Annotated in this window: 52 protein-coding genes and 1 riboswitch; of the genes, 25 read left to right on the top strand and 27 right to left on the bottom strand. The window is 72.1% G+C overall.

Annotated elements, in window-relative coordinates:
- Positions 1-200: 200 nt before the first annotated feature.
- The 7 genes from AC069X_RS30400 to AC069X_RS30370 all read right to left on the bottom strand — a co-directional run bounded on the left by AC069X_RS30400 (position 201) and on the right by AC069X_RS30370 (position 7728).
- Positions 201-1049, bottom strand: a complete 849-nt coding sequence (locus AC069X_RS30400) for a helix-turn-helix domain-containing protein (protein WP_478733534.1) — start codon at positions 1047-1049, stop codon at positions 201-203.
- Between the two features lie 3 nt (positions 1050-1052).
- A complete protein-coding gene (locus AC069X_RS30395) occupies positions 1053-1559 on the bottom strand; it encodes a DUF6879 family protein (protein ID WP_478733532.1) in 507 nt (168 codons plus the stop codon).
- Entirely contained in the window at positions 1543-1806 is a 264-nt protein-coding gene (locus AC069X_RS30390) for a hypothetical protein (protein WP_478733530.1), read from the bottom strand. Before AC069X_RS30390 ends, AC069X_RS30395 begins: the two co-directional genes overlap by 17 nt.
- A gap of 316 nt (positions 1807-2122) precedes the next feature.
- Complete coding sequence (locus tag AC069X_RS30385) at positions 2123-2338, bottom strand: hypothetical protein (RefSeq protein ID WP_478733528.1); 216 nt, start codon at positions 2336-2338, stop codon at positions 2123-2125.
- Positions 2339-3096: 758 nt separating this feature from the next.
- Entirely contained in the window at positions 3097-4689 is a 1593-nt protein-coding gene (locus AC069X_RS30380; RefSeq protein WP_478733526.1) for a phage major capsid protein, read from the bottom strand.
- 215 nt (positions 4690-4904) lie between these two features.
- Complete coding sequence (locus AC069X_RS30375; RefSeq protein WP_478733524.1) at positions 4905-5399, bottom strand: hypothetical protein; 495 nt, start codon at positions 5397-5399, stop codon at positions 4905-4907.
- A gap of 640 nt (positions 5400-6039) precedes the next feature.
- A complete protein-coding gene (locus AC069X_RS30370; protein WP_478733522.1) occupies positions 6040-7728 on the bottom strand; it encodes a recombinase family protein in 1689 nt (562 codons plus the stop codon).
- Between the two features lie 89 nt (positions 7729-7817).
- Between AC069X_RS30370 and AC069X_RS30365 the strand changes: the two genes are divergently transcribed.
- Together AC069X_RS30365 and AC069X_RS30360 are read left to right on the top strand one after the other, a co-directional pair.
- Positions 7818-8516, top strand: a complete 699-nt coding sequence (locus AC069X_RS30365; protein WP_478733520.1) for a DsbA family oxidoreductase — start codon at positions 7818-7820, stop codon at positions 8514-8516.
- A 244-nt stretch (positions 8517-8760) separates the two neighbouring features.
- Complete coding sequence (locus AC069X_RS30360; protein ID WP_478733518.1) at positions 8761-10653, top strand: DNA/RNA non-specific endonuclease; 1893 nt, start codon at positions 8761-8763, stop codon at positions 10651-10653.
- 133 nt (positions 10654-10786) lie between these two features.
- Here AC069X_RS30360 and AC069X_RS30355 read toward each other — a convergent pair whose 3' ends face one another.
- Positions 10787-11857, bottom strand: a complete 1071-nt coding sequence (locus AC069X_RS30355) for a pyridoxal-phosphate-dependent aminotransferase family protein (RefSeq protein ID WP_478733516.1) — start codon at positions 11855-11857, stop codon at positions 10787-10789.
- A gap of 63 nt (positions 11858-11920) precedes the next feature.
- On the opposite strand from AC069X_RS30355, the gene AC069X_RS30350 reads away from it, so the two are divergent.
- Both AC069X_RS30350 and AC069X_RS30345 read left to right on the top strand, forming a co-directional pair.
- Entirely contained in the window at positions 11921-13015 is a 1095-nt protein-coding gene (locus AC069X_RS30350; RefSeq protein ID WP_478733514.1) for an amidohydrolase family protein, read from the top strand.
- Between the two features lie 206 nt (positions 13016-13221).
- Entirely contained in the window at positions 13222-14181 is a 960-nt protein-coding gene (locus AC069X_RS30345) for an SCO1860 family LAETG-anchored protein (RefSeq protein ID WP_478733512.1), read from the top strand.
- A gap of 3 nt (positions 14182-14184) precedes the next feature.
- Here the strand turns inward: AC069X_RS30345 and AC069X_RS30340 are convergent, their stop codons facing one another.
- Together AC069X_RS30340 and cobC are read right to left on the bottom strand one after the other, a co-directional pair.
- Positions 14185-15372 (bottom strand): CapA family protein, encoded by a 1188-nt coding sequence (locus AC069X_RS30340; RefSeq protein WP_478733510.1) that lies wholly within the window; start codon positions 15370-15372, stop codon positions 14185-14187.
- Between the two features lie 182 nt (positions 15373-15554).
- The gene (cobC, locus tag AC069X_RS30335) at positions 15555-16964 is read right to left on the bottom strand and encodes an Rv2231c family pyridoxal phosphate-dependent protein CobC (protein WP_478733606.1); all 1410 of its coding nucleotides are present in this window, start codon (positions 16962-16964) and stop codon (positions 15555-15557) included.
- A 119-nt stretch (positions 16965-17083) separates the two neighbouring features.
- On the opposite strand from cobC, the gene AC069X_RS30330 reads away from it, so the two are divergent.
- Complete coding sequence (locus AC069X_RS30330; protein WP_478733508.1) at positions 17084-17830, top strand: ZIP family metal transporter; 747 nt, start codon at positions 17084-17086, stop codon at positions 17828-17830.
- 20 nt (positions 17831-17850) lie between these two features.
- Here AC069X_RS30330 and AC069X_RS30325 read toward each other — a convergent pair whose 3' ends face one another.
- From AC069X_RS30325 to AC069X_RS30295, 7 genes are all read right to left on the bottom strand, one after another.
- Entirely contained in the window at positions 17851-19251 is a 1401-nt protein-coding gene (locus AC069X_RS30325; RefSeq protein ID WP_478733507.1) for a cobyrinate a,c-diamide synthase, read from the bottom strand.
- Positions 19252-19256: 5 nt separating this feature from the next.
- On the bottom strand, positions 19257-19856 hold the full coding sequence (gene cobO / locus AC069X_RS30320; protein WP_468957519.1) for a cob(I)yrinic acid a,c-diamide adenosyltransferase: 600 nt from the start codon (positions 19854-19856) through the stop codon (positions 19257-19259).
- Positions 19856-21955 carry a putative cobaltochelatase gene (locus AC069X_RS30315; RefSeq protein WP_478733504.1) on the bottom strand — a complete coding sequence of 700 codons (2100 nt, stop codon included), beginning with the start codon at positions 21953-21955 and terminating at the stop codon, positions 19856-19858. Before AC069X_RS30315 ends, cobO begins: the two co-directional genes overlap by 1 nt.
- 253 nt (positions 21956-22208) lie before the next feature.
- Complete coding sequence (locus AC069X_RS30310) at positions 22209-23729, bottom strand: cobyric acid synthase (protein WP_478733502.1); 1521 nt, start codon at positions 23727-23729, stop codon at positions 22209-22211.
- The gene (locus AC069X_RS30305; protein WP_478733500.1) at positions 23726-24682 is read right to left on the bottom strand and encodes a cobalamin biosynthesis protein; all 957 of its coding nucleotides are present in this window, start codon (positions 24680-24682) and stop codon (positions 23726-23728) included. Before AC069X_RS30305 ends, AC069X_RS30310 begins: the two co-directional genes overlap by 4 nt.
- A gap of 58 nt (positions 24683-24740) precedes the next feature.
- Positions 24741-24826: riboswitch (cobalamin riboswitch) on the bottom strand.
- A 159-nt stretch (positions 24827-24985) separates the two neighbouring features.
- Positions 24986-25207, bottom strand: coding sequence for a hypothetical protein (locus tag AC069X_RS30300; RefSeq protein WP_007263389.1), 222 nt, complete (start codon positions 25205-25207; stop codon positions 24986-24988).
- 28 nt (positions 25208-25235) lie between these two features.
- Positions 25236-26519, bottom strand: coding sequence for an inorganic phosphate transporter (locus tag AC069X_RS30295; protein WP_478733498.1), 1284 nt, complete (start codon positions 26517-26519; stop codon positions 25236-25238).
- A gap of 309 nt (positions 26520-26828) precedes the next feature.
- Between AC069X_RS30295 and AC069X_RS30290 the strand changes: the two genes are divergently transcribed.
- Positions 26829-27959, top strand: a complete 1131-nt coding sequence (locus AC069X_RS30290) for an alpha/beta hydrolase family protein (RefSeq protein ID WP_478733496.1) — start codon at positions 26829-26831, stop codon at positions 27957-27959.
- 163 nt (positions 27960-28122) lie between these two features.
- Positions 28123-29544, top strand: coding sequence for a hypothetical protein (locus AC069X_RS30285; protein WP_478733494.1), 1422 nt, complete (start codon positions 28123-28125; stop codon positions 29542-29544).
- Positions 29545-29626: 82 nt separating this feature from the next.
- Here the strand turns inward: AC069X_RS30285 and AC069X_RS30280 are convergent, their stop codons facing one another.
- Positions 29627-30022 (bottom strand): VOC family protein, encoded by a 396-nt coding sequence (locus tag AC069X_RS30280; protein WP_478733492.1) that lies wholly within the window; start codon positions 30020-30022, stop codon positions 29627-29629.
- Between the two features lie 69 nt (positions 30023-30091).
- Positions 30092-30982 (bottom strand): KPN_02809 family neutral zinc metallopeptidase, encoded by an 891-nt coding sequence (ypfJ, locus tag AC069X_RS30275; protein WP_478733490.1) that lies wholly within the window; start codon positions 30980-30982, stop codon positions 30092-30094.
- Between the two features lie 266 nt (positions 30983-31248).
- Between ypfJ and AC069X_RS30270 the strand changes: the two genes are divergently transcribed.
- The 8 genes from AC069X_RS30270 to amaP all read left to right on the top strand — a co-directional run bounded on the left by AC069X_RS30270 (position 31249) and on the right by amaP (position 36701).
- Positions 31249-32847 (top strand): ABC-F family ATP-binding cassette domain-containing protein, encoded by a 1599-nt coding sequence (locus AC069X_RS30270; protein ID WP_478733488.1) that lies wholly within the window; start codon positions 31249-31251, stop codon positions 32845-32847.
- Positions 32848-33200: 353 nt separating this feature from the next.
- Positions 33201-33422, top strand: a complete 222-nt coding sequence (locus AC069X_RS30265) for a helix-turn-helix domain-containing protein (protein WP_007263382.1) — start codon at positions 33201-33203, stop codon at positions 33420-33422.
- A gap of 203 nt (positions 33423-33625) precedes the next feature.
- Entirely contained in the window at positions 33626-34405 is a 780-nt protein-coding gene (locus AC069X_RS30260) for an enoyl-CoA hydratase/isomerase family protein (RefSeq protein ID WP_478733486.1), read from the top strand.
- Between the two features lie 161 nt (positions 34406-34566).
- A complete protein-coding gene (locus AC069X_RS30255) occupies positions 34567-35007 on the top strand; it encodes an Asp23/Gls24 family envelope stress response protein (RefSeq protein WP_478733484.1) in 441 nt (146 codons plus the stop codon).
- 29 nt (positions 35008-35036) lie between these two features.
- Entirely contained in the window at positions 35037-35228 is a 192-nt protein-coding gene (locus AC069X_RS30250; RefSeq protein WP_267035538.1) for a hypothetical protein, read from the top strand.
- Between the two features lie 14 nt (positions 35229-35242).
- Positions 35243-35608 carry an Asp23/Gls24 family envelope stress response protein gene (locus AC069X_RS30245; protein ID WP_478733482.1) on the top strand — a complete coding sequence of 122 codons (366 nt, stop codon included), beginning with the start codon at positions 35243-35245 and terminating at the stop codon, positions 35606-35608.
- Complete coding sequence (locus AC069X_RS30240) at positions 35605-36153, top strand: DUF6286 domain-containing protein (protein WP_478733481.1); 549 nt, start codon at positions 35605-35607, stop codon at positions 36151-36153. The genes AC069X_RS30245 and AC069X_RS30240 overlap by 4 nt, the downstream gene beginning before the upstream one ends.
- The gene (gene amaP / locus AC069X_RS30235) at positions 36150-36701 is read left to right on the top strand and encodes an alkaline shock response membrane anchor protein AmaP (RefSeq protein ID WP_478733479.1); all 552 of its coding nucleotides are present in this window, start codon (positions 36150-36152) and stop codon (positions 36699-36701) included. The genes AC069X_RS30240 and amaP overlap by 4 nt, the downstream gene beginning before the upstream one ends.
- Before the next feature lie 563 nt (positions 36702-37264).
- On the opposite strand, the gene AC069X_RS30230 is transcribed toward amaP, so the two are convergent.
- From AC069X_RS30230 to AC069X_RS30205, 6 genes are all read right to left on the bottom strand, one after another.
- Positions 37265-38020, bottom strand: coding sequence for an SDR family oxidoreductase (locus AC069X_RS30230; protein WP_478733477.1), 756 nt, complete (start codon positions 38018-38020; stop codon positions 37265-37267).
- A 10-nt stretch (positions 38021-38030) separates the two neighbouring features.
- Entirely contained in the window at positions 38031-38816 is a 786-nt protein-coding gene (locus tag AC069X_RS30225; protein WP_478733475.1) for an SURF1 family cytochrome oxidase biogenesis protein, read from the bottom strand.
- A 78-nt stretch (positions 38817-38894) separates the two neighbouring features.
- Positions 38895-39128: a hypothetical protein gene (locus AC069X_RS30220; RefSeq protein WP_125595359.1), complete on the bottom strand. Its 234-nt coding sequence runs from the start codon at positions 39126-39128 to the stop codon at positions 38895-38897.
- Positions 39129-39214: 86 nt separating this feature from the next.
- Entirely contained in the window at positions 39215-40192 is a 978-nt protein-coding gene (locus tag AC069X_RS30215) for a DEDDh family exonuclease (protein ID WP_478733473.1), read from the bottom strand.
- Between the two features lie 75 nt (positions 40193-40267).
- Positions 40268-42895 carry an MXAN_6230/SCO0854 family RING domain-containing protein gene (locus AC069X_RS30210; protein ID WP_478733471.1) on the bottom strand — a complete coding sequence of 876 codons (2628 nt, stop codon included), beginning with the start codon at positions 42893-42895 and terminating at the stop codon, positions 40268-40270.
- A 149-nt stretch (positions 42896-43044) separates the two neighbouring features.
- Positions 43045-43671, bottom strand: coding sequence for a TetR/AcrR family transcriptional regulator (locus AC069X_RS30205; RefSeq protein ID WP_478733469.1), 627 nt, complete (start codon positions 43669-43671; stop codon positions 43045-43047).
- Between the two features lie 160 nt (positions 43672-43831).
- On the opposite strand from AC069X_RS30205, the gene AC069X_RS30200 reads away from it, so the two are divergent.
- Genes AC069X_RS30200 through AC069X_RS30185 form a run of 4 tightly spaced genes read left to right on the top strand, consistent with a single transcriptional unit; the run spans position 43832 to position 48035 of the window.
- Positions 43832-44629 carry an acetoacetate decarboxylase family protein gene (locus tag AC069X_RS30200; protein ID WP_478733467.1) on the top strand — a complete coding sequence of 266 codons (798 nt, stop codon included), beginning with the start codon at positions 43832-43834 and terminating at the stop codon, positions 44627-44629.
- Between the two features lies 1 nt (position 44630).
- Complete coding sequence (locus AC069X_RS30195; RefSeq protein WP_478733465.1) at positions 44631-45515, top strand: SDR family NAD(P)-dependent oxidoreductase; 885 nt, start codon at positions 44631-44633, stop codon at positions 45513-45515.
- A gap of 10 nt (positions 45516-45525) precedes the next feature.
- Positions 45526-46818 carry an amidohydrolase family protein gene (locus tag AC069X_RS30190; RefSeq protein ID WP_478733463.1) on the top strand — a complete coding sequence of 431 codons (1293 nt, stop codon included), beginning with the start codon at positions 45526-45528 and terminating at the stop codon, positions 46816-46818.
- Positions 46815-48035 (top strand): amidohydrolase family protein, encoded by a 1221-nt coding sequence (locus tag AC069X_RS30185; protein ID WP_478733461.1) that lies wholly within the window; start codon positions 46815-46817, stop codon positions 48033-48035. Before AC069X_RS30190 ends, AC069X_RS30185 begins: the two co-directional genes overlap by 4 nt.
- Before the next feature lie 22 nt (positions 48036-48057).
- On the opposite strand, the gene AC069X_RS30180 is transcribed toward AC069X_RS30185, so the two are convergent.
- Entirely contained in the window at positions 48058-48627 is a 570-nt protein-coding gene (locus AC069X_RS30180; RefSeq protein ID WP_478733459.1) for an NACHT N-terminal Helical domain 1-containing protein, read from the bottom strand.
- Between the two features lie 92 nt (positions 48628-48719).
- Between AC069X_RS30180 and AC069X_RS30175 the strand changes: the two genes are divergently transcribed.
- The 3 genes from AC069X_RS30175 to AC069X_RS30165 are packed head-to-tail and all read left to right on the top strand — an operon-like array spanning position 48720 to position 51368.
- A complete protein-coding gene (locus AC069X_RS30175) occupies positions 48720-49610 on the top strand; it encodes a sterol desaturase family protein (RefSeq protein ID WP_478733457.1) in 891 nt (296 codons plus the stop codon).
- Complete coding sequence (locus AC069X_RS30170; RefSeq protein ID WP_478733455.1) at positions 49607-50296, top strand: lysoplasmalogenase; 690 nt, start codon at positions 49607-49609, stop codon at positions 50294-50296. The genes AC069X_RS30175 and AC069X_RS30170 overlap by 4 nt, the downstream gene beginning before the upstream one ends.
- Positions 50297-50324: 28 nt before the next feature.
- Entirely contained in the window at positions 50325-51368 is a 1044-nt protein-coding gene (locus AC069X_RS30165; RefSeq protein WP_478733453.1) for a zinc-dependent alcohol dehydrogenase family protein, read from the top strand.
- Positions 51369-51449: 81 nt separating this feature from the next.
- Here the strand turns inward: AC069X_RS30165 and AC069X_RS30160 are convergent, their stop codons facing one another.
- Positions 51450-52991: a S8 family peptidase gene (locus tag AC069X_RS30160; protein WP_478733451.1), complete on the bottom strand. Its 1542-nt coding sequence runs from the start codon at positions 52989-52991 to the stop codon at positions 51450-51452.
- A 254-nt stretch (positions 52992-53245) separates the two neighbouring features.
- Here AC069X_RS30160 and AC069X_RS30155 point away from each other — a divergent pair, with 254 nt between their 5' ends.
- The 3 genes from AC069X_RS30155 (at position 53246) to moaA (ending at position 56410) form a co-directional block, all read left to right on the top strand.
- Positions 53246-53611 carry a DUF485 domain-containing protein gene (locus AC069X_RS30155; protein WP_478733449.1) on the top strand — a complete coding sequence of 122 codons (366 nt, stop codon included), beginning with the start codon at positions 53246-53248 and terminating at the stop codon, positions 53609-53611.
- The gene (locus AC069X_RS30150) at positions 53608-55257 is read left to right on the top strand and encodes a solute symporter family protein (RefSeq protein ID WP_478733447.1); all 1650 of its coding nucleotides are present in this window, start codon (positions 53608-53610) and stop codon (positions 55255-55257) included. Before AC069X_RS30155 ends, AC069X_RS30150 begins: the two co-directional genes overlap by 4 nt.
- Positions 55258-55420: 163 nt before the next feature.
- The gene (gene moaA, locus AC069X_RS30145) at positions 55421-56410 is read left to right on the top strand and encodes a GTP 3',8-cyclase MoaA (RefSeq protein ID WP_478733445.1); all 990 of its coding nucleotides are present in this window, start codon (positions 55421-55423) and stop codon (positions 56408-56410) included.
- Positions 56411-56548 lie beyond the last annotated feature (138 nt).

Below are 56548 nucleotides of genomic sequence, written 5' to 3'. Positions count from 1 at the left end.
AACGGTCCAAGGTGCCTACCGGCTTGAGGCACGAGGGGCACGTCTCGCCCGCCGGGGCGAAGGTCTCGTACTCCCAGAGTCGTGCGTCGGTCGTGCTTGTCGCTGCCATGTCTTGCCGTCCCCTCACGTGGTCCGATACCGACCACGCTAGGGAGGGTGGAACCCCAACTCCCAGCGGATTGCGCCCGATTGCGCGCCGATTACGTGAGCGACTGAAGAGCCCTGGTGATCAGTACGCGGGCCTTGGGGCCGTAGACCGCCATATCGGCGAGCGTGGCGAACGTGTCGGCATACGCCTTCACCTCGCTGGGCTGCGTCAGAGTGAGGTAACCGGAGACAAGCTCCACGTTGACCTGCGCCGTGTCGTAGATCCAGAAGCCCTCTACCGGCATCCGTTCGCGGCCGAGACGGTTCGGGACCACGCCGACGCTCACGTTAGGCAGCGCTCCGACCGTCAGCAGGTGGTCAAGCTGCTCCGCGTGGGTGTCGGCGTCGCCGAGCCCGTTGTTCAAGACGGATTCCTCGACCAGAAATGCGAAGCGCCGTTGCCCTTCGTAGATCACGCGCTGACGCTCCATGCGGGCCGCCACGGCGTCGGCCACGTCATCGACCACGACCCGTCTCCGCTGGACGGCACGCAGTACGTCTTCTGTGTAGCCGTACGTCTGGATCAGGCCGGGCACGAAGTTGGGCGAGTAGGCGCGGAAGTGCGTGGTGCGCTCGTACAGCGGAAGGACGGACTCCTGAGCGCGTCGAAGCCCGGTGCGCTCCATCCGGTGCCACTGCACCCACATGCCTTCGACGGCGCGGAGAGAGGCGATCAGGTCGTCTGTCTGATCCTCGCGACCGCACGCCCGGCACCACGCCCGAATGTCATCGGCGGATGGCGTGGCCTTCGCTGTGGAGATCCGGGACACCTTGGAGGGGTGCCAGCCGCAGGCCGCTGCGAGCTGTTTGCCCTCCATCCCGGCGTCCCGGCAGAGCTCACGAAGACGATCCGCAAGAGCCTGCCGGGCCGCCTGGACGCTGGACGAAGATGAGACTGCCATGACTCAGACGGGCCGGTACTCCTCATGCGGGATGGCCCGCTCCCACACGGCCTCGAACGCGTCAGCGCACAGCTTCACCATGCGGGGGTCATCGAAGGGTTCCGGGCCGGCTGACGCCCCTTCCCCCGTGAAGTGGTTGAACTTCCCGTGGGCCCCGTCGAACACCCAGAAGTCGTTACCAGGCAAGGCGATGTCGGAGGCACGACGGCGCGGCAGCCAACGAACCTCCTCACCACCCGCGAGGTTCACAGGGCCAGTCACGTCGTACTCAAACCGGCAGTAGTCCGAGAGGGGTTCGCTCACGATCCGGGCACGACGTACCACCACCCCGCGCGCCGTTGCCTGCTTCATCAGCTCCGCCCACGGCTGGTACCTGGCCACCGCTTCAGCGGTCCGCCCCTGTTGCCACGCGATGAACCCCGGATCGTCCCGGATGTAGCTGTCCCGCATCTCCAGGTGGACAGCGCTCCGGGTCACACCGGACCACTCTTCCTCAAGCGTCTTGGGCACTGCTTCCCTCACTGTCGGGCTGGGGGATGTACTGCAACATGACCTTGGGCAGACGGATGATCGTCTCGTGGTCAGGAACGTCCGTTCCGTGACCGGGGATGGAGCCGATCACCTGGCACGCCTTCACCTCGTCTTCGCTCGCCTTGTAGGACTGGATCAGGAGATCCCCGCTGTCCTCGTCGAGCCAGATGGTCGGGGACTCGTTGCCGGGTGAGTTCGGGATGATCCCCAGGAAACGCAACCTCATGACCTCTCCCTGTGTCGATCCGATTGCAGCCGATTGCTTGACCATCACCCCCTAGGCGGAGCCCGTCAAGACCGCCTCAGCGCAAGGCACTTGCCCCGGATGCAGCGAAACCCCCGACAGCCACCCAGCGCGGGCAGCCATCGGGGGCGGGGTCAGAAGCAGCAAGGACAGGTTGCCGACGCGTAGAGGTCAGCGACAGTGGGTGAGCATCCGTTCGCGCGCTCCCACAGCACGGCCCACGCGGGCCACAGCTCGTGTTTTCGCGGGTCGGCATCGGCGGAAATGAGGACGCAAGCAATCGGGGAAAGATCACGCGTCATGCGCTCAATTCCTTCGCACGCTGAAGCGCCGCCTTGAAAAGTGCGTCCGTATCGTCGTCGCTGTCGGCTCCGCCGCTCACGAATTCGTGCTTCAAGAGTTGTGCGTCTATCTGCGCCAGGAAGCGAAGCGCGGGATGCGCGACGGGCACCCCAGCGGAGCCGGGCACTAGAACGCCCTGAGTGGCCACAGAAGAAATCAGCGCGTCCCACACGGCCCGAAGGTCGTCTGTCCGCCCGGAATTCTCCTCAGCCGGCCTCAGCGGCACCACAGGGGCAGGGGAACGCTCCGCAGCAAGCTTCAGGCGATTCGCGCGCTTCCGGCAGGATTCCCCGCAGTAGACCATTCTTCGGTCAGCGTCATGGGGCAGCGAGTTCCCGCACGCCCCACATACGCGCTTCTGCATTGGTCACTTCCTTCATGGTGAGTTCCGGCGCTGCGTGACACCCGGCAGGCCGGTCACTCACGCGTGCGTTTTCCGAGCTGGGGCCGGGATCGCTGGGGGTTCGTCGGCCGAACTTTCGCCCCGCATACCCACCCCCGGTTCGCAGTCCGCGCAAACAATCCGCTGAACACCGCGCGCCGTACGCTCCGCACCATTTCGCATCGGTTGATAACTCCGACGCTTGCATTGGTTGCAGTATGTCGGCACCAGGTGCGGCAATCTCTCAGCGCGCCTAACCCGTCCGTCTGCGCGCATCCAACTGGGGCGCATATGGCTAGGCCATTCATCAAGCCCGATTCCCGAACCCGGGATATTGTGCACCGGTTGCCACTCCACCAATCCGCTAGGGGTTTGGTGCCCCTTATCCACGTCGCGCGCCCATTGCTGTGAAATCAGGTATTCGGCAACATCGGCAGGAACACGCACCCGAACGCCAGAAGGGACCGGCTTCCCATCAATGAGAAGACCGGTCCCTATCTCGACGTAGCTAGGTGGCGCGCTGTCCGTGAACAGTTCGCCCACGTTCATTAGGCGGCAGCAATGGTCATCTTGACGACGGCAGCAGCGTTCGGAACGGCGATAGCGGCACGCATGATCGCGCGAGCACCAATGCCGTCCTTGAAGAATCCAGCGTCGGAGGAAGTCTCAAACGTGGCGTCCTTACGGATGACCGCGTAAATCTCCGAAGCGTCGTAGACGAGAATGGTGTTCGCGTCCACGTACGGGGAAACCTTGACGGGCACACCCAGGATGCTGCGGTTAACGCCGTCGGTGCCGGAGCCCGCACCCGCGCTGAGAAGCTGACGGCCGGTCGTGTCCTTCAGTCCGAGAAGCTGAGCCCAACGGGTCGGGTTCATGACGACAACGGTCGGCGTGGCCGACACATCTTCAAGCTTGCCGAAAGCGTCAGCGAACGGCTTAAGGTCGGTCGGGGCAGCGGTCAGCGCGAGAGTCTGAATACCGACCGTGTTGGCGATACCGGCGAACTTGTCAGCACCCGCAGTGCCCGTAAGTGCCTGCTTGTCGAATCCCAGCGCCAGAGTTCGGAGCATCGAGCGGGAAATAGCGTTGAGCGCAACGCCGTCGGAGTCGTTGACGAACTCACTCGACAGCATTTCCGACGTTGCAATCTTCATGGGCTTCACGGTCAGTAGACCCGCCGCGAAACCACCGGTCGGAAGTTCGGCAAGCTCACCGATAAACGCCGGAGTGAAGTCGGAAGTGACAACCGGGGTCTTCCACTCAGAAGCGTTTGTGGCGACACGGTTCACGCCACTGGCGAGAACGACGGAGCTGGGGGCCATGAGGTCAACAAAACTCTTGGAGAACTCAGCCGGAGTGAACACGCCGGCGGTGCCCGTGGAGGTCAGGTTCCGAGACTCGGCAAGCTTCGCGTACAGGAGATCACCAGCGGAAGCCTTACGGCCAATTGCAGCGCGCTCAGCGGGCGACTTCATGGAAGTCAGGGTGTTGAAGCGCTCAGTGTTGTGAGCTTCCAGCTCGGCGCGCTTTTCTGCAAACTCCGCCGTGCGCATCTCGCCGGACGTCGCAGCTTCCGCAATCTCCTTGGCGAGCTTTTCGGCTCGCTGCGACTCGGCGTAAGACCTGCGGGCGGCGTCAAGATCAAGCTTGGTCATGTTTCCTCTTTCAAGTGCGCGCGCCGAAACGGTCGCGTCGGGATAGGCGGGGGTGTGGACGGGCCCAAGCTCAAGGACCCGCATAGAGGTGACCGTTCGATGTGGGATTTCCGGGCTGTAGTCCCACTGGTCTTCGTCGGCAATGAAGGTGAACGAGGAACCGAATATGTCGCCGCGCTTGACAAGCTCATGGACGCTGCGCCCAAGCTCCGTATCTGGAAGCGAAAGGTCATAGCGAATACCCGTGGAGTCCACGGCCAGAGAGAGCGTGCCGGAGCGCGTACGCCCCAGGACGTTGTCAGGGTTGTGATTCCACGTGGCCAGGACATCGTCACCGCTGTTGGTCCATGCATCGGGCGCAATGGATTCGGTGAACGTGCCTATTGTGGCCAGCGAGTTGAACACGACGGCATAGCCGCTTAGCTTTCGCACGCCTTCAGCGTTCAGCGGCTGAGGCGCTGCCCGTGTCTCAATATCAGGCAAGGTGATTCCTTTCAGATCAAGGCCGCTCCTTGGCGCGCTGCCCAATCACCCGCATTGCGGCAGCGGCACCGGCAATATCAGGAATACGCGCACAGCCGGCACACACGCCCTCACGGTGGGAGGCTGTCCCGTAACCGCACGCGGAACAGGTCGTGTAGACAATCGGGATTCTGTTGCGATCCAAGGTTTCACCCTTCGAGAGAGTGGCGACGTGGCTAATCCGTGCGCAGTTGTACGCCGACAATTGCCACGCCCTTGTTCGTGCGCTTCTGAGTCGCGCCGTGGCGGAGCAACGCCTTTTTAAAGGTGAGTCGGGACATGATTTCTGGCGCGGGAATTTGGTCCTTGCGGCAGAAGTCCAAGTAGGTGGCGTAAGCATCGCTCAGCAGTACCGAGCCATTAGCCGCCACTCGGAAAGAGTCAGTGAACCAATGCCGCGCACCAAGAACGCTGACTCGCCGGAACACGACGGGCGGCGTATCGGCTGAACTGTTCTCGTAGTCGCGCGCACAGCGGGTGCAGAACGGCCAATAGTCCGTAAGTCTTTCGCTGTACCGCCGCAAGCGTCCATCAATGGTTGCCGCTGCCGAGTTGTCCACCACCCAACGCGATGCGTTGTTGTTGCAGTGGATACAGCCGAAGTCGGTAGCCGGACCGTATGCGGTTTCCACGGAGTTGCGCGCGTCGGCGTATGGGTCGCCAATCGGCATGAGGGAGATCCTTCGTTGTCACGGAAACGAAAAAGCCCCCGGACGTAGGGAGTCTCAGTCAGCGCCGTGACACGCTGAAAGAGTCTCGACCTACGCCCGGGGGCTTTAGTCGTGCACGCATTGGCCCAAGGGTGGCCGATCCCAGCGTGCGAGGGAGTCAAGGGGAGCAGGCATGGCGTAAGCGCCGTCACGGACCCGCAGCGAGAGCGCCGTAGCGCCTCTACCTATGTCAAGGGAGTCGGTGACCCAGGGCGGCAGAACGGGGCAGGCTCGGTTACGGAGTTCCGTCACTCCCGGATTGCCCTATGAGAACTCATATAGCAATCCGAAAATTACGTATTTCCGTCACTCAAGAGACCAGATTTGAAGAATGCCCAGGTCAGAGGGTCTTGGGCGTGCGCTGTAGCGTCACTATCCGCCCTGTCTTGTGCCACCCCGCGTCACCGCTGCAAGTCGAAGCGGCAGACGCCTTCCTGAGCGCCTGGGCTGGGGTACGGCCACCCGGAGCCGGCGAGGCCCTGAGAGGCCACTACACGGGCGCTGAGGGCGGTTGGTGGGCATGAGAAAGCCCCCGACCCACATAGGGTCGGGGGCTGCCTTTCGTCGCTAGGCGGTCAGCGCCTCAGTGGAGGAACATGGGCTACGCCGCCTTACGGCGATCACGCCGCCTCTGCATGGTCTTCCTTGAGCCGTCAAAGACGTCTTTGGGGATTCCGTCTACGTCTCGCCACGCGGGCGCGAGGCGTTCCATGATGGGTGTCCGGTCGCCCCTGTACTTCGGAGGGAGCAACGTAATCTTGTGGAGCGCAGCGCGAAGGAGTGCCCGCTGACCGCTTACCGTTTCACTCGTCCACAGAGTTGCGAGATATTCCGGCTCCATGAGAGGGGAGAGATCCGCCGCCCTGGAGAGCGCGGCAAGTTCGCCTTTCAGGCTATCAATCTGCGAGTTCAGTTCACGCCACAGATATTCGTAATCCGCCTCTGTGATTCTGTTGAGTACGAACCGCTCCTTTCTGAGTTGCATTTCGCGGCCCACGGCGGACTCTAGTGCGGCGCTGACCTGAGCTTTCCTGGCCTCCTTTTCGGGGTCCTGATAGGAGAGCCAGTCGCGCGCAATTGCATGGATGGTGGGAGATTCAGGGGAGAGCTTCAGTACGTGGCTGAGCCAAAGCGACTGCACGGCATCATCAATGCGCTTGCGGTCGGTAGAAACTCCCTTGCACGAAGATGCCCCTTCTGTCTGCCGCGTATAGCAGCGGTAATTAACTCCGCCGTTTGCCATCGGGCCCCCACAGAGCCCGCAGCGGAGAGCGCCGGAGAGAAGAGCGGTAATCTGCCTCTTGCCCCGTGTCCGGTCTCCGATGCTAGTCCCTTTCTGTGCCCGATCAGCCAGCGTGGCCGCGATCTTCATGTGTTCGGCGAATGTGATTACTCCTTTGCCTAGCGAGATCGGGTGGCCACCCTTGCCGAGTAGTGGAGTTCCGCCACGGTGGTATTTGCCGAGATCCTTGCCGTTCTCGTCTCGCATCTTTTCGCGATTGGCGACGAGCCCAGCCCAGGTTACGGAGTGCGCGAGGCTGATGATGCCGGGACCGGTCCACTTCTTCCCGTGGCGCGTTGGAATCCTCTCGCTGTTCAGTTTGTCTGCGATCCAAGCCGGGGTCTTGCGGTCGAGCAGATACTCGGCGATCCGGCGTGCGGTCGGGTACTCAGTGGGGCTGTGAGCGAGCTTTCCGGAGCCCGGAGGGGAGTGCAGGCCGTACGGGGTGACTCCTCCGGTCCAACGCCCCTCGGCTTTGTTGGCGTCGATGCCAATTTTCGTGAAGTCGCTGATGTCTGTTGCTTGCTCACGTGCCTGTTCGCTGAGAATGGCAAGCACCATGCGGGAACGCGTTGAGTCGATGTTCTCGGCAACTACGTAGATGCGTGCCTGTCGCTCTTCGAACTTGTCCAGCAGCAAACCAACTTGCCCCATGCCTCGACGGGAAAGACGGCTTGTCTTGAAGACGTACAAAGTCTTGGAGAGCCCAGCATCAGCGATTGCCGCCGTGGCCTTTTCGAACTCTTCACGCCGGACGTATGCCTTGCTCGCGCTCTTCTGCTCAAACCACACGTGCCGGATGCGCTTTTGCTCGTGAGAGGCGTGCGAGCACATCCGGCGCACCTGTTCGCGGAGAGACGTGAGGGTGTCCTTCTTCTTTGACCGCCGGACGTACATCTCTGCCAAGTCCGAGGGCTGGCCGCTTACAGGTTCCCAGAGGCCCAGCGCCCGTATCTCGTCATCTTCGAAGCCCAGCGCACGCAGTGCGGGCAGGTCGTCGCGCTCCATCGGTGTTCCATTCGCTGTCGTCGGTCCGCTTCACGACGCGGTAAGGGAGTCGGTGACCCGTAGGGGCGTTTCCCCAGGTCAGAAGCGGTATGGCAGCGTTGGTCCAAGGGTGCCCCTGGTGCTACATCGGCAAGGTCCGGTTCGCCAAGGGACTGGCCGGGTTCGCGCACCGCGACGAGGTCGAGGTCGTCTTCCGCTCCTTCGAGCTCGACCCGAACGGCCCCAAGGGCGTGACCACCCCCGTCCTGGAGATGCTCGCCCGCAAGTACGGCCGCACCCTCGACGAGGCGCGCGCCATGGAGGAGCACGTCGCCGCCGGCGCCCGGGCCGGGGGCCTGGAGTACCGCACCGACGGCCGCGACCACGGCAACACCTTCGACATCCACCGCCTGCTGCACCTGGCCGCCGCCCGCGGCCGCCAGGAAGAGCTGCTCGACCTCGCCTTCCGCGCCAACTTCGCCGAGGAACGGTCCGTCTTCGACGCCGAGGTGCTGCTCGCCCTCGCCGTGGAGGCCGGGCTGGACGAGACCGAGGCCCGCGCGGTCCTCGCCGACGACTCCGCCTACGCCGCCGAGGTCCGCGCCGACGAGCGGGAGGCGGCCGAACTGGGCGCCAACGCCGTACCGTTCTTCGTCCTCGACCGCCGCTACGGCATCTCCGGCGGCCAGCCCGCGGAGGTGTTCACCCGGGCGCTGGAGCAGGCCTGGGCCGGCCGCGAGAGCGTGGAGACGGCTCCCGACGCCGAGGCCTGCGAGCCCGACGGCGCCTGCGCCGTCCCGCAGGGCTGACCCGCCGATCCCGCTCCGGGGCGCCCGCGTACCTCCGCACCGGGCGCCCCGCCGCACCACCCGCGGGGCCCGGGGCCGCTCCGCGCGCTCGCCCGGCGGCCCGGCCGTAGGCTGGACGTACACGCGCACGGCGCGGGCCCCGGCCTGCTCGCCGGGGGACCTCCCAGCGGTGGCTGGGGGCGCGTCAGCTCGCTTCGGTTTCAACCAACTCGGGGACCCGACTCCTTTGCGGAAGGAGACCCCGATGCCCGCCAAGAAGCGTTCGTCCGCCACGCCCCGTGCCGCCACGTCGGCGGACGGGCAGGACAAGGTCATCCGCCTCGCCAAGCAGTACATCCGTACCCACGGCTCCGCCTACCTCAAGGACCCGAACATCTCCTCGATCGGCATCGGCTACAAGGAGACCGGGAAGGGGAAGCGGACCAAGGAACTCACCCTCCAGTTCACGGTCGACACGAAGGTGCGGCCCGAGGGGATGAGGGCGCTGGGCACCACGGAGATACCCCAGGCCATCGACATCGGCGACGGCCTCGTGCTGCACACCGACGTGATCGAACGCAGCTACCAGCCCCACTTCCTCGTCGTCGCCGAGGCCCAGACACCGGAACGGCAGAAGCGCGTCGACCCGGTCCGTCCGGGAGTGAGCGTCGGGAGCGTCCGTCTGCACGCCGGCACCCTCGGATGCATCGTCTTCGACAAGAACGACGGAGCCACCTGCCTGCTGAGCAACTGGCACGTCCTGAACGGCCGGGAGGGGCAGGCGGGCGACGACGTCGTCCAGCCGGGCACGGACGACGACAGCCGCTTCGCCGCGAACCGCCTCGGCGGCCTGCGACGCGCCCACCTCGGCACGGTCGGCGACTGCGCCGTGTCCACGATCACCGACCGCGGAGTCGAGACCGACATCCTCGGCCTCGGGGTCACACCGAAGCAGCTGGGCGAGCCGCACATCGGCGACAAGGTCGTCAAGTCCGGGCGGACCACCGGCGTCACGCACGGGATCGTGACCCGTCCCTTCGTCAAGGTCCGCGTCCCCTACGGGCCGCCGGTCGGGACGAAGGAGATCGAGTGCTTCGAGATCGGCCCCGACCCCCGCCACCCGCCGGCCGGCGGTGAGATCAGCACCTTCGGCGACTCGGGTTCGGCCTGGATGTTCAAGACGCGTTCGGGCAGGCCCTCGGACGTACTGGCCGGCCTGCACTTCGGCGGGGAGGACGAATCCGACCCCGTGGACCGGGCGCTCGCCTGCTTCCCCCGTGCGGTGTTCGAGCAGCTGAAGGTCACCCTGGAGGCGCCGTCCACCGCCTCGCCGGAGTCCCTGACCGGCTACGACCCGGGCTTCCTCGCCGTACCGGTCGCCGCGCCGTCGCTCAACCCGTCGATCAAGGACACCGCGGTACTGCTCGACGGCTCCGAGGTGATCCCGTACACCCACTTCTCGCTGGCGCTGAGCAAGCCGCGGCGCTTCGCGATCTGGGTGGCCTGGAACATAGACGGCGGCGCCCTGAAGGCACTCGACCGTCCGAGGAACTTCTTCAAGGACCCGCGCCTGCCGGCCGGGGTGCAGGTCGACAACGACCTCTACAAGGACAGGAACCAGAAGGTCAACCGCCTCGACCGGGGCCACATAGCGCGCCGCGCGGACCTCTGCTGGGGCCCGCTGCCCGAGGCGCGGCGGGCCAACAAGGACTCCTTCTTCTACACCAACATCGCCCCGCAGATGGACGACTTCAACCAGAGCAAGCGCGGCGGCATCTGGGGAAGGCTGGAGGACGCGGTGTTCGAGGACGTCGAGGTCGACGACCTCAAGGTCAGCGTGTTCGGCGGCCCCGTCTTCCAGGAGGACGACCGGGAGTTCCGCGGCGTGCGGCTCCCGCGCGCGTTCTGGAAGGTCATCGCCTACTCCGAACACGGCACGTTCAAGGCCAAGGCGTTCCTGCTGGCTCAGGACATAGTCCTGCCGGAAGCCCTGGAACTGGACGAGTTCCGGGTGTTCCAGGTCAAGGTCACGGAGGTCCAGAAGCACGCCCACATCCGCTTCCCCGCCGTGATGACGGACGCGGACACCCTGGTGGTACCGGAGTCCCTGGAGGAACGGGCCCCGCTGGAAAGCCAGGCCGACATCGACTGGAGCTGAGCCGGACGAGCCGCCCGGAACCACGGGCCCCCGGAACCACGAGCCCCCGGAACCACGAGCCGCCCGGAGCGGCCCGCGCCCGGACCGGGCCGCCGCGGCGCAGCGTGCCCCGGCGGCCCGGCCCGCGGCGGTCCTACGCCCAGGCCGCCGAAGCCGCCGCCAGCGCCGGCGCCGGATCGGCGTCGAGGGCACGAGCCAGTGCCCCCAGCGCCACCCCGACCGCCTCCGGCGAAGCCGCCGGGCCGTAGTGGTTGACCCGGACCATCTCCCCGGCCAGCGCCCCGCCGCCCGCCGCGAGCGCCGCCCGCGGATCCGCCGCCAGCGCCTTCGCCACCACCAGCGAAGCCTCCGGGGCCCGCAGCGTCGTCGCCACCGGAGCGGCCTGCGCCGCATCCCCGACCCAGGGCGCCAGGCCGAGTTCCGCCGCGCCCGCCCGCGTGGCCCGGGCGGCGGCCGCGTGCCGGGCGAGCACACCCTCCAGGCCCTCGGCCGAGATCCGGTCCAGGCAGGCCTCCAGCGCCAGCATCTCCAGCTGCGCCGGCGCGTGGAGCAGCGCCTTGCGGCCGCCGTCGATCCAGCGTTCCTTCCAGTCCAGCAGCGACAGGTACGAGCGGCGCGGCGCCGCCGGGTTGGCCGCGAACCGCTCCCAGGCGCGCTCGCTCACCGACACCGCCGAAACCCCCGCGGGACCGCCCATCGCCTTCTGCGCGCCGATCACGCACAGGTCCACGCCCCACGCGTCCGGCAGCAGCGGCTCGGCACCCACCGACGCCACGGCGTCCAGCATGAACAGCGCCCCGTGGGCCCGTACCGCCTCGCCGATCTCCGCCACCGGGTTGGTGTTGCCGGTGGCCGCCTCGGCGTGCACCAGGGAGACGAAGTCGATCTCCGGACGGGCGGCCAGGGCCTCGGCGACCTGCTCCCCGGTGACGGCCGTGTCGAACGGCACCGCCAGGTCCACCACCTCCGCCCCCGCGTCACGCAGCCAGTTGCCGAAGGTGGTCCCGTACGGGCCGGTCACGACGTTCAGCGCGGTCGAACCCGGCCGCGCCCCCGAGCGGATGCAGCCCTCCAGCGGCAGCAGCGCCTCGCCCTGGGTGATCACCACGTCGTGCCGGGTGTCCAGCAGCCGCGCCACCCCCCGCTCGATCGACGCGAAGTGCTCGGCGGTCAGCGGCGGGAGGTCCAGCAGGGGGTGGGTCACGAGGTGCTCTCTTCGTCCGGGGTTACCGGCCGAGCCTACCCAGGCCGCACGTACAGTGCGGACATGAGTGATCACAACGGTGTGCTCCATGTGAAGGGGCGCGTGCTCGTCGGGCCCCACGAGGTGCGCGACGAACTGTGGGTCGTCGGCGGACGGATCTCCTACGAGCGGCCGACCGCCGCCCGCGAGGTCACCACGGTCACCGGCTGGGCCCTGCCAGGCCTGGTCGACGCCCACTGCCACGTGGGCCTCGACGCCCACGGCCCGGTCGACGCGGCGACCGCCGAACAGCAGGCACTCACCGACCGGGACGCCGGCACCCTCCTCATCCGCGACGCCGGATCCCCCTCCGACACCCGCTGGATCGACGACCGCGAGGACCTCCCGAAGATCATCCGGGCGGGCCGGCACATCGCCCGCACCCGGCGCTACATCCGCAACTACGCACACGAGATCGAACCGCCGCAGCTCGTCGAGTACGTCGCCCGCGAAGCGCGGCGCGGCGACGGCTGGGTCAAGCTCGTCGGCGACTGGATCGACCGGGACGCCGGCGACCTGACGGCCTGCTGGCCGCGCGCCGAGGTCGAGGCCGCCATCGCCGAGGCGCACCGGCTGGGCGCCCGGGTCACCGCGCACTGCTTCGCGGAGGATTCGCTGCGGGACCTCGTCGAGGCGGGCATCGACTGCGTCGAGCACGCCACCGGGCTCACCGAGGACACCATCCCGCTGTTCGCGGAGCGCGGCGTGGCGATCGTGCCGACCCTGGTGAACATCGCGACCTTCCCGAAGCTGGCGGCGGGCGGCGAGGCCAGGTTCCCCCGCTGGTCGGCGCACATGCGGCGGCTCCACGAGCGGCGGTACGACACCGTCAGGGCGGCCTGGGACGCGGGCATCCCGGTGTACGTCGGCACGGACGCGGGGGGTTCCCTGCCGCACGGCCTGGTCGCCGCCGAGGTCGAGGAGCTCGTGAAGGCCGGCATCCCGCCCCTGGACGCCCTCTCGGCGACGGCCTGGTCGGCCCGCGCATGGCTCGGCCGCCCGGGCCTGACCGAAGGCGCCCCGGCCGACCTCGTCGTCTACGCCACCGACCCGCGTGCCGACGTACGGGCCCTGGCGCAGCCGGAGCGGGTGGTCGTGAACGGCGTGGTCCGCGGCTGAAGGGTGTGCCGGAAGGGACTCCTGGGTCAGGCGGTGCGCAGAAAATCGAATACGTGCGTGGAAACCACCCTTTGGAGTGAACTCACCTCAGGTTGCTGACCGTTCACTCTCCGTGCGTAAGGATTTCGAACGTCGAAGCCGTCGGCGTGCGCGATGTCCCCCATTGGCGCCGCGACGGCACCCATCTCCCTGGGGGTTCCACCACTTTGAACAGCAACACCTTCCGCATGCCCGCGGCCGTTCTGATCGCCACGGGAGCGGTGGCCCTGCTCGCCGCGCCGCCCGCCCTCGCCACGGGCGGCGGCACGGGGAGCGAGGGCACCTCCGGCGCCGCCGTCCTGCGGACCGGACTGGACGTGGGCCTGCTCAACAAGGCCGTGCACGTCCCGCTGAAGGCCAGTCTCAACGAGGTCACCGCACCCGCGAGCGCCGACAAGACGGCCCTCACCGTCACCCTCGACGGCGTCGAACAGGGGCAGCCGGTCAGGGTCCTGAAGGCGGACGTCGCCACCGCCAAGGCGACCGCCGACAAGAAGACCGCCCAGGCCGAGTCCCACCTCGCCCGCGCCAGGGTGCACGTCCCCGGGCTGCCCGCGCTCTCCCTCATCGAGGTGGAGAAGGTCACTTCCAAGGCCGTCTGTGAGGCGGGCAAGAAGCCGGTCGCCACCTCGAACGTCCTCGGCACCGTCACCGCCCTCGGCAAGAAGGTCACCCTCACCGCCGGCGGCCCCGCCACCAAGGTCGAGGTCCCCGGCGTCGGCCTCGTCTCCATGGAGCTCTCCGGCACGCAGACCACCTCCACCACCGCCGCGGCGGCCGCGCTGCGCCTGAAGGTGGCGGTCAACCCGCTGAACCTGAACGTGGCCCAGGTCGACGGCGAGGTCGTCCTCGCCGAGGCCCACTGCGAGTCCCCCAAGGGGCCCGCGCCGGCGGCGAGCCCCGCCGTCGCGAAGCCGGAGAGCAAGCCGGAAACCAAGCCGGAGGTCAAGCCGGGATCGAAGCCGGAGGTCAAGCCCGACACCAAGCCGCAGACCACCGCGACGCAGGCCAACCTCGCCGAGACCGGAGCCGGTTCGGTCACCCCGTTCGTCGCCGGCGGCGCCCTCCTCCTGCTGGGCATCGGCGCGGGCGCGCTCGTCGTGACGCGGCGCGGCAGGACCCGGTAGTCCTCAGCGGGAGGCGTGCTCCAGCCCCTGGCCGACGGCGCCGCGCGAGGTGACGGCCGCCGTGATCTCCTTGTCGACCCGGGCGTAGTCCGGACGGTCCGTCGCGCAAGAGGTGCACACCACCCGGAACGGAGGCTTCATGTCGGAGTACTGCGTGAGGTACTCCGCCTTCACCACCTCCCAGCGGCCGTTCTGCTTGGCCGACGGGGCGAAGGTGAACCGGGGGATCGAGGACATGTTGCCCCGCGCCTTCTCCGGCTCGTAGAAACTCGCGACCTGGTCGCCCATGCCGAAGACCACCCAGGTGCCGTTGATCTTCTCGTAGGGCTGCGGCACGTGGTTGTGCGTACCGAGGACCAGATCGATGTCGGGGAGCCCGTCCGCCCCGCGCGAGGCGGTCAGCGCCTGCGCGAGGTCCTTCTGCTGCTGGTCGGGCGCCGTCTGCCACTCGGTGCCCCAGTGGATGCTGAGGACGACGACGTTCGCGCCGGCCGCCCGGGCCGCGCGGGCGTCGGCGATGATCCGGTTGTGGTCGATCAGGTTCACGGCCCAGGGCTTGCCCGCCGGGAGGGGAATGCCGTTCGTCCCGTACGTGTAGTCCAACTGGGCGACCTTCGCGCCGCCGGCCGAGAGCACGGCCGGGGCCTTGGCCTCGTCGGCGCTGCGCGCCGAGCCGACGTGCTTGATGCCGACCCGGTCGAGGTGGTCGAGGGTGCGGGTGAGACCGTCGTAGCCGTCGTCGAGGGTGTGGTTCGAAGCGGTGGAACAGCTGTCGTACCCGGCGTCCTTGAGGGCGTCGGCCAGTTGGTGCGGGGCCTTGAAGGCCGGGTATCCGGTGTAGGGGCCGCCGGGCCGGCCGTACGGTATCTCGTGGTGGCATATCGCCAGGTCGGCGGCGGACACGATGGGCTTGACGCCCGCGAGTATCTTCCGGAAGTCGTACTCGCCGGCCTTGCCGCCGGCGTCGTCCGCCGCCCGCTGGATGATCGAGGGGTACGGGATGATGTCTCCGGTCGCCACCAGCGTGAACGGCGTCCCGGCCGGCGCGTCCTTCGCCGTCCCGGGCTTGCCCTGGAGCCGCTGCTCCGTGGCGGCGCCCCCGTCACCCAGGAGCCGGGGCGCGGCGTAGACGCCCCCACCCACCACCGCCAGGCCGAGGATCCCGACCCCTATCCGCGCCGCGACCTTCATGTACCGTCCCCCGTCCGTGGTTCGTCCCGCCCATGCTAGGGCCTGTCGTCGAACTGCCGTCGTCGCCGCGGGGCAGACGGAAGTTTGACGACAGGCCCTAGGCGGGCGTCGGGGAGCTCGCGGTACGGGCCGGCCATCCACCCCTCGCGGGGCGGGGCGGTGTCTGCCCACCCGCCCCGCCGCTAGCGCGCGGTCAGGGCCAGGGCGTGGTCCAGGGCCTGGAGGAGCCTGCCCGTCGTCGCCCTGTCGCGGACCGCCAGGCGGAGCCAGTCGGCGTCCAGGCCCGGGAAGGTGTCGCCCCGGCGCACCGCGAAGCCCAGCGCGCGCAGGCGGGTGCGGACTTCCGCCGCGCCCGGGACGCGGATCAGGACGAACGGGCCCTCGGCCGTCCCCGACACCGTGACCTCCTCGAACTCCTCCAGCCCCGCCAGCAGGTGCTCCCGGTCCACCGCGATCCGGCGGGCCGCCGCCTCCGCCTCCGCCAGCGCCTCCGGGGCCACGCACGCCTCCGCCGCCACCAGGGCCGGCGTCGACACCGGCCACAGCGGCTGCGCGGCGGCGAGCTTCGCGATGACCTCCGGTTCGGCCAGGACGTAGCCGATCCGCAGCCCCGCCAGCCCCCACGTCTTCGTCAGGCTCCGGAGCACCACCAGACCCGGCACGTCCATCCGCCCCGCCAGCGCCTCGCGTTCACCCGGGACGGCGTCCATGAACGCCTCGTCCACCACCAGGACCCGGCCCGGCCGGGCCAGCGCGGCCAGGGTCGCCGCCGGGTGCAGGACCGACGTCGGGTTGGTGGGGTTGCCCACCACCACAAGGTCGGCCTCCTCCGGTACCGCGGCGGGGTCCAGCCGGAAGCCGTCCTCGGCGCGCAGCAGCACCCGCTCCACCCGGTGCCCGGCGTCGCGCAGCGCCGCCTCCGGCTCGGTGAACTGGGGGTGCACCACGACCGGCCGTTCGGCCCCCAGAGCCCGCGCGATCAGTACGAACGCCTCCGCCGCCCCCGCCGTCAGCAGCACCCGTTCGACCGGCAGTCCGTGCCGGGCCGCCACCGCCGCCCGCGCCGCCCGCCCGTCCGGGTAGGCCGCGAGGTCCCCGAGGCAGGACGCGATCCGCTCCTTGAGCCACCGAGGCGGCGTGTCCGACCGCACGTTCACCGCGAGGTCGACCAGCGCCCCGCCGGCGTCCGCGACCTCGGCGTCCCCGTGGTGGCGCAGGTCGTGCTCCTCGACGGTGGCCACCGCGCAGGTCGCCGCCACCGACCGGCGCTTCGGCACGAGGAGTTCCCCGCCGCCCGCCAGCGCCGCCGCCTCCGCCACCGAGGAGGTGCCGGAGGCGCTGCGCACCGCGGTCGACGGGTGAGGTACGGGGATCCGCGCGAGTTCCTCCGCCGGGTAGCCGACCAACGGCACGCCGAAACGTTCCGCCGCCCCCGCGATGCCCGGCTCCCGGGTCTTCGCTTCCACCGTGGCCAGCGCCGTCACCGCCCCGGTGGCCAGCCCGGCCCCCCGCAGCGTCTCCTCGACCAGCGCGCAGACCTCCTCGACGGAGACCCCCGCGCGCCCGCCGACCCCGACCACCAGCCGCGTCACGTACTCGCCCACCGGGATCCCTCCTCCGTCCTTCGTCCGTCGATACTCGTCAACACGGTGTCGTCCGCCGCCCGCGCGCGGAAGTGCGCGCGCGGCCGCCAGTCGGTATTCAGGGGCACATGGCGGTGATCGTGGCTCTGGGCGCGTTCCTCATGACGCTGGCGGGCGGCTGGACGGCGCAACGCGTCACGGACCGCCGCCACCTGGTGCTCGGCCTGGCCGGCGGGCTGATGCTCGGCGTGGTGGGCCTCGACCTGCTGCCGGAGGCGATGGACGCGGCCGGCACCGAGGTGTTCGGCGTCCCGCTGGCCCTGCTCCTGTTCGTGGGAGGCTTCCTCGTCGCCCACGTGGTCGAGCGCCTGCTCGCCGTACGCCAGGCCGCTCACGGCGCCGGGAACAACGGCGGCCACGGCCCCGGCGGCGGCCGCGTCCCGCAGGTCGGCCTCACCGCGGCCGCCGCGATGGTCGGCCACAGCGTCGCCGACGGAGTGGCCCTCGGGGCGGCCTTCCAGGTCGGCGGGGGCATGGGCGTGGCCGTGGCCCTGGCCGTCATCACCCACGACTTCGCCGACGGGTTCAACACGTACACGCTCACCCGCCTGTACGGGAACGCCCGCCGCAAGGCCCTGCTGATGCTCTTCGCCGACGCCGTGGCCCCCGTCGTGGGCGCGGCGTCGACCCTGCTCTTCACCCTTCCGGAGGAACCCCTCGGGGCGTACCTCGGATTCTTCGGCGGCGCCCTGCTGTACCTGGCGGCCGCCGAGATCCTCCCCGAGGCGCACCACGAGCACCCCGCCCTGTCGACGCTGATGTGCACGGTGGGCGGGGTGGCCGGGATCTGGCTCGTGGTGGGCCTCGCGGACTGACCCGCGGCCCTGGCGCGGTCTCACCGGTGGGCTGCCGCGGCTTCCGCGAAGCGACGGGCCACCGAGGGCTGCGCCGCCCAGTGGGTGTGCAGGTAACTGGCGTGCACGCCCTGTCGTACGAAGCCCTCGACGCGGCGTTCCGGATGCGTGAACCCCCACGCCGGCGCGGATCCGGCGCCGGGCTCGATCACCGTCCGGTGGAACTCGTGCCCGCGCAGCCGGGTTCCGGCGGCGGCCAGGCTGCTGTCCGACACCGCCACCGCCTCCCGGTAGCCGAGCGTGAGCCGCTCCGACATCCGGGCGTCGGCGTCGAGCACCCCGCACATCGGCTTTCCGTCGAGGGAGCGCGCCAGGTACAGCAGCCCGGCGCACTCGGCGGCGACCGGCCCTCCGGACGCCGCGAAGTCCACGACGGCCTTGCGGAGCGGCTCGTTCGCCGACAGCTCGGGGGCGTACACCTCGGGGAAGCCGCCGCCTATCACCAGTCCGGCGGTGCCCTCGGGAAGGGCCTCGTCCCGCAGCGGGTCGAAGGCGACCACGTCGGCGCCCGCGGCCGTCAGCAGCTCCGCGTGCTCGGCGTACGAGAACGTGAACGCGGCCCCGCCCGCGACGGCGACGACGGGGCGCGGCCCCGCGGCGGCCGGGACGGCGGGGACGGCCGGGAGGGCGGAGGCGGCGGGGACCGCGGCGACGGCCTCCTGCGGCGACCACGCCGCGCAGTCCAGCGGGGGCGCCGTACGGGCCAGCGCCATCAGCGCGTCCAGGTCGCAGCCGGCCCGCACCTGCTCGGCCAGCGCCGCCACCGCGGCGACGGCGTCGGCCCGCCGCTCGGCCACCGGGACCAGGCCCAGGTGCCGGGACGGCGTCGCCACCTGCGGGGCCCGCCGCATGACACCGAGGACCGGCATCCCGGCCTCCTCCAGCGCCTCCCGCAGCATGGCCTCGTGCCGGTCGGAGCCCACCTTGTTGAGGATCACCCCGCCGAGCCGCACCTGCGGGTCGAACGAGGCGAAGCCGTGCACCAGCGCCGCCACCGAGCGGGACTGAGAGGAGGCGTCCACCACCAGTACCACCGGCGCCCGCAGCAGCTTCGCCACCTGCGCCGTCGACGCCAGCTCGCCCCGCCCCGCGGCCCCGTCGTACAGCCCCATCACACCCTCGACCACGGCCAGGTCGCACCCGGCGGAGCCGTGCGCGAACAGCGGCCCGACCAGCTCGGGCCCGCACATGAAGGCGTCCAGGTTGCGGCCCGGCCGGCCGGTGGCCAGCGCGTGGTAGCCGGGGTCGATGTAGTCGGGCCCGGCCTTGTGCGGGGACACGGCCAGGCCGCGCTCCGCGAAGGCCGCCATCAGGCCCGTCGCCACGGTGGTCTTGCCGCTGCCGGAGGACGGCGCGGCGATGACCAGCCGTGGCACGTTCACGGACGTCACCACTCGATGCCCTTCTGGCCCTTCTGGCCGGCGTCCATGGGGTGCTTGACCTTGGTCATCTCGGTGACCAGGTCCGCGAACTCCATCAGCTTCTCCGGGGCGTTGCGGCCCGTGATGACCACGTGCTGGGTGCCGGGGCGGTTCCGCAGCACCTCGATCACCTCGTCCACGTCGATCCAGCCCCAGTGCATCGGGTACGCGAACTCGTCGAGCACGTACAGCTTGTGCGTCTCGGCGGCCAGGTCGCGCTTGACCTGCTCCCAGCCCTCCTTGGCCGCCTGCTCGTTGTCGAGCTGCGCGTCCCGCTGGACCCAGGACCAGCCCTCGCCCATCTTGTGCCAGACGACGGAGCCTCCCTCGCCGGAGGCGCCCAGCACCTTGAGGGCGTTCTCCTCGCCGACCTTCCACTTCGCGGACTTGACGAACTGGAACACCCCGATCGGCCAGCCCTGGTTCCAGGCGCGCAGTGCCAGACCGAACGCGGCCGTCGACTTGCCCTTGCCCGGCCCGGTGTGGACGAAGACGAGCGGGCGGTTGCGGCGCTGACGCGTCGTGAGTCCGTCGTCCGGAACGACGGTCGGCTGTCCCTGCGGCATTACGCGGCCCTCCTGGAGGTTTCGTGGGTCACTGACGTACGTACGTTCTTCACGAGCCCGGCCAGCGAGTCGGCCCGCAGCCCGTCCAGGGTCACGGCGGGCCCGCCCAGGTCGGCGGCGAGCATCCCCGCCAGGCCCAGCCGGACCGGCCCCGACTCGCAGTCCACGACCACCGAGGCGATCCCCTCGGCGGCCAGCAGCCGGGCGCTGCGCCCCGACAGCTCGCGCGGGTCACCGCCGACGGACCCGGCCGAGGTGGCCCGCCCGTCGGTGACGACCACCAGCAGCGGGCGCCGCGAGGGGTCCCGCAGCCGCTCGATCCGCAGTACCTCGTGAGCCTTGAGCAGGCCCGGGCCGAGGGGGGTGCGGCCGCCGGTCGGCAGCTTCCCCAGCCGGGCGGCGGCCGCGTCCACCGACGAGGTGGGCGGCAGCGCCAGTTCGGCGCCGGCCCCGCGGAAGGTGATCAGGCCGACCTTGTCCCGGCGCTGGTAGGCGTCCAGCAGCAGCGACAGCACCGCGCCCTTGACGGCGCTCATCCGCTGCCGGGCCGCCATCGAGCCCGACGCGTCGACGCAGAACAGCACGAGGTTGCCCTCGCGGCCCTCCCGGGTGGCCTGCCGGAGGTCGTCCCTGCGCACCACGAGGCCGCGTCCGGTACGCCCGCGCGCCTTCTGGTGCGGGGCGGCGGCGTGCACGGTGGCCGCCAGGTGCAGCTTCGTCAGCTGCCCCCGGGGGCGCTGGGCGCCGGTGGTGCGGCCGTGCGCGGTGCGGGCGCGCGAGCGCCGCCCGGCCGCGCCCTCGCCGAGGCCGGGCACGCTCAGCATCTTGGTGCGGAACGGCTCGGACGCGCCCACGGCGGCCTGCTCGGATCCGCCGGCCCCGCCCTGCTGCGGGGCGGAGGGCTGCGGCTCGGGGGACTCCTGCGGAACCTCCTGCGGGGTGTCGGGCGCATGCCCGGTCTCGGGCCCGCCGCCCTGCGGGGGCACCCCGCCGCCCCCGTCGGGGCCGCCGTCACCGTCGCCGTCACCGTCGCCGTCGCCGTCGCCGGGGCCCTCGGGCTCCGGGTCGGGCTCGGGCTCGGGGTCCTCGTCGGGAAAGCCGTCCAGGATCTCGTCGAGCTTGTCCTCGTCCAGGCCGGGCGCGTCGAAGGGGTTGCGCCGGCGCCTGTGGGGGAGGGCCAGCAGGGCGGCCTGGCGGACGTCCTCCTTGAGCACGGAGGTCCGCCCGGCCCACGCCGCCAGCGCGGTCGCGGTACGGGCCATCACGATGTCGGCGCGCATGCCGTCGACCTCGAACCCGGCGCAGGTCGCGGCGATCCGGAGCAGCGCGGTGTCACCGAGCACCACCTGTGGCAGCAGCGCCCGCGCGGCCACGACCCGCGCCCGCACCTCGCTCTCGTCCCCGGCCCAGCGGTGCGCGAAGCCCGCGGGGTCGTCCTCGTACGCGAGCCGGCGGCGCACCACCTCGACGCGCTGCCCGGGCTCCCGGGAGGCCGCGACCTCGACGGTCAGCCCGAACCGGTCCAGCAGCTGCGGCCGCAGCTCGCCCTCCTCGGGGTTCATCGTCCCGACGAGCAGGAAGCGGGCGGCGTGGCGTACGGAGACACCCTCGCGCTCCACGTAGGAGGCGCCCATCGCGGCGGCGTCGAGGAGAACGTCCACCAAGTGGTCGTGGAGGAGGTTCACTTCGTCGACGTACAGGATTCCGCGGTGCGCGTCCGCCAGGAGGCCCGGTTCGAAGGCCTTCACACCTTCCGCGAGGGCCCGCTCGATATCGAGGGCGCCGACGAGGCGGTCCTCGGAGGCGCCGACGGGCAGCTCGACCATGCGAGCGGGGCGGTCGGTGCCGGGGCCCGGCTCGTGCGGGCCGTCCGGGCAGGCCGGGTCGGGCGCGGCGGGCGCGCACGAGAACCGGCAGCCGGGCACGACGTCGACGTGGGGGAGCAGCGCGGACAGCGCGCGCACGGCGGTGGACTTGGCGGTCCCCTTCTCACCGCGCACCAGCACGCCGCCGACCGCGGGGCTCACGGCGTTGAGCAGGAGCGCCAGCCGCAGGTCGGTCTGGCCGACGACTGCGGTGAACGGGTAGGGCGTGCTCATGCGGTTGCCCCTCCTTCGTGTGTATGGGTCTGCGTGCGCGGGTTGTCGCGGGTGGGCTGCGGAACGGAGCCGGGGGCGCGGGTGCCGCTGCGCGGGCTGCTTCCCGCCCCGCCCTCCGCCCGTTCCCCGGGGCGCTGCCCCGGACCCCGCTCCTCCGGGGGCTCCGCCCCCGGAGGAGCGGACCTCGGACGCCGGCGGGGCTGAAGATCCAGCCCGTCCGGGGCAGGGGAACAGCCCCGCGGGGCCCGGGCCGTCACGGGGCGCCCGGGGGGAGGAACGGGAGGCCCGACGGGGCGCCGCCCTCGATCAGCCGGAGCAGCGCGGCGGTGTCGGCGTGCTCCTCGATCAGGTCCCCCAGCAGGTCCAGCTGCTCCTCCCGCAGCGCGCCGAACGACGTGTCGGGCGCCGGCACGAAGCGGCGGCCCGCGGCGGCGGCCACCTCCCGGAGGAACGCCCGGCGGAAGCCGTCCGACTCCAGCGAGCCGTGCCAGTGGGTGCCCCACACCGACCCGACCCGGCAGCCGTCGAGGAAGGGCTCCCCGCCCAGTACCTCGGCCACCCCGTGGTGGATCTCGTAGCCGGTGACCTCCTCGCCCAGTGCCCGGCCCTCCGGCCGGGCCAGGGTCTTCTCGACGGCGAAGCGCACGCGCACCGGCAGCAGCCCCAGCCCCGCCACCGAGCCCGCCTTGGACTCGACCTCGTCCTCGATGTGCTCGCCCAGGGCCTGGAAGCCGCCGCAGATGCCCAGGACCGGGCGCCCCTCGGCGGCCCGCCGGGCCAGCGCGTCGGCGAGACCCCGCTCCCGCAGCCACTCCAGCGCCTTCACCGTGCCGCGCGTGCCCGGTACGACGGCCAGGTCGGCGTCGGCCAGTTCCTCGGCCCGGTCCACGAACCGCACGACCACGCCCGGTTCCGCGGCCAGCGCGTCGACGTCGGTGAAGTTCGACATCAGCGGCACCGCGCACACCGCGACCCGCAGCACGTCCTCGCCGACGGGCGGGGCGACCACGGACTCGCGTACCGCGCCCCGCAGGGACACCCGCAGGCCGTCCTCCTCGTCGATGCCCAGCCCGTGCCGGAAGGGCAGCACCCCGTACGTGGCCCGGCCCGTCAGGCCGCGCAGCATCTCCATGCCGGGTTCCAGCAGGGACACGTCACCGCGGAACTTGTTGACCACGTACCCGGCGATCAGCGACTGGTCCTCGGGAGACAGCAGGGCCGTCGTCCCGAAGAAGGAGGCGAAGACCCCGCCCCGGTCGATGTCGCCGACCACGACCACCGGGAACCGCGCGGCCCGCGCGATCCCCATGTTCACGATGTCGGTCCGGCGCAGGTTGATCTCGGCCGGACTGCCGGCCCCTTCGCAGATCACGGCGTCATACGTGCCCCGTAGCTGTTCGAGGCAGTCCGTGACGATGCCGAGGAGCTGCTCCTGCCGGCCGCCGTGGTAGCCGCGGGCGCTCATCTCGCCCACCGGCTTGCCCAGCAGCACCACCTGGCTGCTGCGGTCGCTGCCCGGCTTGAGCAGGACGGGGTTCATCAGCGCGGTCGGCTCGACCCGCGCAGCCTGGGCCTGCATGGCCTGGGCGCGGCCGATCTCGGCGCCCTCCCGCGTCACGAACGAGTTCAGCGACATGTTCTGGGCCTTGAACGGGGCGACCTTCACGCCCTGCCGGGCCAGCCAGCGGCAGATGCCCGCCGTGACCACGCTCTTGCCCGCGTCCGACGTCGTACCGGCGACCAGCAGTCCGCCGCCGCGCCCCGTCCCGCTCATGCCCGTCCCCTTCTCGTCATCGCCACGGCGGAGCGCACGGCCACGCAGGCACCCAGGGCCAGCCACGTCACCCGGCGCGAGAGCCGTACCGCTCGTTCGATGTCGGCGACCTCCACGGGCCGCCCGGTGGCGCCGTTCAGTACGGCACGGTGCTCGACCCGGCCCCCGTAGGACAGGGTTCCGCCCAGCCGGACGCCGAGCGCCCCGGCGAAGGAGGCCTCGACCGGTCCGGCGTTGGGGCTGGGGTGGGCGGCGGCGTCCGCGCGCCAGGCCCGTACGGCTCCCCGCCGGTCGGGACCGGCCGCGACGGCCGCGAGCGCGGTCAGCCGGGCGCCGGGCCAGCCGGCCAGGTCGTCGAGGCGGGCGGAGGCCCAGCCGTAACGGAGGTAGCGGGGCGACTTGTGGCCCACCATCGCGTCCAGGGTGTTCACGGCGCGGAACGCCAGCAGCCCGGGGACCCCGGCGACGGCGCCCCACACCAGGGCCCCGACCACGGCGTCGGAGGTGTTCTCGGCGACGGACTCGACGACGGCCCGGGCCATCTGCTGCTCGTCCAGCGCCTGGGGGTCGCGCCCGCACAGGTGCGGGAGCCGCTCCCGGGCGACCTCCGCGTCCCCGGCGGCGAGCGCCCCGCCGATGGCGCGGGCCTCCCGGCCGAGGGACGTGCCGCCGACCACGGCCCAGGTGGCCGCGGCGGTCAGGGCGATACGGGCGGCCGCGGGCCGGGAGCGCACGGCGCGTGCGCCCAGCGCGCCGGCGGCGGCGGCGCCGCCGGCGCAGATGACGGTGTGCAGGAGGCCGCGGGCGCGGTCGTCGCGCCACAGGGCGCCCTCGACTGCGGCGGCGGCTCGTCCGAAGGCGGCCACGGGGTGCCCCCGGCGCGGATCCCCGAGGATCCGGTCGCCGATCAGCCCCGCCGTGACGCCGTACGCGAAGACGCGGTCGGCACGCATGGTGGCAGGTATGTCCTCACTCAGGGTCCGCGCCCTGGTTCGACGTGTCCGGCGGCGAGAGTTCCTGGCTCCCGGGGCGCACGCGCCGCGTGCGCTCCCCGGTGACAGTGGCGGGACCGCGCCGGAATCGCACCGGACTTCCTCTCCATGCCGCCGTATTGGCTCGGGCAGTCCACCACGCCCCGCGAACGCCCGTCAACTTGCCGTTGACCTGGTGGGACGGACGGCGGAGAAGGGGCCCGGGTACGCGAAAGCCCCCTCCGGGGAATCCCGGAGGGAGCTTTCGTACGCGGTGGGGCGGTGTCAGCTGACGATCAGGTAGATCCCGTACGCCACGGCCGCCGCGCAGAGCGCGAAGCAGGCGTAGGCGCCGCTGCGGGCCAGGGTGGCGGCCCCGCCCTGCTCGGTGGCGGCCTCGTGCTTGGAGAGGCCCACCAGGCCCAGGGTGAAGAGGGCCACGAGGGCGACGGTGGCGGAGAGGCTGACCCCGAAGACGGAGCCGAGTGCTGCCCAGTCGATCTTCATACTGCCGTTTCCTCTGTCGTTCTCGGGGTCAGACCGCCGCGGCCGGGGCCGTGGGGGTCGTCGGGGCGGCCGGGCCGGCCGTGGCGGCCGGGATGGTGGCCTTGAGGTCCTCGTCGGTCACCGCGGCGGTGGTGCCCGCGAGCGGGGGGACCGCGACGGCGGCCATGGCGGTGGTGACCACGCCGGGCTCCTCGGCCTCGGTGGAGGCGGTGCCGGTGTCGTTGACGTTGGTGTGGTCGACGACCTGGCGGCGGGAGATCAGCCAGATGGCGAGGCAGGAGCCGACCAGGAAGACCGTGACGACGGTGACGCCGACGTCACCGGTGCGCATGACCAGCTCGGCGAGCGCGGCGACCAGGCCGGCGGCCGGCAGGGTCAGGCCCCACGCGACGAACATGCGGGTGGCGGTGGACCAGCGGACCACGCCGCCCTTGCGGCCCAGGCCCGCGCCCATGACGGCGCCGGAGCAGGCGTGCGTCGTGGAGAGGGAGAAGCCGAGGTTGGAGGAGGCCAGGATGACGCTGGCGGCCGAGGTCTGGGCGGCGAAGCCCTGCTGCGGCTGCAGGTCGGTCAGGCCGGAGCCCATGGTGCGGATGATGCGCCAGCCGCCCAGGTAGGTGCCCAGCGCGATGGCCAGACCGGCGGAGACGATGACCCAGACCGGCGGGTTGGAGCCGGGCGCGAGCGCGCCGCCGGCGACCAGGGCCAGGGTGATGATGCCCATCGTCTTCTGCGCGTCGTTGGTGCCGTGCGCGAGGGAGACGAGACCGGCGGAAGCGATCTGACCGGCCCTGTAGCCCTTGGCGGAGGTCTTCTCGCCGACCTTGCCGTTCAGCTTGTACGTGATCTTCGCGGCCAGCATCGCGGCCACACCGGCCACGATCGGCGCGGCGACCGCGGGGAGCAGCACCTTGGTGACGAGGGTGTCGCCGTTGACGGCTCCGAGGCCGGCGGAAGCGACGGCCGCACCGACCAGGCCGCCCATCAGGGCGTGCGAGGAGCTGGAGGGGAGACCGACCAGCCAGGTGACGAGGTTCCAGAGGATCGCGCCGACCAGGGCGGCGTAGATCACCTCCGGCTGAATGCCCTCCTCGTTGACCAGGCCCTTGGAGATCGTCTTGGCGACCTCCACGGACATGAACGCGCCGACGAGGTTGAGCACGGCGGACATGGCCACCGCCGTCTTGGGCTTGAGGGCGCCGGTCGAGATGGTGGTGGCCATCGCGTTGGCTGTGTCGTGGAAACCGTTCGTGAAGTCGAACACGAGAGCGGTGATGATCACGATCCCGAGGAGAAGCGTTATGTGCTCCATTTACCCAGGCTTCTGTTTGGCGTCAGTGGCTCGGCGACCGTAGGCAACCTGGGTGAACGGAAGATGAACTGACTCGGGCGGCACGGTGTCCCCACGCGCCACACGATCGGGTCATTCGTCCTGATTCTGTCGTAGTCACCCCCATTCATGCACGTCAAAGGCGGGTGAACGGATCCCTCCAGGAGGGCCCGACGGCCTGCGGACGACCTCCCCGGACCCGGTAAAGAGAGGTAGATCACTCCGCTTCCGCCGCTCCGACGGCCCGGCCGCCGTCGCGCGCCGGAACCGGAACGGGCCGAGACTGGAACGGTGCGTACCGCCACAGCGACGGCAGCGGCCGTCACCACGACCCTGATCGGCGCCGGAGCGGCCGCGGTCGCGGCCGGCCGGTACGCCGCCGACGCGGCCCTGCGGCCCGAACCGGGCCGCCCGCTGCCCGGCGGCCCCCGCCTCAGCGTCCACTCCACCGCCCCCGGCCGGGTGGTCCTCACCCGCTCGCTGGCCTCCCTGCGGCCGGGCGTCCACGGCCTGGAGGCGCCCGGGGTGCACGCCGTGGTCGGCTCGGTCCTCACCGGCGTCCCGCACGACCCGGACACCGTCGTACGCCGCCTCCTCGCCGTCACCCACGGCGAGCTGGCCCCCGGCACGCGCGTCGCCCTCACCCCCCAGGTGCACCGGGGCAACCCGCGCTCCGCCCTCGGGCTCGACCACGCCGACGTGGACGTCCCCGGGGAGCTCGGCCCGCTCCCCGCCTGGTTCCTGCCCGGCGCCCGGGGCACCTGGGTGATCACCGTCCACGGGCTCGGCACCGGCCGGGAGCACCCGATGGCGGTCATGCCCTTCCTGCACCGCCACCGCCTCCCCGTGCTCGACCTCGCCTACCGGGGCGACCTCGGCGCGCCCGCCTCCCCGGACGGCCTCGGCCACCTCGGCGAGTCGGAGTGGCGGGACCTGGACGCCGCCATCCGCTACGCCGTGCGCTACGGAGCCCGCCGCGTGGTCCTGTACGGCTGGTCCACGGGGGCCGCCATGGCCCTGCGCGTCCTCGAACGCTCGGCTCTGGCCGGCCGCGTCTGCGGACTCGTACTGGACTCGCCCGTCCTGGACTGGCACACCACCCTGCGCGCCCTCGCCGCAGCCCGCGGCACCCCCGCCCCGCTGCTCCCGCTCGCGGTGCGGGCCGCCGAGGGCCGTGCGGGGCTCCGCGCCGACCACACCCCTCCGGGGGCGGACCCCGGCGCGCTGCGCGTCCCCGTCCTCCTCTTCCACGGGCCCGCCGACACCATCGCCCCCTGGGAGCCCTCCCGCCGGCTCGCCGCCGCCCGGCCCGACCTGGTCACCCTGCACACCGTGATGGACGCCGGGCACGGGGCGATGTGGAACGCCGACCCGCTCCGCTACGAGGAGGCGCTGCGCCGCTTCCTGACCCCCCTCATGTGACGCGCGTCGAGGACCTCGCGCGGCGTGTGATGTGGCGCCCTCGTGAAGGGCCTGTGGCGGACGGGACGGGGTGGGTGATTCATCCCGGTTCATCCACCCCCTGACCTGTGGAAATGACCGGTTCCGTTTGGGCTTTCGGCCAGTGACGGGCGAGACTGCTTCCGTGACGTCCCGAAAGCCTGATGAGCAGTTGGCTCGCGACTCCAGACTCCGACTCGTCTCCCAGCGCTCCGTCGCCACGGCGCGCAAGGCGGTGACCGACCGGCGAACCCGGCCGGCCGCCCGGCCCCCGGCGGGCACCCCCGCCACGGCGGACCTGGCGAACCGCGCCCGCGCCTCCCTCGCCGACGCGGTACGGCTGGCCCGCTGGGCCGAGCGGAACCTCGGGGCGGGCGACGGCGGCCGGCCCGCCCCCACGGGCGCACTCCCCGCCGTCGACGTCGAACGCGCCGCCCTGGAACTGGGCCTGACGCACGGACAGATCAGGGTCGGCTGGGACCGCGCCCGCCTCTCCGGCCTCGTCGAGGTGCACGGCGGACACGCCCGCCCCGGCTGGCGGCTGCGCGCCTGGGACCGTGACGACACCGCCGTGCTGCGCGGCTGGGTCGCCCTCTTCGACGCCTGGTCGCTCGTCCACCCGGCCCCCGCCGACATCGCCCCCTCGGCCGTCGCCGAGGTGGTCGAGGCCATGCCCCAGCTGCTGTCGCTGCTCCAGCTGTCCGCCGGCCCGGTCACCGTCCCGGACCTCCTGGACCTCCTCGGCCAGCGCGTCACCGAGCTGCGCGACGAGCGCTGCGAGGTCCCCTACGACGCGGAGCCCGCCACCGCCGCCGGCCCGGCCGCCTCCGCCGAACCCCGGCCGCTCCCGCTCGCCCGGCTGCTGCGCTGGGCCCTGGGCGGACTCGCCGCCGTGGACGCCGTCACCCTCGGGCCCGCCCGCGCCACCCTCACCCCCCTCGGCAGCTGGGCCGTGTGGGTGAAGCTGGAGCAGATCTGCGTCGCCGCCCAGAGCCCGGCCGGGAACATCGAGCAGTCCGCCGCCGCCATGCTCCACGGCTGCGCCCGGCTCACCCCCGGACCGGCCCGCGCCGAGTACCGGGCCTGGCTCGCCGCCCGGCCCGTCGGCCACGCCGTCAGCGAGCTGCTGCACGCCGCCCGCGGCGAGGACGCCCTGCTGCGCGGCCTGGCCTTCGAGGCGCTGCGCGTGGTCGGCGCCCCCGCCGAGCGCGAGGTCCGCGCGGCCCTGCGCGAACCGGCGCTGCGGCCCTACGCCCTGCTCTGGCTCGCCGAGCACGACGGGGCCGACCCCGACGACGCCCAGGACGTGCTCACCCCCGAGGAGTCCACCTGGCTCTGGGTGGACACCGCCGCCGCCATCGCCGACCACGGAGAGGCCGAGCTGCTCGCCCGGCACCTCGACTCGGCCGTCCGCACCACCGTCCCCCGGCTGCTGGACGAGGTCCGCGCGGTCGGCCACCCCCGCACGGTCCAGGTCCTGGTCGCCCTGGCCGCCGCCCACCCCGACCCCGCGCTGGCCAAGGCGGTCCGCCGGGCCGCCTTCCAGGTCCACACCGGCGGCGGCTGACCGCCCGGGCGCCGGCCGGAGCCCCCGGCCGGCGCCGCGCGGGGGCGCGCGGAGCGGCGTACGTGCCCGCCCGTGGCGGGGGTCACAGCTGCGGCGCGTACGTCCCGAAGCTCCACACGTTGCCCTCGGCGTCCCGCGCCATGTAGTCCCGCGAGCCGTAGTCCTGGTCCGTGGGCTCCATCAGGATCTCCACGCCGTGCTCGACCGCCCGCCGGTGGTGGGCGTCCACGTCGTCGACCACGACGTAGACCCCGGCCGGGCCGGCACCCTCCATGGCCTTGTCGAAGGCCCCGCCGGTGCCCTTGCTGCCCAGCATCACCGCGCCGGAGCCGTACGCCAGCTCCGCGTGCACCACCGAGCCGTCGTCCCCCTCGTACACCGCGACCTGGCTGAAGCCGAAGGCCTCGGTCAGCAGCCTGATGGCCGCCTTCGCGTCGCGGTAGACCAGCGTGGGGTAGATGGACGGAACGCCTGCCATGACGATCACTCCCTCTCGTGACGGTGATCCAAGTGACCCACGTCACAGCATGGCAGGCGCCGCCGACAGTCAGCGGAAGGTGTTGCACTGGGCCATGTCGCCCGTGCGGTACCCCTGGTAGAACCACTGCTGGCGCTGCTCGGCCGAGCCGTGCGTCCAGGACTCCGGGGTGACCCGGCCCTGGAACTTCTCCTGGATCCGGTCGTCGCCGACCGCGGCCGCCGCGTCCAGCCCGTCCCTGATGTCCTGGTCGGTCAGGCTGGTGATCAGCGGCCGCCCCGTGGACTCGTCCGGGGTCCGCGTCGCGTTGTGCGCCCACACCCCCGCGTAGCAGTCGGCCTGGAGCTCGACCTTCACCGCGTTGCTGTCGGCGCCCTGCCGCCCGTCCTGGGCCCGCTGGAGCGTCCCGGTCAGGTTCTGGATGTGGTGCCCGTACTCGTGGGCCACGACGTACGCCTGGGCGAAGGGCCCGCCGCTCGCCCCGAACTTCGTCCGCAGCTCGTTGAAGAAGCCCAGGTCCAGGTAGACCTGCCGGTCAGCGGGGCAGTAGAACGGGCCCACCGCCGAGGTGGCCGCCCCGCACGCGGTGTTCACCCGGCCGGAGAAGAAGACCGTGGACGCCGGTCTGTAGCTGCCGCCCCGCCTCTGGAACTCCTGCTGCCAGAAGTCCTGCGTGCTGTTGACCACCGCCACGAGCCGGCAGTCCTCGCGCGTGTTCGCGTCCTGCCCCGTCCGGCACGCCTGCTGCACCTGAGCGGCCGAGGAGGCGGTCGAGGCCGGCTCCGGACTCCCGTCGGACAGGCCCAGCTGCTCCGGACCCACCCCGAAGAGCAGCCCCAGCACCAGTGCGATCAGACCGACGAGGCCACCGCCGATCGTTGCCCTCCCGCCCGGGACGCGGCTGCCGCGCACGTCCTTGACCTCGGACGTGTCCAGATTGGCGTTGTCGTCGAACTGCATCCCGCACCGCCTCTGTCGGTGACACCAGGGGGGCCGCCCGGCCGCCCCTGCGGCGAGTATCAGCCCGTTCATCCTGCTACGCGCCCCGGCGGCCCCGCGTGGCCCGTGGTCCGAACGGGGGAGGGGAGGGGGGCCGGGAGCGCCAGAAAAGCGGTTGCGCGCCCCCGGTAGAATGAATCCCATGGCAAATCTCCTCGCGGATTAGCGGCGTCGAAGCACGCGCCCTGCCCCCACTTCCGCCGTCCCCACCGCCCTGGAGTATTTCCGTGATCACCGCCACCGGCATCGAGCTGCGCGCCGGCGCCCGCATCCTCATCGAGAACGCGTCCTTCCGCGTCGCCAAGGGCGACCGCATCGGGCTCGTCGGCCGCAACGGAGCCGGCAAGACCACCCTCACCAAGTGCCTCGCCGGCGAGGGGCAGCCCGCGGGCGGCACCATCACCCGTTCCGGTGAGGTCGGCTACCTCCCGCAGGACCCGCGCACCGGCGACCTCGACGTGCTCGCCCGCGACCGGATCCTCTCCGCGCGCGGGCTCGACGTACTGATCAAGAAGATGCGGGCCAACGAGGAGCGCATCGCCACCGGCACCGGCGCCACCCGTGACAAGGCCCTCAAGCAGTACGAGCGCCAGGAGACCGAGTTCCTGACCAAGGGCGGCTACGCCGCCGAGTCCGAGGCCGCGACGATCTCGGCCGCCCTCAGCCTCCCCGACCGGGTCCTCGGCCAGCCGCTGCACACCCTCTCCGGCGGCCAGCGCCGCCGCGTCGAGCTCGCCCGGATCCTCTTCTCGGACGCCGACACCCTGCTCCTCGACGAGCCCACCAACCACCTCGACGCCGACTCGATCGTCTGGCTGCGCGACTACCTGAAGAACTACCGCGGCGGCTTCATCGTGATCTCCCACGATGTCGACCTGGTCGAGACCGTGGTCAACAAGGTCTTCTACCTCGACGCCAACCGTTCCCAGATCGACGTCTACAACATGGGCTGGAAGCTCTACCAGCAGCAGCGCGAGGCGGACGAGAAGCGCCGCAAGCGCGAGCGCCAGAACGCCGAGAAGAAGGCCGCCGCCCTCAACGCCCAGGCCGACAAGATGCGCGCCAAGGCCACCAAGACGGTCGCCGCCCAGAACATGGCCAAGCGCGCCGACCGGCTGCTCTCCGGCCTGGAGGCCGTCCGCGCCTCCGACAAGGTCGCCAAGCTCCGCTTCCCGGACCCGGCGCCCTGCGGCAAGACCCCGCTGACCGCCGAGGGCCTGTCGAAGTCCTACGGCTCGCTGGAGATCTTCACCGACGTCGACCTGGCCATCGACAAGGGCTCCCGCGTGGTCATCCTCGGCCTCAACGGCGCCGGCAAGACCACCCTGCTGCGCCTGCTGTCGGGCACCGAGAAGCCCGACACCGGCACCGTCGTGCCCGGTCACGGCCTCAAGCTGGGCTACTACGCCCAGGAGCACGAGACTCTCGACCCGGACCGCACGGTCCTGGAGAACATGCGCTCCTCCGCGCCCGACCTGGACCTGGTCGACGTGCGCAAGACGCTCGGTTCCTTCCTGTTCTCCGGCGACGACGTGGACAAGCCGGCGGGCGTGCTCTCCGGCGGCGAGAAGACCCGTCTTGCCCTGGCCACCCTGGTCGTCTCCTCGGCCAACGTGCTGCTGCTCGACGAGCCCACCAACAACCTCGACCCCGCCAGCCGCGAGGAGATCCTCGGCGCGCTGCGCACGTACAAGGGCGCCGTCATCCTGGTCACGCACGACGAGGGCGCCGTGGAAGCCCTGGAACCGGAGCGGATCATCCTGCTCCCGGACGGGGTCGAGGACCTGTGGGGCCCGGACTACCGGGACCTGGTCGCGCTCGCCTGACCCGCCCCGCGAAGGGTGATCCAGTTCCTTATGGATCATTCGGCTCAGGCGTGATCCATCATCTGAGTGAGACGGTCTCGTACCCCCGCGCTCTGTACACCGGCCCCGGCCGCATCCCCGCCGATGCGTCGCCGGGGCCGGCCGTTTTCCGTGCCCGGCCCCTGACCTGGTGATTCCCCCCGGCGGCGGGTGAATGTGATGGAGGTCATGCAACGGAAGAGAAGATTCCGTTCTGCTCGGGTGTCCACGGACCGGGAAATGCCGTCGCACCGACCTTGCTGAATGGGTGGCCAGGAAGCCGGGGAGGGGTGATCATGAGAAGCACAGAGCGCACTTCCCACGAGGAGGCACGGGTGGCCGAGACTCTGAAGAAGGGCAGCCGGGTGACCGGCGCCGCGCGCGACAAGCTCGCGGCAGACCTGAAGAAGAAGTACGACTCCGGTGCGAGTATCCGGGCGCTGGCCGAAGAGACCGGCCGGTCCTACGGATTCGTCCACCGGATGCTCAGTGAGTCCGGAGTCACGCTGCGTGGTCGCGGTGGCGCGACGCGCGGCAAGAAGGCGGCCGCTGCCTGACCCTGGCCGTCAGGCCCGGGCCGGAATCCGGAACCGCTCGACAGCTCCGTTCTCTTTCACGCTGTCTGATCCATGCTGTCTGTTTCATCCCGTTCCACGCACGGTACCTTCGGTGACCCCCGGTCGGCCCTGCGGTCGGCTGGGTGGTTACTGTGCAGTCACTTAGGCCGAGTATGCGGCCACGACTGCACCGGAGGCACCTGATGGCTCTGCTCGACAAGGATGGCGTACGGCTCACCATCGACGACACGGTCGCCACGGTGACACTGACCAATCCGGCCAAGCGAAACGCCCAGTCCCCCGCGCTCTGGCGGGCGTTGGCGGAGGCCGGACGGTCGCTGCCCGGCACCGTCCGGGTCGTCGTGCTGCGCGGCGAGGGCAAGTCCTTCTCCGCAGGGCTCGACCGGCAGGCGTTCACCCCCGAGGGCTTCGAGGGCGAGCCGTCCTTCCTCGATCTGGCGCGCGGTTCGGACGACCTGCTCGACTCCACCATCGCCGAGTACCAGGAGGCCTTCACCTGGTGGCGGCGCAACGACATCGTCTCCATCGCCGCCGTGCAGGGCCACGCGATCGGGGCGGGCTTCCAGCTCGCGCTCGCCTGTGACCTGCGCGTGGTCGCGGACGACGTGCAGTTCGCCATGCGGGAGACCAGCCTGGGCCTGGTCCCCGACCTGGCCGGCACCCGGCCGCTGACCGCCCTCGTCGGCTACGCCCGCGCGCTGGAGATCTGCGCCACGGGCCGCTTCGTGCACGCCGAGGAGGCCGAGCGGGTGGGCCTCGCCAACCTGGTCGTCCCGGCCGCCGAACTGGAGGCCGCCGTCCAGGACCTGACCACCGCCCTGCTGGCCCCGCCCCGCGACGCCGTCATCGAGACCAAGGCGCTGCTGGCCGAGGCCCCGTCCCGGACGTACGACGACCAGCGCGCCGCCGAGCGCGCCGCCCAGGCCCGCCGCCTGCGCGACCTGGCGGGCCTGTCCGACTGAGGCCCGTACACCCACGCCCACGCCCACGTGCCCGCGCACGTCCGCGGGCCCGGAAGGCCGGAACGGGAGGACCGTTCCGGCCTTCCGGCGTAGTCTCCGGCGCGGCGGCGCCCGTAGGCGCTTACCGTGGTCGGGAGGCTCCCCCTTCCTAAGGACGTCCGATGACCGAATCCGCATCAGCAGGCTTCGCCAAGGACCCCGCGGACCGAGGCCGCACCAGCATCGCCGACGGGGTGGTCGAGAAGATCGCCGGGCTGGCGGCCCGGGAGGTGGCCGGCGTCCATGCCATGGGCAGCGGCAGCGGACTCTCCCGGACCTTCGGAGCCGTCCGCGACCGGGTGCCCGGCGGAGCGAAGTCCGCCGCCGCCCGAGGGGTCAAGGCGGAGGTCGGCGAGGTCCAGACCGCCCTCGACCTGGAGATCGTCGTCGACTACGGCGTGGAGATCCGCGAGGTGGCCCGGGCGGTCCGCGAGAACGTCATCGCGGCCGTCGAGCGGATGACCGGCCTGGAGGTCGTCGAGGTCAACATCGCCGTCAGCGACGTCAAGCTCCCCGACGAGCCCGACGAGTCCGACGGCGAACCGGAATCGCGGCTCCGGTAGCGGGGCCGCGCGCGGAGAGGAACGACGCGATGAGCATGGCGGTCGCCGGCCTGTTCGCCGGCATCGCCCTGGCGTTCGCCGGTTACTTCGGCGGCTTCGGGGCCTTCCTGCTGGTGGCGGCGCTCGGCGCCATCGGCTTCCTCGTCGGCCGCTTCCTCGACGGGGACCTCGAACCGGGCGACCTGTTCCGGCCCCGCGGCCGCGACGACCGGCGCGGGTGAGGGTGAGGGGGCCGATGAGCGATCCGCGCCCGCTGCCGCCGAAGGTCGCGCCCGCCGACCGGGGATCCCTGCGGATCGCCGACCGGGTCGTCGCCAAGATCGCGGCGCAGGCCGCCCGGGAGGCCCTCGACGTGCTGCCCGGGGAGGCCCCGCACGCCACCGTCACCGTCCACCACGGCATCGCCCGGGTCCGGGTGAGCCTGGAGGCGGCCTACCCGTCCGACCTCGCCGCCCAGTGCGCGGCCGTACGCCGTCAGGTCACCCGGCGCGTCGAAGAGTGCACGGCCATGGCGGTCCCCGAGGTGGACGTCGACATCGAGCGCCTGCACTCCACCCACACCCGCCCTGGGGCCGCCGGGCGGGACCGGCGGCTGCGGTGAACGCCCCGCGCCCCCGCCGCGCCTCCCACCGCTTCCGTTCGCCGCGACGGCTCCCGGCCGTGGTCACCGCCCTGGCGGTGCTCGCGGCTGCGGGGCTCTTCCTCTACGACCTGGCCGCGGTACGGGCGCACCGGCCCGGGATGCGCTGGCGCCGCGAGCTCTCCGCCCTGCTGGAGCGGCACACCCCGGCCGACGCGGCGGTCCTGGCGGCCGGGGCGCTGCTGGCCCTCGCCGGAGCGGTGCTGTTGCTGCTGGCGCTCGCCCCCGGCCTGCGCGGGGTGCTGCCGATGCGGACGGAGCCCGGGGTGCGGGCGGGCATCGGCCGCCGGGCCGCCGCGCTGATCCTGCGGGACCGGGCCATGGAGGTGGCCGGGGTCCGCTCGGTCCGGGTCAGGGTGGGCCGCACCCGGGTCGGAGTCCGGGCCACCTCGCACTTCCGCGAACTGGACGACGTACGCGCCGACCTGGACGAGGTGCTCGCCGTCGGCATCGGGGAGCTGGGCCTCGCGCACCCGCCACGGGCCCGGATCCGGGTCAGGAGGTGAACGGGATGCTGGGGGTGGTGAACCGGGCGGTGCTCGCGCTGACCGGGCTGGTGCTGCTGGCGGCCGGCCTCGTCGTCCTCACCGCGTCCTGGCCGCTGGCCGGGCGGCACGCACCGTTGCTGCGGTGGCGTCGGGGCCTGGAGGGCGGGTGGTGGTGGGCGGTGTTCGCAGGCCTGGCGGTGTGCGTGCTGCTGGCGCTGTGGTGGCTGGTGGCGCAGCTGCGGCGGTCGCGGCTCCCGGCGCTGGAGGTGGACACCGGCGACGGGGGCTTCGCCCTGCTGCGGGGGCGGGCGCTGGAGTCGGCGGTGGCGGCGGAGGCGGGGGCGCTGGACGGGGTCGCCGACTGCCGGGTCGCGCTGCGCGGGCGGCGCGGGGCCCCGACCCTGCGGGTGGCGCTGGAACTGGAACCCCACGCGGTTCCGGCGGACGCCCTCGCCGCCCTCGCGGGGCCGGTCCTGGGCCACGCCCGCACCGCGACGGGCCTCCCGTCCCTCACGGCGGAAGCCCGCCTGAAGGTGACCCCGCACCCGGCGCAACGGGTCACCTGACCCCGGCCGCCGCGTGTGGTGCGGGCCGGCGGGCGCGTGCCGGCGGTGTACCGCTGCGCCCTTCCCCGTTCCCCTCAGACTCCGTCCGGGGCCCCAGGGGTGCTGCCCCGGGCCCCCCTGGGGGCACCCGCCTCCAGGCCCCGTGCTCGCACGCCGGTGAGGCCGGATTCGCCGCCCGGTGCGCAGCGCCCGGATCGGGGTCAGGGGCGAAGCCCCCGGGAACGCTGGAAGGGCGGGGAGGGGTCAAGCCCGCGCGGCGGCACACCCCCCGCACTCGGCCCACCCACCCCGGCCACGACAACGGGCTCCGCCCCGGCCCCGCCGGACGGAGTCCGGCGCAGCGGGCCGAAGCCCGGGAAGCGCGCCGGCGCCGAGCGGCGCGAGGGCCGCGTCCGGAACTAGGGGGTGTTGCGAAAGTCCTGCACGATGCCCACGGCGCCCGGCACGCACTCTCGCCGCACCGGCCGAAGGCCCGAGTACGCCCAGTACGAGGGCCTTCGCCCGGCACGCCGAGAGCACGCACCGGACATCGCGGGCACCGCACAGAACTTTCGCAACACCCCCTAGAAGCCGTGGCGGGCTCCGCCGTCCACCGGAAGCATGAGCCCCGTGAGGTACGACGCTGCCGGGGACAGCACGAACGCCGCCGTGCGGCCGAACTCCTCCGGCGTCCCGTAGCGCCGCAGCGGGATGCGGGCCTCGTTCCCCGCCCGGGCCGCCTCCGCGTCGCCGGACAGCGCGTCCAGCTCCCGCACCCGGTCCGTGTCGATCCGCGCCGGCAGCAGCCCGATCACGCGGATCCCGCGCGGTCCCAGCTCCACCGACAGGGACTTGGCGAAGCCCGCCAGCCCCGGCCGCAGGCCGTTCGAGATCGTCAGCCCGGGGATCGGCTCGTGCACCGAGCCCGACAGCACGAAGCCGATGACCCCGCCTTCGCCCAGCTCCGCCGCGGCCGTCCGGGCGAGCCGGACCGCGCCCAGGAAGACGGTCTCGAACGCCGCCGTCCACTGCTCGTCGGTGTTGTCGGCTGCGGAACCGGGCGCGGGGCCGCCGACGCTGATGAGGATGCCGTCGAAGCGCCCGAACCGCCCCCGGGCGAGGGCCACGAGCCGCGCGGCCGCCGCCGGGTCGGAGTTGTCCACCGCCACGCCCACCGCGTTCGGCCCGAGTTCGGCGGCCGCGTCCGCGACGCGCTTCTCGTCCCTGCCGGTCAGCACGACCTTCGCCCCGTCGGCGGTGAGCTCCCGTGCCGAGGCGAAGCCGAGGCCCCGGGTGGCTCCGGTGACGACGTAGACGCGGTCCTTCAGTCCAAGATCCATGCCGGACAACCTACGCCGAAGCGGGCTCCGGTGACACGGCCCTGGCCGCGGCCTCCTCGCGGTCGCGCTTCTCCCGCCGCACCAGGACCACCCACCCCACCGGCACCGCCGAGGCGAACAGCCACCACTGGATCGCGTACGCCATGTGCGCGCCGATCGAGTCGTGGTCGGGTTCGGCCACCGGCTCGGGGCTGCCGTCGGCCGGCGCGGGGGCGGTCAGTTCGAGGTAGCCGCCGAGTACCGGCCTGCCCAGGCCGGCCGCCTGCTGCTCGCTGTTGATCAGCATCACCTGGCGGTCGGGCAGGCCCTTGCGGTCCTTGATGCCGCTTCCGCCGCTGGTCTCGTCGGCCTTGAGCCGGCCCGTCACCGTGACCTCGCCCGAGGGCGCGGCCGGCACCGGCGGGTAGGCGCGCGGGTCGCCGCCGCCGGCCACCCAGCCCCGGTTGACCAGCACCGCCCGGCCGTCGCCGAGCACCAGCGGGGTCACCACGTGGAAGCCGACCTTGTCGCCGTTCGAGGTGCGCATCCGTACGACGACCTCGTGCGCGGGGTCGTACGTGCCGGTGGCGGTGACGGCACGCCAGTAGTCGGCCCTGGGGACGGTGTGCCCGGGCGAGGTGACCTCGGTCACCGGCACGGGCTTCCCGTAGAGGTTCTTCTCGATCAGCTCGTTCTGGGCGACCCGGTGCTCGTGGCGGTGGAACTGCCAGAACCCCAGCTTGATCATCACGGGGATGAGGACGAGGGCGACGAGGGTGAGGGACACCCACTGCCGGGTCAGCACAAAGCGGTACACGCCCACGACGGTACCCCCAGCGACGGGGACCCCGGCGGCCGGGTGGCCTTCCGGGGTCCGGGGGAGCGGGACGAGGGGTCAGACGCGGTCGACGATGCCCACCTTCCCCTCCGCTCGGGCGCAGTGCCCGCCGCAGTACCACTGGCCCTCGACCTCGACGCCCTGCCCGATGATCTGGACCCGGCAGTGCTCGCAGATGGGCGCCATGCGGTGGATGGCGCAGGAGAAGCAGTCGAAGACGTGCACCGCGCCCTGCGCGTGCACCTCGAAGGACATGCCGTAGTCGTTTCCGCAGACCTCGCAACGTGCCATGCGCGGCATGCTTCGCGGGCGGGCAGGCCGGAACAAGATCCACCGGGGTGAGTCGCCACGCCTGCACCCGGCCGGAGCAACGCCCGCTACTTCTCCTCGGCCGCCGCCACGTCCCGCAGCAGCTGGGTGAAGGCCGCCTCGTCCACGACCGGGGTGCCGTACGACTTCGCCTTGACCGTCTTGGACGTCGAGGAGTCGGGGTCGTTGGTCACCAGCAGGCTGGTGAGCCGGGACACGCTCGTCGCGATGTGCAGGCCCGCCTCCACCGCCCGGTCCTCCAGCAGCTCCCGGTCCACGGAGGTGTCGCCGGAGAAGGCGATCCGCATGCCCTGCTTGAGCGGCTTGCCGTCCTCGAAGCGGCCCGGGTTCGGGTACGGGCACGGCGGCCGCTTGCGCGAGACCCGCCAGCTGCCGCTGTTCCCGTACGAGGACTGGTAGCCGACGCGGGGCGCGGCGGGGGAGTCCGACCACTCGGTCAGCGGGCGGCACTCCAGCAGGGGCAGCCGTACGCCGTCCCGCGCGGCCGCGTGCAGCGACGGACGGAAGGCCTCCGCCAGCACCCGGGCGTCGTCGAGCGCGTGGTGGGCGCGCTGCTGGACCACCCCGTAGTGCGCGGCGAGGGACTCCAGCTTGTGGTTGGGCAGCGGGAGGTTGAGCTCCTTCGACAGGGCGATGGTGCACAGCCGCTGGCGTACGGGCGCGGTCACGGAGGCCCGGGCGTACTCCCGGGCGATCATCTGCCAGTCGAAGATGGCGTTGTGCGCGACGAGCACCCGGTCGGCGAGCCGGCCGGCGAACTCCTCGGCGATGTCCTCGAAGAGCGGCGCGTCCTGGAGCATCGCGCTGGTCAGGCCGTGGATCCAGGTGGGTCCCGGGTCACGGCGCGGGTTGACCAGGGTGTACCAGTGGTCCTCCACGTTGCCCTGCGCGTCGAGCCGGTAGACGGCCGCGGAGACTATCCGGTCGTCGCGAGCGAGTCCGGTGGTCTCCACGTCGACGACCGCGTACCCCTGGGGGTACGCGGTCGGCCATTCCGTCTCTGTGGTCGTACGGTCGTCGAGCATGGTCACAGAGGATATCGGCACGGACTGACACCCGTGGCCCGATGCCCTTTCAGCCCGGCCCCGGTCCCCGGCCGGTCACAGCCCGGCGCCCAGCTCCGCCACCAGGTCCGGGGCGCTCACCGAGGCGAAGGATCCGGCCACTTCGGACGGCCCGGGGAAGAGCCGGTAGGCCGTGCCCGAGGCCCCCGCGCCAGCGGCGGTCGCGTGCACCGTGGCGAGGAACACCCTGCGGCCCGCGCTCTCTTCGGCGACGGCGGCCGCGGCGTCCGCGCTCCCGCGCCGCCCGTCGGGTTCGCCCAGCGCGCCGACGCGGGAGGCGAATCCGGCCATCGTCTCCGCCTCGCCGGCCCGGTACGTCCACACCTCACCGGACCGGATGACGGCCACTTCGCGGGAGCGGGCCGCGGCCCGCCACACGGCCAGGTCCCACAGGGTGGTGCGGGTGCCGGAGCCGAAGTGCTCCCACACGTCGCGGGCGACGGACCCCAGCCGCTCCCCGTGCGAGGCGACGCTCTGGAAGCCGTCCGACGCCGGCAGGTGGACGTCCGCCCACAGCGCCCGGCGGGCCGGCAGGTCCACGACCATGGGCATGCAGACCCGGGACTCGCCCGCCAGGTCGAAGCGCTGGCGCACGGTCCGGGCGTCGTAGGAGGAGCCGCGCGGGCCGTCCGCCGGCAGGGCCATGAAGCCCGCGAAGGCGTCGGGCAGTTCGTCGAACGGCACGTTGTTGTAGCTGAAGACCAGCGGGACCGCGTACGTGACACCGTGCTCGGCGAGGGCCGCCAGGTCCAGGTCCACGTACTCGGTGGCACCGTCGGGAGCGGGCGCCGAGGTGAGGTCGCCCGAGTGCACGGCGGCGGCCCGCGAGTACCGCAGGTGGGTGTAGTCGCACAGGCCGAGGTACGTCCAGCCGGCGTCGAAGAACGCGACGGACAGGTCCAGGTCGGTGCGGTGGTCCTCGGGCTCCGTCCAGTGCAGGAACAGCCGCAGCACCTCGCCCTCCGGCAGGGTCTGCGTACTGCCGCGCGGTACGGCGACCAGCGCCCTGGACGCGTTGCGCTCGCCGAAGGGCACGGTCAGGTCCGCGAGGCCCGGGTCCAGGACCGCCAGGTCGTACGCCCCGCCGGCGCCGGCGCCGGCGAACCGGCGCAGCACCTCCGCCTCCAGCCGGGCCACGACGGCCCCGACGAGCGGCGCGGGCAGCGCGGCCCGCTCCTCCCACGCCACCTGGGCGCGCGCCACCCGGCCGCGGGGGAAGAACACCCGGCGCCCGCCGGTGCGGTCCTCGGCGCGGGTGCGCAGCGCGCCGAGCGCGGACAGCAGCGGGCCCGCGCCCACCTTGGGCAGCCCCCGGAGGAGGGCCTGCTCCAGCTCGGGCAGGAGCTCCGCGCCCCGGTGCAGACGCAGCAGGTGGTCGAGGCGGCGTACGAGTTCCCCGGGGCGCTGCCCGGCGAGCTCGGCGGCGGCCGCGGCGTCCCCCTCGGCGAGGGCCTGCTCCAGCCGGCCGGCCCAGGTGGCGGGCCGGATCCGGTCGCCGACGACGCGGACGGCCTCCGGGTGCGCGGCGGCGCTCTTCAGCAGGGCCGCGCCGAGCGGGGTGCCGGCGGACACGGCGGTGCCGCGCAGCACGGCGAAGGCGAGCGCGGCCCGGGGGTGACGGGCGTGGCGCTCGAAGGGGTGCAGCAGCTCGGCGGCCCGCTTCCAGGCGACGGGGTGCCGGAGCAGGTCTTCGACCAGGTACTGGGGGTTCAACGCGTCGAGCACCGCGAGGAGTTCCCGGCGCAGCGGCCGGCCGGGGCCGGTGAAGCGGGGGAGCGGCAGCAGGCCCGCGTCCCCGCCGGACAGCACGGCGAGCAGCCGCAGCACGTCGGTGGCGGTGGTGAGCCGGGCGGCGAGCAGCGGCCGTACCGCGTCGGCGGTCCGCCGGTCGTCCAGCAGCGAGCCGAGGACGTGGGCCTTGGTCTCGCGTACGGGGATGTCCTCGGGGAGCCAGCCGAGGTCCGCCGGGGCGGCGGGCAGCAGGCGGGCCAGGTCGGCGCTGTCGTCGGGGGACAGCGGGGTCTGCCGGGCGAGCAGCGAGGCGACCGCGCGGGCGCAGTCGGCGGGCCGGTCGGTGCCGAGCCGCAGCACCCGCAGCGGGCCGGCCGGAAGGTCCTCGGTCTCGCGGGCGGCGGACCGGCCGGAGTCCTCGCGCTCCGGGCGCAGGAAGGGGTCGGCGGGGTCGATGCGCCGGTGGCACACCGGGCAGCCGGTGTAGTCGGCGCCGTCCCAGCAGGTACGGCAGACGAGGTGGGCGCAGGGTGAGACGGGGTGCACCGTGCCGCTCTCGCCGCACAGGACGCACGGCTGTGCGGGTTCCTGGAGCAGCAGGGCGAAGACGCGGCTGACGTACCAGTGCTCGGTGTCGTGCGGGATGGAGAAGGGGAAGCGCCGGAAGAGCGGCTTGTGCACCCGGTCGGAGCCCATGAGGGCGTCCACCCGCGCGAGCAGCCGCAGCCGCTCCTCGGCCAGGTCGGTCGGGGCGAGCTTCGAGAGCGCGGCGTGCAGCCCGGGGCTCAGCACGTGGCCGCGTTCGAGGAGCTCGCCCTCCAGGGGCCGCACCCCTTCGCGGCCGGGCGACGCGGCGGCGTCGGGCTGGTCGACGTACACGGTCCCGAGCCGGCGCAGCAGGACGGAATCGATGGCGGACACGACGGCAGGCACGGCTGGATTCCCCCTCCGGGAACGACAGAGCGGGGGCGGAGAGTGGGCGCGCGGGGATCTTTTAACAAAAGGAGTGAGAAGGATGCGCGCCGGGGAGCCGCCCCCGCAGGACCGATCTGATCACAGGCCCGCGCACCAGGGCAATCCGATTATCCTCCGGACTCGTCGAGCAGTGCACGCGTCAGCGCCCGTACCGACAGCAGGAAGAGCCGCTCCGGGTCCGCCGGCCCGGCCAGGGCGCGGGCGAGCGCCGGGTCCCCGGGTGCGGCCTCCCGGTCCCACAGTTCGCCCTCGCCCGGCGACTGGGCGGGCGAGCGCGCGCGGTTGCGCTCGACGAGCAGGAAGCCGACGGTCTGGAACTGCACGGCACGCACCGCGTCGGCGGCCCGCGCACCGCGCAGCCCGGCGGCGTGCACCTCGTCGGCCAGCGCCCGCTGGGCGGGCAGGAACATCCGCTCGGTGAGCCCGCGCTCGTGGACCATCGCGATCAGGTGCGGGCGGGAGAGGATCTCGCGCCGCAGGGTCCGGGCCACCGAGACGATCCGCTCGGCCGGGGTCCGCCCGGACGGCCGGACGGCTCCCATCTCCTGGACGGTGCGCTCCACGAGGGCGTCGAGGAGCTGCTCGCGGTTGCCGACGTGCCAGTAGATGGAAGTCACCGCCGTGCCCAGCTCGGCGGCGAGCCCCCGCATGGTCAGGGCCGCCGGACCGTGCCGCCTGACCAGGGACGCCGCCGCCTGGAGCACCTGCTCGCGGGTCAGCGCGCTTCTCGCCATGGGCCCGGTCCGCCAATCCGTCGCGTCGTCTCGGGATCTGTCGCAGCGTCAGTTCCGGTGCGTGCAGCGGTCTTTACCCTTCATCGGCTGCGGTGTAACTGTGTTACAGAACCGCCCCCGGCCCCCGTCGGGGGTACCCCTGGGAAGGGTGGTGCGAGACATGGCACGCATACGGTACGGAGCGCGCACCGAGGCCGAGATCGCGGCGTCGCGCGAGAAGAGCGCCAAGCTCCCCGACATCTGGTCCACCGGAGTGGTGGCCGTCTGGGAGACCGACCCCGACGTCGTGGCGGCGGTCCTGCCGCCACCGCTCAAGCCCGCCGAACGCCCCCTGGTCCGGGCCAACATCAGCAAGGTCGAGCTGCCCGGCTACCCCCTCGGCGCCGGCTCGGTGGCCGTCGCCGCCCGGCACGGCGGGGTCGAGGGCTGGTACCCGCTCGTCATGCCGATGACCCACGAACGCGCCCTGACCGGCGGCCGCGAGGTGTTCGGCGAGCCGAAGAAGCTGGGCGAGGTCACCGTCGAACGCGACGGCCTCGTCGTACGCGCAGCCCTCGCCCGGCACGGAATCGCCTTCGTCGAGGTGCGCGGAGCCGTCGACCGCGAGCTGCCGCTCCCCGAGCCGACGGTGAAGACCGATTTCTACTTCAAGTTCCTCCCGGCGGTCGACGGCTCCGGCCTGGACGGCGACCCGGTGCTCGTGCACTGCACCCGCAACGAGAAGGTCCGCAGACTGGAACACCTCACCGGGGACGTGGTCCTGCGCGAGTCGATGTACGACCCCGTCGCCGACCTCCCCGTACGCCGCCTCGTGGAACTCACCATCGGCGAGAAGACCACCGACCAGAAGGGCCGCGTCGTCGAACGGGTCAGCGCCCAGGCCCTGCTCCCGTACCTCCACCAGCGCTACGACGACCCCCTCCAGATCCTCGACGGCCCGCCCGAGGGGAGCGTGTGACATGAGGCTCGGACCCGGACAGGTCGCCGTCGTCACCGGCGCCGCCAGCGGCATCGGCCTCGCCATGGCCCGCCGCTTCGCCGCCGAGGGCCTCAAGGTCGTCCTCGCCGACGTCGAGGAGGCCCCCCTGCGCAAGGCCGCCGGAGAACTCGCCGCGGACGGCGCCGAGGTCCTCGCCCGCACCGTCGACGTCGGCGAACGCGACTCCGTCGTCGCCCTCGCGGACGCCGCCTACGAGACCTTCGGCGCCGTCCACGTCCTCTGCAACAACGCGGGCGTCGGATCCGGCGCCGAGGGCCGCATGTGGGAGCACGAGCCCAACGACTGGAAGTGGGCCTTCTCCGTCAACGTCTGGGGCGTCTTCCACGGCATCCAGGCCTTCGTCCCCCGCATGATCGCCTCCGGCGCCCCGGGCCACGTCGTCAACACCTCCTCCGGCGACGGCGGCATCGCCCCCCTCCCCACCGCCTCCGTGTACGCCGTCACCAAGGCGGCCGTGGTCACCATGACCGAGTCCCTCTACGCGCACCTCAAGGCCGAGGGCGCCCCCGTGGGCGCCTCCGTCCTCTTCCCCGGACCGCACATGCTGCGCACCGGCCTGTGGGAGTCCCACCGCAACCGGCCCGGGCGCTTCGCGAAGGAGCGGCCGCGCAGGACCCCGTACCGCAGCCTCGACCAGTACGAGGCCGCGATGAAGGAGGCCGGGCACGAGGTGCGCTTCACCCCGGTCGAGGAGGTCGCGGGGCACGTCGTCGACGGCATCCGCGCCGACCGCTTCTGGATGCTGCCGGCCGGCGAGCACAGCGACCGCCAGATCCGCGCCCGGTCGCAGTCGATGCTCGACCGCGCCAACCCCGCCTACCTGGAGAGCTTCATCCTCGACTGAGGGGACCGCCGTGCCTGACGACACGTACGAAGACCCGTACCTGATCATCTCCTCCGACTGTCACGCGGGGCTGCCCACCGAGCGGTACCGCCCCTACCTCGACTCCCGCTTCCACCGCGAGTTCGACGGCTTCCTCGGCCAGCGCGACGCCCGCCGCGAGGAGGCCACCCGGCTCGGCGTGCGCAACGAGGCCTTCGCCGAGAAGTGGTTCCACGACCACGAGGAAGGCCTCAAGGGGGGCTGGGACGCCCACCAGCGGCTCAAGGAGCTCGACGGCGACGGGGTGGCCGCCGAGGTCGTCTTCCCCGACGCGGACGCCGTCGACAGCCAGACCGCCGCCCCCTTCGGAGTGGGCCTGGGCCTGTCCGGCGACCAGGACCCCGAGCTCGGCATGGCGGGCGCGCAGGCGCACAACCGCTGGCTGGCGGAGTTCGTCGGGCACAATCCCGCCCGGCACTGCGGGGTCGCCCTGCTGCCCGTTACGGCCGAGCCGGCCAAGGTGGTCGCGGAGATCCACCGGGCCAAGGAGTCCGGTCTCGGCGCCCTGATGATCCCCTCCATGTGGGTGGACCGGGCGCCCTACCACGACCGCCGCTACGACCCCGTGTGGGCGGCGGCCGCCGAGACGGCGATGCCGGTCGTCACCCACTCCGGGGCCGCGCCCCGCCACGAGTACGGCGACCACCTGGGCATCTACGTCTCCGAGGTCACCTGGTGGCCGGCCCGTCCGCTGTGGTTCCTGCTCTGGTCCGGGGTCTTCGAGCGGCACCCGGGCCTGAAGTTCGGCGTGGCCGAGTCGGGCTGCTGGTGGCTGCCGAACCTGCTCTGGTTCATGGACCGCCTCTACCTCGGCGCCCACGGAGGCAAGAAGCTCTCGCCGTTCTCGGAGCTGAAGCGCCCGCCGAGCGAGTACCTCGACCGGCAGGTGTTCGTCTGCGCCACCAACACCAAGCGCCGGGAGCTCGCCCAGCGCTACGAGATCGGCGTCGACAACATCCTGTGGGGCTCGGACTTCCCGCACCCCGAGGGCACCTGGCCCGACACCCGCAACTGGCTGAGGAACACCTTCCACGACATCCCCGTCGCCGAGACCCGCCGGATGCTGGGCCTGGCCGCCGCCGAGGTCTTCGGCTTCGACACCGACGCGCTCGCCCCGATCGCCCGCCGCATCGGCCCTACCCCGGCCGAGCTGGGCCAGAGCCCCGACCAGGCGGCGGTGGAGGCCTCCTGGGCGCGCTCCCGCGAGACGGGCCGCCACTGGCTGACCGGCGGGGACTTCCCGGTCCTGGGGGTCTCGGGATGACGGACGACCGCTACACGGTGATCTCGGCGGACTGCCACGCGGGCGCCGACCTGCTCGACTACAGGCCGTACCTGGCCAAGCGCCACCACGAGGCCTTCGACGCCTGGGCGGCCACGTACGTCAACCCGTACGAGGACCTCCTCGCCGACTCGGCCGACCTCAACTGGAACTCGGCCCGGCGGCTCGCCGAACTCGAAGCGGACGGGATCGTGGCGGAGGTGGTCTTCCCGAACACCATCCCGCCGTTCTTCCCCAAGGCCTCGCTGATGGCCCAGCCGCCGACGGCCGAGGAGTACGAACTGCGCTGGGCCGGCCTCCAGGCGCACAACCGGTGGCTCGCCGACTTCTGCGCGGACGCCCCCGGGCGGCGGGCGGGCGTCGCCCAGATCCTCCTCAACGACGTGGACGCCGCCGTCGCCGAGATCCGCCGCACCCGGGAGGCGGGCCTGACGGGCGGCATCCTGCTGCCCGGCGTCCCGCCCGGCTCGCCCGTCCCCGAGCTGTACTCGGCCGCGTACGACCCGATCTGGGCGGTCTGCGCGGAGCTGGACGTCCCGGTCAACCACCACGGCGGCTCGGCGTCCCCGCCGCTGGGGGACGAACCGGCCGCGCGGGCCGTCTTCATGGTGGAGACGACCTGGTTCTCGCACCGCGCCCTGTGGCACCTGATCTTCGGCGGTGCCTTCCGCCGCCACCCGGGCCTGAAACTGGTCCTCACGGAGCAGGGCTCGGGCTGGATCCCGGGCGTGCTGGAGATGCTGGACTACTACCACGGCCGCCTGGTCGCGGCCGCCTCCACCGCGGAGGCCAAGTTCGGCGCGGGCCTGGCCGAGTCCATGGGCCGGGGACCGAGCGAGGTCTGGCGGGACAACTGCTTCGTGGGCGCCAGCTTCATGCGCCCCCACGAGGTCCCGCTGCGGGAACGGATCGGCCTCGACAAGATCATGTGGGGCAGCGACTTCCCCCACGACGAGGGCACCGCGCCGTTCTCCCGCGAGGGCCTGCGCATCGCGTACGCGGGCCTGCCGAGGGAGGAGGTCGCGGCGATGGCCGGCGGCAACGCGGCCCGCGTGTACGGCTTCGACCTGGCCCTGCTGGACGCGGTGGCGGCGAAGCACGGCCCGCTGGTCTCGGAGATAGCCGAGCCCCTGACCGAGATCCCGCCCGAGGCCACCAGCCCGGCCTTCGCCCGGGGGGCGTCGGTCCGGGTCTGGTGACGCACGGCTCCCGCTGGGCGGTTCAGGCGTCGTACGCCGTGAACCGCTCCGGCGGGAGCCCCTCGGCCCGCCGCAACGCGCCCGTGCGACGTACGAGTTCCATCTCCACCCGGGCCCCGGAGGACGGCTGGGTCGTCAGGTACTCCGCCGTGTGCTCGCAGGCCAGCCGGATCAGGTGCCGGGCCAGGGCCTCCGCCGCCCGGCTGAGGCCCGCCTCCGGCGGTATCCGCATCCCCGCCACCAGCAGCCCGGGGTCCAGGTCCGCCGCGAACACGGTGCCGGTGCCGGTCTCTGCCAGCTCCGCGAAGGCGTCGGCCACCGCGCCGAGCGCGGCCGGCCGTTCGTGTTCCGGGAGCGCGGACGCCGCCCGGCCCAGCCGCTCCGCCAGCCCCTCGGTCAGCCCCTCGGCGGGCCCCTCGGCCGGCCGGCGCGGCCCGGGCCGGCCGAGCTCCTCCGGGTGGCGCCCGCGCGCCGGCGGCCGTACCGGGCGGCCGGTGAGGTCCGCGCCGGGCACCGGTCCCAGCCAGGACCGGTACAGCCACCCCGCCGCGGTGCTCGCCGCCCTCAGCGCGGCCGCTTCGGATCCCTCCATGGGCCCTCCCCCTTGTACCCCGGGTAACCCCGTCGGATACTGATCGGTAACAACCTCTAGCGGCACCCCGGAACCCGCCCTAAGGTGCGCCCATGCCAAATCTGCCCGATGTCGTGCTGTGGTCCATACCCGCCTTCGTGCTGCTCACCGTCATCGAGGTGGTCAGCTACCGGCTCCATCCCGACGAGGACGCCGCCGGCTACGACACCAAGGACGCGGTCACCAGCGTCACCATGGGGATCGGCAGCATCGGCTTCGACCTGCTCTGGAAGATCCCGGTCGTCGCGGTCTTCACCGCCGTCTACGAACTGACCCCGCTGCGGGTGCCGTTCCTGTGGTGGACCGCCCTGCTGATGCTGCTCGTCCAGGACTTCCTCTACTACTGGCAGCACCGGCTCCACCACGTCATCCGCATCCTGTGGGCCTGCCACGTGGTCCACCACAGCAGCCGCAGGTTCAACCTCACCACCGCCCTGCGCCAGCCCTGGACCAGCGCCACCACCTGGTGGTTCTACCTGCCGATGGTCGCCCTCGGGGTGCACCCGGCCGCGATCCCGTTCTGCTACGGCATCAACCTGCTCTACCAGTTCTGGGTGCACACCGAGCGCATCGGGAAGCTGCCGAGGCCCTACGAGTACGTCTTCAACACCCCCTCCCACCACCGCGTCCACCACGCCTCCCAGGGCGGCTACCTCGACCGCAACTTCGGCGGCATCCTGATCGTCTGGGACCGGATGTTCGGCTCCTGGGTCGGGGAGACCGAGCGGCCCGTCTACGGGCTCACCAAGAACATCGGCACTCACAACCCGCTGCGCGTCGCCACCCACGAGTACGCCGCCATCGCCCGCGACGTACGCGCCGCCGGCAGCTGGCGCGAGCGCGCCGGGCGGGTGTTCCGGGGGCCGGGCTGGCAGCCGGCCGCCCAGCGGGCCGAAGCCGCCGCGGCCACCGGCCCCGCGAAGGCCCCGGAGCCCGCCGCGTGAGCGCCGCCGGGACCCGTACGCCCCCCCGGGCCGTCCGGCCCGCGGCCGCCGGGCGCGCCGGGAGCGTGCTGCTCGCCGCCTTCGGCGCGGCGGCGGCCGCCGACCTCGGTTCGCTGCTGGCCGGCTGGCACCTCGGGCACGTCCTCGCCAAGCCGCTGCTGATGCCGCTGCTGGTGGCCTACGTGATCACCCGCGGCGCGCCCCGGCTGCTGGTCGCCGCCCTGCTCTTCGGCTGGGGCGGGGACCTCGCCCTGCTCTTCGACGCCGAGCCGGCCTTCCTCCTCGGCATGGGCTCCTTCGCCGTCGGGCACGTCTGCTACCTGTTCGTCTTCGGCCGGGGCAGGACGGGCCCCGCGCTCGGGGGCGCGTACGCCGTCGCGCTCGTCGGGACCGTCGCGCTGCTGTGGCCGGACCTGCCCGCCGGCCTGCGGATCCCCGTCGCCGGGTACAGCCTGCTGCTCACCGCCATGGCGTACCGCTCCAGCGCCCTCGGCCTGACGGCGGGCACCGGCGGGGCGCTGTTCCTGCTCTCCGACACCCTCATCGCGACCGGGGTCGCCGAGTGGCCCCAGCTCCCGCGGCCCGAGTTCTGGATCATGGCCACCTACCTCGCCGCCCAGTACCTGCTGGCCATGGGCGCGATCACCCGCGAGCGGGCGTACCGTAGGGAAGTCATACAAGACTGAACCACTTGATCCGGAGGGCTGCACCACCATGCGCGCCACCGTCATCCACGCCCCGCACGACATCCGCGTGGAGGAGGTGCCCGACGCCGCGGTCCAGCGCCCCGAGGACGCCGTCGTCCGCGTCCTGCGCGCCTGCATCTGCGGCAGCGACCTGTGGGCCTACCGCGGCGAGGCCGCGCGGCAGCCCGGCCAGCGCATCGGGCACGAGTTCCTCGGCATCGTCGAGGAGACCGGCTCCGCCGTCTCCGGCCTGCGGGCCGGGGACCTGGTCGTCGCCCCGTTCATGTGGTCCGACGGCACCTGCGACTACTGCTCCGAGGGCCTGTACACCTCCTGCCGGCACGGCGGCTTCTGGGGCTCCGTCGGCCACGACGGCGGCCAGGGCGAGGCCGTCCGCGTCCCGCACGCCGACGGCACCCTGGTGAAGCTGCCCGCCGACGCCGCCTCGGACGACCACCTGCTGACCGCCCTGCTCGCGCTGTCCGACGTCATGGGCACCGGCCACCACGCCGCCCTGGGCGCGGGCGTGCGCGCGGGCACCACCGTCGCCGTCGTCGGCGACGGCGCGGTCGGGCTGTGCGGCGTCCTCGCGGCCAAGCGCCTCGGCGCCGACCGGATCATCGCCCTCGGCCGCCACAGCGCCCGTACGGACATCGCGAAGCTCTTCGGCGCCACGGACGTGGTGGCCGAGCGCGGCGAGGCCGCCGAGGCCGCCGTCCGCGAGCTGACCGCAGGCCAGGGCGCGCACGCCGTCATCGAGGCGGTCGGCACCGAGCAGTCCATGCGCACCGCCGTGAACATCACGCGTGACGGCGGGGCCATCGGCTACGTCGGCGTCCCGCACGGCAGCGGCACCGGCCTCGACCTCGGCGTGATGTTCGACCGCAACATCACCCTGCGCGGCGGCGTCGCACCGGTCCGGGCCTACATCCCGGAGCTGCTGGAGGACGTGCTCAGCGGCGCGATCGACCCGGCCCCCGTCTTCGACCGGGCCGTGTCCCTGGACGAGGTCCCGGACGGCTACCGCGCGATGGACGACCGCAGCGCGCTCAAGGTCCTGATCAAGCCCTGACCCGCGCGCCGAACGGCAACGGCGGCAACGGCAACGGGCCGGGCGGGGAGCACCCCGCCCGGCCCGTCCGCGTCCGTGGCGCTACTTGACGGCCTTGAGGGCGTCGACCACGCCCGAGCCGTAGTACGCCGTCTGGCCCCACTTGGCGGTGCAGGTGGTCGCGTCGATCAGCTTGCCGGTGGCGTCGTACACCTTCTCCGGGCAGGCCTCCTTCGTGGCCTGGGCCTTCAGCATGGCCTGGAGCTGCGACGGGCTGGCCGTCGGGTGCGCGCTCTTCAGCAGCGCCGCGACGCCCGCGACGTGCGGGGCGGCCATCGAGGTGCCCTGCTTGTAGCCGTAGCCGCCGCCGAGGACGGTCGACAGCACGCGGCCGTTGGCGTCCGGGGTGGCCGGGACCTGCCACTTGTCGCCGCCGGGAGCGGCCACGTCGACGACGCCCAGACCGTAGCTGGAGTAGTACGACTTGAGGCCCTTGTCACCCGTCGCGCTCACCGTGACCACGCCCGGCAGCTGGGTGGGGAGGTCCAGGCAGACCTTCGGGTCGATGGTGCGCGGCACCGGCGTGGTGTCGTTGGGGCTGGTGTCGTCGAGGATCGAGTCACCCGCCAGGTCGTGGTTGGAGTTGCCGGCCGAGGCGACGTGGAGCACGCCCTTGCGCTCGGCGTACTTGGTGGCCCGGCCGATGGCCTCCACCAGCGCCTTCTGGTCGTCGTCCGACTTGCAGTTGTAGAGCCACGGGTCGACGTAGTAGCTGTTGTTGGTCACCTCGATCCCCTTCTCGGCGGCGAACATGAAGCCGCAGACGACCGCCTCGGTGTAGAAGAGGCCGCTCCCGGGCTCGCTCACCTTGATGCCGGCGACCTTCGCGCCCGGCGCGACACCGCTCATGCCGACGCCGTTGCGGGCCGCGGCTATGGTGCCGGCCACGTGGGTGCCGTGGTCGCTGCCGTCCGTGTACGGACGCCAGGCGCCCTCGGTGGTGTCGGCGACGCCGCCGACGCAGTTGGCCGACTGCTCCTTGGAGAAGTTGGCGGCCAAGTCGGGGTGAGTGTCGTCAACACCCGTGTCGATGACACCCACCGTGACGTCCGGGCTGCCATCGTTGATCTTGTGCGCCGCGTCGGCCTTGATCGCCCGCAGGTCCCACTGGTTGGCCTCCAGGGGTTCCTGGCCCGGCTCGGCCTGCGCCGCGGCCTTGGCGGCGTCCGCCTCGCTCAGCCGCTGGGTCGTGCCCTCCTCGGTGGTCTGCACCGGCTGGAGGGGAGCCGTACGGGTGGCGCCGACCGAGTTGAACAGGCCGCGCTGCGCCCGCAGCTGCTTGGCGAAGTCGGGGTTCTGGGAATGCGCGACGATGACCCCGATCTGCTCGTGGGCGATCACCACCGTCCCGCCGGCCCGCTCGATGGCCTTCTTCGCCGCCGTCGCCGTGGCGTACACGTTCAGGTTCGCCACGTAGGACAGCTTCGGCCCGGTGGCGGACGGCTTCGCCGCCGTCACCGAGTCCGTCGTTCCCACCGGCGCGGCCGAGGCGGCCACGGAGGGCACGAGGGCGAGCGAGGCACTGAGCGCCAGGCCGACCGGTACGGCGAGGGCACGCCGGCGGCCGTGTCCCAGATGAGCCATGGGTTCTCCACATCATCCGTCAAAAAGCCGTCCGTGCGCGGTCGCGCCGGACGGGTTCATGACACGCGAACCTAGCGCTGACGTTCCCTTCTGCGCCATCAGTTCGAGAAAGAAGTTTTGAAAGAAACAGCGGGTGTTGAACCGTCCCGACACGCCGGCCGTGCCGTTGACAGGGGGGATCAGCACCACCGTCCCCCCACACGGAGGTTGTTTTGTCCGTCCCCACCGCACCCGCGTCACAAGGAGAACCCCCCGTGACCACCGAAGCAGCGCCGCCGCCGGGCGGCGCGGGACCGGCCCCGGCGCACCCGTCGGCCGAAGAGTTCACGCGTGTCCAGCAGAGCTCCGAATTCGCCGAACTCCGCAGCTCCTACCGGTCCTTCGCCTTCCCGCTCACCGTGGCCTTCATCGCCTGGTACCTGCTCTACGTCCTGCTGTCCAGCTACGCGGGCGGCTTCATGGGGACCAAGCTCTTCGGCAACATCAACGTCGCGCTGGTCCTCGGCGTCGCCCAGTTCCTGACGACCTTCCTGATCGCCTGGCTGTACTCGCGGCACGCCGCCACCAAGCTCGACCCCAAGGCCGAGGCCATCAAGAAGCGCATGGAGGCCGGAGCATGAGCCTGAGCACCAGCCCGGCCGCGGACGCCGTCCCCCGGCTCACGGTCGCCGCCGGGGCGGGCGAGCACCGCCCGCTGATCATCACCCTCTTCGGGCTGTTCGTCGTCGCCACCCTCATCATCACCGTCTGGGCCGGCCGCCAGACCAAGGACGCCGCCGACTTCTACGCCGGCGGCCGCCAGTTCACCGGCTTCCAGAACGGCCTGGCCATCTCCGGCGACTACATGTCCGCCGCGTCCTTCCTCGGCATCGCCGGAGCCATCGCCCTCTTCGGGTACGACGGCTTCCTCTACTCCATCGGCTTCCTCGTCGCCTGGCTCGTGGCGCTGCTGCTGGTCGCCGAACCGCTGCGCAACTCCGGCCGCTACACGATGGGCGACGTCCTCGCGTACCGGATGCGCCAGCGGCCCGTCCGCACCGCCGCCGGCACCTCCACCATCGTCGTCTCGATCTTCTACCTGCTCGCCCAGATGGCCGGCGCCGGCGTGCTCGTCTCGCTGCTGCTCGGCATCACCAGCGACGGCGGCAAGATCGCCGTCGTCGCGCTGGTCGGCCTGCTGATGATCGTCTACGTGACGATCGGCGGGATGAAGGGCACCACCTGGGTCCAGATGGTCAAGGCGGTGCTGCTCATCGCGGGCGCCCTGCTGATCACCTTCCTGGTGCTGCTGAAGTTCGACTTCAACGTCTCCGCCCTGCTGGGCCAGGCCGCCGAGAACAGCGGGCAGGGCACCAAGTTCCTGGAGCCCGGACTCAAGTACGGCAAGGACGGCCTGACCAAGCTCGACTTCATCTCGCTCGGCCTCGCCCTGGTCCTGGGCACCGCCGGCCTGCCGCACATCCTGATCCGCTTCTACACCGTCCCCACCGCCCAGGCGGCCCGCAAGTCCGTGAACTGGGCGATCGGCATCATCGGCGCCTTCTACCTGATGACGATCGCCCTCGGCTTCGGCGCCGCGGCCCTGCTCAAGAGGGCCGACATCCTCGCCTCCAACAAGGCGGGCAACACCGCCGCCCCGCTCCTGGCCCAGGAGATCGGCGGCGGACCGGACTCCACCGGCGGCGCGATCCTGCTCGCGGTGATCTCCGCGGTCGCCTTCGCCACCATCCTCGCGGTGGTCGCGGGCCTGACCCTGGCCTCCTCCTCGTCCTTCGCGCACGACATCTACGTCAACGTCATCCGCAGGGGACAGGCCACCGAGAAGGAGGAGGTGCGCGCCGCCCGCTGGTCGACCGTGGTCATCGGCGCCGTCGCGATCTTCCTCGGCGCCCTCGCCCGCGACATGAACGTCGCCGGCCTGGTCGCCCTCGCCTTCGCGGTCGCCGCCTCCGCGAACCTCCCCACGATCCTCTACAGCCTCTTCTGGAAGCGCTTCACCACCCAGGGCGCGCTGTGGTCGATCTACGGCGGGCTGATCGCGGCGGTCGGCCTGGTGCTCTTCTCGCCCGTCGTCTCCGGCAAGCCGACCTCGATGTTCAAGGACGCCGACTTCTACTGGTTCCCGCTGGAGAACCCGGGGATCATCTCCATCCCCCTCGGCTTCTTCCTCGGGTGGCTGGGAACCGTCCTCTCCAAGGAAGAGGCCGATCCCAAGAAGTTCGCCGAGCTGGAGGTGCGCTCCCTCACCGGTACCGGCGCCCACTGACAGGGGCTCGCCGAAACCGTACGAACACCCTGCGTGGCCGCGTCGTACTTCCCTACGACGCGGCCACGTTACGTATCGTTCATTCGGGCATCCCTGACGGACACACGGGTCGCGTACGCTCGGCTGTAGAACCTCTAGATCCGGACAGGGGAGGGGGCCCACAGTGCTTCTCGACACGTACGGCCGCGTGGCCACTGACCTGCGCGTCTCGCTCACCGACCGGTGCAACCTGCGGTGTACCTACTGCATGCCCGAGGAGGGCCTGCAGTGGCTGGGGAAATCCGATCTGCTGAGTGACGACGAGATCGTCCGGCTGATCCGCATCGCCGTGACCAGCCTCGGCATCACCGAGGTCCGCTTCACCGGCGGCGAGCCGCTGCTGCGGCCCGGCCTGGTCGGCATCGTGGAGCAGTGCGCGGCCCTGGAGCCCCGCCCCAAGATGTCGCTGACCACCAACGGCATCGGCCTCAAGCGCACCGCCCAGGCCCTGAAGGCCGCCGGCCTGGACAGGGTGAACGTTTCTCTCGACACCCTGCGGCCCGAGGTCTTCAAAACCCTCACGCGGCGCGACCGCCACCACGACGTCATCGACGGCATGGCCGCCGCCCGCGAGGCCGGCCTCACCCCCGTCAAGGTCAACGCCGTCCTGATGCCGGGCCTCAACGACGACGAGGCCCCCGACCTGCTCGCCTGGGCCGTGGAGAACGAGTACGAGCTCCGCTTCATCGAGCAGATGCCCCTGGACGCCCAGCACGGCTGGAAGCGCGAGGGCATGATCACCGCCGGGGACATCCTGGAATCCCTGCGCACCCGCTTCACCCTCACCGAGGAAGGCGCCGAGGAGCGCGGCTCGGCCCCGGCCGAGCGCTGGATCGTCGACGGCGGCCCCGCCACCGTGGGCGTCATCGCCTCCGTCACCCGCCCGTTCTGCGGCGCCTGTGACCGCACGCGGCTCACGGCCGACGGCCAGGTGCGCACGTGCCTGTTCGCCACCGAGGAGTCGGACCTGCGTTCCGCCCTGCGCTCGGGCGCCCCGGACGAGGAGATCGCCCGTCTGTGGAAGGTGGCGATGTGGGGCAAGAAGGCCGGCTCCGGCCTGGACGACCCGTCGTTCCTCCAGCCCGACCGCCCCATGTCGGCGATCGGCGGCTGACACCCGCCGCCCCGGACCGCCCGGGGGAGCCGCGGACGTCCGCGGGTGCCCCGGGGGGGGGGGGGTTGGGGGAGGTGGAGGGGAGGGGTGATTGGGCTCGGTCTGTCCCCCCTGGCGGGGTCTTGTGTTTGTGAGGTA

The organism is Streptomyces sp. NPDC043896 (genome assembly GCF_056435605.1).
The sequence above is the reverse complement of the archived record's forward strand: the minus strand, read 5'-3'. Positions and strand labels throughout refer to the sequence as shown.

Excerpts from the sequence above, each read along its gene's own strand:
- AC069X_RS30315 (WP_478733504.1), bottom strand. The coding sequence starts at position 21,955 with ATGAGCACGCCCTACCCGTTCACCGCAGTCGTCGGCCAGACCGACCTG.
- ypfJ (WP_478733490.1), bottom strand. The coding sequence starts at position 30,982 with ATGCAGTTCGACGACAACGCCAATCTGGACACGTCCGAGGTCAAGGAC.
- AC069X_RS30175 (WP_478733457.1), top strand. The coding sequence starts at position 48,720 with ATGCCAAATCTGCCCGATGTCGTGCTGTGGTCCATACCCGCCTTCGTG.
- AC069X_RS30305 (WP_478733500.1), bottom strand. The coding sequence starts at position 24,682 with ATGCGTGCCGACCGCGTCTTCGCGTACGGCGTCACGGCGGGGCTGATC.
- AC069X_RS30180 (WP_478733459.1), bottom strand. The coding sequence starts at position 48,627 with ATGGAGGGATCCGAAGCGGCCGCGCTGAGGGCGGCGAGCACCGCGGCG.
- AC069X_RS30310 (WP_478733502.1), bottom strand. The coding sequence starts at position 23,729 with ATGAGCGGGACGGGGCGCGGCGGCGGACTGCTGGTCGCCGGTACGACG.
- AC069X_RS30340 (WP_478733510.1), bottom strand. The coding sequence starts at position 15,372 with ATGAAGGTCGCGGCGCGGATAGGGGTCGGGATCCTCGGCCTGGCGGTG.
- AC069X_RS30160 (WP_478733451.1), bottom strand. The coding sequence starts at position 52,991 with ATGGCTCATCTGGGACACGGCCGCCGGCGTGCCCTCGCCGTACCGGTC.
- AC069X_RS30280 (WP_478733492.1), bottom strand. The coding sequence starts at position 30,022 with ATGGCAGGCGTTCCGTCCATCTACCCCACGCTGGTCTACCGCGACGCG.
- AC069X_RS30350 (WP_478733514.1), top strand. The coding sequence starts at position 11,921 with ATGAGTGATCACAACGGTGTGCTCCATGTGAAGGGGCGCGTGCTCGTC.
- AC069X_RS30150 (WP_478733447.1), top strand. The coding sequence starts at position 53,608 with ATGAGCCTGAGCACCAGCCCGGCCGCGGACGCCGTCCCCCGGCTCACG.
- AC069X_RS30370 (WP_478733522.1), bottom strand. The coding sequence starts at position 7,728 with ATGGAGCGCGACGACCTGCCCGCACTGCGTGCGCTGGGCTTCGAAGAT.
- AC069X_RS30215 (WP_478733473.1), bottom strand. The coding sequence starts at position 40,192 with ATGCTCGACGACCGTACGACCACAGAGACGGAATGGCCGACCGCGTAC.
- AC069X_RS30250 (WP_267035538.1), top strand. The coding sequence starts at position 35,037 with ATGAGCATGGCGGTCGCCGGCCTGTTCGCCGGCATCGCCCTGGCGTTC.
- AC069X_RS30230 (WP_478733477.1), bottom strand. The coding sequence starts at position 38,020 with ATGGATCTTGGACTGAAGGACCGCGTCTACGTCGTCACCGGAGCCACC.
- AC069X_RS30220 (WP_125595359.1), bottom strand. The coding sequence starts at position 39,128 with ATGGCACGTTGCGAGGTCTGCGGAAACGACTACGGCATGTCCTTCGAG.
- AC069X_RS30205 (WP_478733469.1), bottom strand. The coding sequence starts at position 43,671 with ATGGCGAGAAGCGCGCTGACCCGCGAGCAGGTGCTCCAGGCGGCGGCG.
- AC069X_RS30245 (WP_478733482.1), top strand. The coding sequence starts at position 35,243 with ATGAGCGATCCGCGCCCGCTGCCGCCGAAGGTCGCGCCCGCCGACCGG.
- AC069X_RS30360 (WP_478733518.1), top strand. The coding sequence starts at position 8,761 with ATGCCCGCCAAGAAGCGTTCGTCCGCCACGCCCCGTGCCGCCACGTCG.
- AC069X_RS30185 (WP_478733461.1), top strand. The coding sequence starts at position 46,815 with ATGACGGACGACCGCTACACGGTGATCTCGGCGGACTGCCACGCGGGC.
- AC069X_RS30165 (WP_478733453.1), top strand. The coding sequence starts at position 50,325 with ATGCGCGCCACCGTCATCCACGCCCCGCACGACATCCGCGTGGAGGAG.
- AC069X_RS30200 (WP_478733467.1), top strand. The coding sequence starts at position 43,832 with ATGGCACGCATACGGTACGGAGCGCGCACCGAGGCCGAGATCGCGGCG.
- AC069X_RS30400 (WP_478733534.1), bottom strand. The coding sequence starts at position 1,049 with ATGGCAGTCTCATCTTCGTCCAGCGTCCAGGCGGCCCGGCAGGCTCTT.
- AC069X_RS30330 (WP_478733508.1), top strand. The coding sequence starts at position 17,084 with ATGGCGGTGATCGTGGCTCTGGGCGCGTTCCTCATGACGCTGGCGGGC.
- AC069X_RS30255 (WP_478733484.1), top strand. The coding sequence starts at position 34,567 with ATGACCGAATCCGCATCAGCAGGCTTCGCCAAGGACCCCGCGGACCGA.
- AC069X_RS30295 (WP_478733498.1), bottom strand. The coding sequence starts at position 26,519 with ATGGAGCACATAACGCTTCTCCTCGGGATCGTGATCATCACCGCTCTC.
- AC069X_RS30390 (WP_478733530.1), bottom strand. The coding sequence starts at position 1,806 with ATGAGGTTGCGTTTCCTGGGGATCATCCCGAACTCACCCGGCAACGAG.
- AC069X_RS30195 (WP_478733465.1), top strand. The coding sequence starts at position 44,631 with ATGAGGCTCGGACCCGGACAGGTCGCCGTCGTCACCGGCGCCGCCAGC.
- AC069X_RS30260 (WP_478733486.1), top strand. The coding sequence starts at position 33,626 with ATGGCTCTGCTCGACAAGGATGGCGTACGGCTCACCATCGACGACACG.
- cobO (WP_468957519.1), bottom strand. The coding sequence starts at position 19,856 with ATGCCGCAGGGACAGCCGACCGTCGTTCCGGACGACGGACTCACGACG.
- AC069X_RS30375 (WP_478733524.1), bottom strand. The coding sequence starts at position 5,399 with ATGCCGATTGGCGACCCATACGCCGACGCGCGCAACTCCGTGGAAACC.
- AC069X_RS30365 (WP_478733520.1), top strand. The coding sequence starts at position 7,818 with ATGGCAGCGTTGGTCCAAGGGTGCCCCTGGTGCTACATCGGCAAGGTC.
- AC069X_RS30300 (WP_007263389.1), bottom strand. The coding sequence starts at position 25,207 with ATGAAGATCGACTGGGCAGCACTCGGCTCCGTCTTCGGGGTCAGCCTC.